This window comes from Marinomonas colpomeniae, from assembly GCF_014803385.1.
GTDB lineage: Bacteria > Pseudomonadota > Gammaproteobacteria > Pseudomonadales > Marinomonadaceae > Marinomonas > Marinomonas colpomeniae.
In genome coordinates, this window is record NZ_JACYFC010000007.1 from 1 (window position 1) to 57,671 (window position 57,671).

The following is a 57,671-nucleotide window of genomic DNA, read 5'->3' on the forward strand; positions in this document are numbered from 1 at the left end:
CGAGGGCGTATATTAAGGATCTACAGATTTTGTGCAACCCTTTTAACGAAAAAAGACCAATTAATAGCGTTTAATTCGTAAAACAGTAACATTCGATTAATAAACGATCAAAACACCCACAAAATAGAACACTAATCAATCAAACTATTTTTTTAACCCAATAAAAAAGCTCCTAATCTTTAAATTAGAAGCTTTTTTAAGAACAATTCGCTTTATGGCAACCTATCCACCAACATAACTAAGCATTACACCAGCCGCAACAGCCGAACCAATAACTCCAGCTACATTCGGCCCCATTGCATGCATCAGAAGGAAGTTATGCTTATTAGCTTCCAAACCCACCTTGTTAGCAACCCTTGCAGCCATAGGCACAGCAGATACACCGGCAGCACCAATAAGTGGATTGATAGCATCAACCGAGAATCGATTCAGCAACTTCGCCATCAAAATACCTGTCGCCGTACCAATAGAAAAAGCAATCAAACCTAAGCTCAATATACCCAGCGTTTCTAAATTTAAGAAAGCCTCTGAACTTAACTTCGAACCAACACCTAAACCCAGAAAAACAGTCACGATATTAATTAGCGCATTTTGAGCCGTATCACTTAAGCGATCAACCACACCACACTCACGCATCAAATTACCGAAGCAAAACATACCAAGAAGAGGAGCCGCTGATGGCAAGAACATAGCCACCAAAAGAGTCACAACTACTGGAAAAACAATTTTCTCTTTTTTGCTCACAACTCTAAGCTGCACCATCTTAATCGAGCGCTCTTCTTTCGTTGTCAGCGCTCGCATAATAGGCGGCTGAATTAACGGAACAAGCGCCATGTAAGAATAAGCAGCAACGGCAATAGCACCTAATAAATCAGGCGCCAATCGGCTCGCGACAAAAATAGCGGTTGGGCCATCAGCACCACCAATAATACCGATCGCCGCAGCATCAGCTAAAGTGAAGTCCATAATACCAGAGGCACCCAACAATACAGCACCAATAACTGTTGCAAAAATACCAAATTGAGCAGCAGCACCTAACAATAAAGTCTTAGGATTGGCAAGCATAGGACCAAAATCTGTCATTGCCCCGACACCCATGAAAATAATCAACGGAAACAATCCCGTCTCAATACCGCCATGATAAATGTAATACTGCAAGCCACCAGGAGTAACCAAGTGACCCACCGAATCATAAACTGGCGCATCCATAAATCCAGCACCAGGTATATTTACCAGTACAGCACCAATACCAATTGGCAACAACAATAAAGGCTCAAAACCTTTCTTAATTGCCAAATAAACCAACAGTAAACCAACACAGATCATTACAAACTGGCCAAATTCAAGCTGATAAATACCAGTATCATGAAAGAGGTTAAGTAGTTTTTTTTCCATTTCTAAATTTTCCTAGATTATAAAGTAAGAAGAGACTGACCCACTTGCACAGAGTCGCCTTCTTTCACATTAATGGAACCAACCACACCCGATTTCGGCGCTGAAATTTCCGTTTCCATCTTCATGGCCTCCAGAATAATTACAGTATCACCCTCTTCGACTTGCTGTCCTGGCGAAACCAACACTTTAAAGATATTACCAGCAAGAGGCGATGGCACATCCTCACCCGAAGAAACTGCAGCAGGAGCAGACGAAGAAGCAGCACTAGATGCCACAGCAGATTGGATATTACCGATCTCACCACCTTCAGTAACCTGAACTACAAAATCTTGGCCAGACACAGAAACCGTATAAACATTTTCACCACCAGGCGAAGAAGCCGGAACCGCTGAAGCATCAACAACATCACTTAGTGTTGGAGCAGGCTCAAACGCACTCGCGTCACCACGATTCTGAAGATACTTGAGACCTATCTGAGGGAAAAGAGCGTACGTCAGAACATCATCAATTTGATCTGAAGCTAAGTTGATACCTTTCTCTTTAGACAGACCAACCAGCTCTTCCGTAAGTTTATCCATTTCCGGAGACAATAAATCAGCAGGCCGACATGTAATAGCCTCTGCACCATCCAATACTCGTGACTGCAGCTCTTTATTGAACTCAGCTGGCGCTGCACCATATTCACCCTTTAGAATTCCTGCCGTTTCTTTAGAGATCGATTTATATCGCTCGCCCGTAAGAACATTCAGTACAGCCTGTGTACCTACAATTTGAGACGTTGGCGTAACAAGGGGAATCAACCCTAAATCTTCACGCACTTTTGGAATTTCTTTCAATACATCATCAAACCTATCAGCAGCACCTTGCTCTCTCAACTGACTTTCCATATTAGTCAACATACCACCAGGCACTTGAGCAATCAAAATTCGAGAATCAGTACCACGTAACGATCCCTCAAACTTCGCATACTTCTTTCTTACCTCTCTAAAATAAGAAGCAATTTCTTCAAGCAAGGCCAAATCTAAACCAGTATCGCGATCAGTCCCTTGTAATGCAGCAACAACAGACTCAGTAGCACTATGCCCATACGTCATAGACATGGAAGAAATCGCCGTATCAACACGATCAACTCCCGCCTCAATTGCCTTTAAAATCGTCATATCTGACAAACCAGAAGTAGCATGAGCATGTAACTGAACTTCTAATTGAGTCTGAGCCTTTAACAACCCAACAAGCTCAAACGCATCATATGGTGTCAAAATTCCAGACATATCTTTAATCGCAATGGAATCCGCCCCCATATCTTCTAATTTCTTAGCATAGTCGACCCAGTTCTGAGTAGTATGAACACGACTCTTGGTATAAGAAATAGTACCCTGAGCATGCTTACCTTGCTGCTTTACCGCTTTAATGGCTGTTTCTAAATTACGAGGATCATTCATCGCATCAAAAATACGAAAAACATCTACCCCATTAAATGCAGCACGCTCGACAAACTTATTAACAACATCATCGGCATAATGACGATAGCCTAATAAATTCTGACCACGCAACAACATCTGTTGAGGTGTTTTTGGCATTGCCTTCTTGAGCTCTCTAATACGCTCCCAAGGATCTTCACCGATAAAACGAATACATGAGTCAAATGTTGCCCCACCCCAAGACTCAAGAGACCAGAAACCTACTTGATCAAGTTTTTCCGCAATAGGAAGCATATCGTCAATACGCATTCGCGTTGCAAATAAAGATTGATGTGCATCTCGTAAAACGACATCTGTGATGCCTAGAGGTTGCTTAATTGTTGTCATGTTTCAGCCTCAAAAATCAGGAAAATTAATAATATAAGTTTAAGTGTTTTTCTTATTTCGATGTTGATGCACTGCTGCGGAGATCACTGCCACCAATTGAGGATCTATAGCCTCTGAAGATGGAACAGCAACGACAGACTTAGGAGTTACAACAGGCACCTCTGGAAAAAAGTGATTTAACAAACGGGACATATAGCCCGTTGCAAAAATCAAGATAACTAAAAATAGGAAAACGAACCCCATTCCTAACACCATTAACCCCAAACCATCTTCAAGCAACCCATTCATAACATTAGCACCCTTGATATCGCCTTGTTTGTATCGATCGAATGTGATCAGATGCACATTCAACAGTGTTGTTTATTATTTATAGTTAGTTTTTTACCATAAACCAGAACAGTTTCATATTTTTTTTGCATAACAGTTGCGACTTATTTCGTGAACAATTCCCTAAAAGAACCCTCTCTCTTGAAAAATACAATGCCAGAAAAAAAAATTACACTTGCTGTAGCTCCAATGGAAGGCGTAATGGATCACACCATGCGCGAATTACTGTCTCAAATTGGAGGCATGGACTATCTCGTCTCAGAATTTGTCAGAGTAACTCAATACCCAATACCGAGCTCAACTTTCAAACGCCTTGTCCCAGAAAACAAGAACCAAGCCCAAACAACACAAAAACACCCAGTCCACACTCAACTTCTAGGCAGCAATGCCGAGCTAATGGCTGAAAGCGCCTACGCAGCAACAGAAGCTGGAGCAACCCATATTGATGTGAATTTTGGCTGCCCCGCAAAAAGGGTTAACGGTCATGGAGGAGGGTCTGTATTACTGCAAACACCAGATGCGCTGCATAACATAATGCACGCCATCCGAATCAGATTGCCGCAACACATTTCACTATCAGCAAAAATTCGCCTTGGTTATGAAGACGAAGAATTATTGTTTGATAATGTTTCAGCAATCGAAGATGCCGGTGTCAATAAACTTACGATACACGGCAGAACAAAAAAAGACGGCTACAAGCCACCAGCACGATGGGAAAAAATTGGGGTGATCAAAGACAGAACAAAAATGACTGTCGTCGCCAATGGAGATATTACAGACGCAGCATCATTACTTAAGTGCCATTCCATCACTGGATGTGATCATTTCATGATAGGAAGAGGGTCTCTTAATAACCCTTTTATTTTTCAAGACCTACGAACAGCCTTAAATGGGGAAACCGCTACAGATCACACAAAAGAACTTATCGAAACATTTACAAATTACACGACAAGGCTACAACAAGATTATGATGAAACAGCCACACTAGGTCGACTAAAGCAGTGGTGTGGTCACTTACGTTTTGAATTTGACTTTATACGTGAAAACTTACAAACATTAAGACGCTGCAAAAGCGTAAACGAATTAACAACGCAAATAGAAAAAATAACAAAACAGTAGAAGGTTTTTTAAAATGTACAAGGAAATAATATTTAAGGAGAGATTAATTAGAAATGGTGCACCCGAGAGGATTCGAACCTCTGACCGCTCGGTTCGTAGCCGAGTACTCTATCCAGCTGAGCTACGGGTGCTCAATACTTTGTATTCTGAAAGCATTTAAAGAGGATAGCTCTAAATACTTTTTTTGAAATGGTGCACCCGAGAGGATTCGAACCTCTGACCGCTCGGTTCGTAGCCGAGTACTCTATCCAGCTGAGCTACGGGTGCTCAATACTTTGTATTCTGAAAGCATTTAAAGAGGATAGCTCTAAATACTTTTTTTGAAATGGTGCACCCGAGAGGATTCGAACCTCTGACCGCTCGGTTCGTAGCCGAGTACTCTATCCAGCTGAGCTACGGGTGCTCAATACTTTGTATTCTGAAAGCATTTAAAGAGGATAGCTCTAAATACTTTTTTTGAAATGGTGCACCCGAGAGGATTCGAACCTCTGACCGCTCGGTTCGTAGCCGAGTACTCTATCCAGCTGAGCTACGGGTGCGTAACTGCAATTCCAGTCTTTTTCAACTCAGGAAGGATAGCTCCTGATAAGACAAACTTGAATGGCGGAGAGTTAGGGATTCGAACCCTAGATGAGTGTTAACCCATACACCCTTAGCAGGGGCGCGCCTTCAGCCACTCGGCCAACTCTCCAAACAAGTGCGGCGTAGTATATACTGCCAAAAAAACATGTAAAGACTTTTTGAGAAATTTTAATATTTTTTTTAAAAATTATTCTTCAGTAGTCTCTTCATCTTGCTCTTTTTGAATGCGAAGGTAAATTTCCTCACGGTGAACCGATACATCTTTCGGAGCATTAATACCAATACGAACTTGATTACCTTTAACACCCAGTACAGTAACGGATACTTCATCACCTACCATTAATGTTTCACCTACGCGACGAGTTAAAATTAGCATAAGATTTTTCCCTGTAATTACATTAAAAAACTATTAAAATTAAGATGAATTGCCTGACAAGATATGTAGGGCAATTCCTACAAACTGAATTGTAGCGTCTCACTAAAAATTAAACCATTCTTAATTACAGTCTTTATGTATCCAATTGTTACTCTTCCTTAACGCTCAAGTCGTCATTACCCAACTTGAATGCCGAATGTAAGGTTCGAACAGCTAATTCCATGTATTTTTCATCTATAATGACAGACACTTTAATCTCTGATGTAGAGATAAGCTGTATATTAATAGACTCAGCCGCCAACGCCCTAAACATAGTACTAGCAACACCTGCATGAGAACGCATCCCGACACCGACAATAGACACCTTGGCAATTTTCGCATCAGACAGCACATCATTAGCACTTAACTCTGCCGCAATAGCTTTCAAAGTTAACAACGCTTGATCATAGTCATTACGATGCACAGTGAAAGTAAAATCCGTTGTACCATCAACCGATATATTTTGAACGATCATATCAACTTCTATATTGGCATCACTAATAGGTCCAAGAATACGCGCAGCAATACCTGGAGTATCAGGAACACCTTTTAACGTCAATTTCGCTTCATCTCTATTGAATGCGATACCAGAAACAGCAGGTTGTTCCATATTCTTATTCCCCTCAGTTGTAATCAACGTACCTTCACCTTCAACAAAACTAGACAGTACTCGCAATGGCACCTGGTATTTCCCAGCAAACTCAACAGAACGAATTTGTAATATTTTTGAGCCTAAACTCGCCATTTCCAGCATTTCTTCAAAAGTAATTTTATCCAAACGTCGTGCACTGTCCACTACACGAGGATCCGTTGTATAAACACCATCAACGTCTGTATAAATCTGACATTCATCTGCCTTTAAAGCCGCGGCCAAAGCAACACCTGTAGTATCAGAACCACCACGACCTAATGTCGTAATATTCCCGAACTCATCAGCACCCTGAAAACCTGCTGCAACAACAACTCGACCAGCATCTAAATCAGCCTGCATACGCTCGGTATCAATTTTTTGAATTCTAGCCTTACCATGTGCACTGTCAGTCGTAATACGTATTTGCGATCCAGTATAAGAGCGAGCATCAATACCACGTTTCATTAACGCCATAGACAGAAGTGCAATAGTGACCTGCTCTCCTGTTGAAAGCAGAACATCCATCTCTCGAACATTAGGAGCCGATTGAACACCTTTTGCTAATTCAATTAGCCTATTTGTTTCACCACTCATGGCTGAAACCACAACTACAATGTCATCACCTTGCTGCTTATGCTTAAGCACTCTATCCGCAACCGCTTCAATGCGCTCAATGGTACCTACTGAAGTCCCACCGTATTTTTGAACTAACAATGCCATAACTTTTCTATTACCTACATTAGAGCTCATACTGAGCAGACAAACTTATACCCTTTCAGCAACCCAACCAGGCACCAAAGCAAGTGCGGCAGGCAAACTTTCTGGGTTATTACCACCTGCTTGAGCCATATCTGGACGGCCACCACCTTTACCATCAACTAAAGGCGCAATCATCTTAATCAAATCACCAGCCTTAACCTGCTTAGTAAGCTCTTTTGTCACACCGGCTATTAAACTAACTTTACCGTCATGAACCGACGCCAACAAAATTACAGCAGACTCAAGCTTACTTTTCAGCTCATCAAGTAAATCGCGGAGCTCTTTTGGATCTCCAACTTCGACCTGAGCAACCAATAACTTGCCACCGGTAATATCAACGGCCTGCGAAGCTAAGTCCGCACCAGCCAGAGCCGCCATCTTACCCTTCAATACATCTAACTCTTTTTGCAAACTACGCGCATGTTCATTCAACGCAGTGACTTTATCTAACACATTTTCTTTATTGCCTTTAAGCAGTCCAGCAACATCTTCTAAAATCGAATCAGTATGACGCACTGTATCAATCGCTACTGTGCCAGTTACGGCCTCTATACGACGCACACCAGCAGCCGTACCACTTTCTGTTAGTATTTTAAATAAGCCAATATCGCCTGTACGTTTAACATGAGTACCACCACACAATTCAATTGAGTAATCTGCACCCATGGTCAATACACGTACTTCGCTATCGTATTTTTCACCAAACAGGGCCATGGCACCTTTTTCTTTTGCCGTCTCGACATCCATAATTTCAGTTTCAACAGGTCTATTTAAACGAACCTGCTCATTAACCATGTCTTCAACTTGTTCAATTTCTGCTGCCGTAACACCTTCAAAGTGAGAAAAATCAAAACGTAAGCGTTCAGCATTTACTAAAGAACCTTTTTGAGTAACGTGATCCCCAAGAACTCGACGCAAAGCTTCATGCATTAGGTGTGTTGCAGAATGATTTAGCGCTGTTGCCATACGCATAGTACGATCAACTTCACCAGCAACGACATCACCAATCCTTAAAGAGCCTTCACGCAATTCACCATGATGCAAATGTGCTTTTGCTTGTTTTGTCGTATTGGACACTTTAAAAGCGCCACTACCACGCAGCCAACCCTGATCACCAATTTGACCACCAGATTCGCCATAAAAAGGTGTTGTTTTCAGGATGATTGCAGCTGTTTGACCCGCATCAATCGAATCCACAGATACACCATCAGCAATAATGGCTTCTATTTCACAGCTTCCATTAAGATTATCGTAGCCCGTAAACTCAGTAACCGAATCTAAATTAATGCTACCTGACATATCCATCGTGAAGTTACTTGCTGAACGAGCACGAGTGCGTTGCGCTTCCATTGCTTTTTCAAAGCCAGCATCATCAATTTCTAAATTATTTTCTCTTGCAACATCATTCGTCAAATCGGCAGGAAAACCATAAGTATCATAAAGTTTAAATACTGTTTCACCTGGTATGGTTTTCGCATCGCCTAAATTGGCAATAGCCTCTTCCAATATTTTGATACCTTGATCAAGCGTTTTAGCAAATTGCTCTTCTTCTTTTAATAAAATAGAGGCTATACGCTCTTTCAATTTAGTCAGCTCTGGATACGCTTCACCCATCTCAATATCAAGTGCAGTAACCAATTTATGGAAGAACACACCTTTTTGACCAAGTTTGTTACCATGACGAATTGCACGACGAATAATACGTCGTAACACATAACCGCGACCTTCATTTGAAGGAATAATACCGTCAACAATCATGAAAGAACATGAACGAATATGATCAGCGATAACGCGTAATGATTGAGAGGCCAAATCCTCTGTACCAACCGCTTTTGCCGAAGCTGCAATTAGATTTTGGAATAAATCAATTTCGTAGTTACTGTGTACACCTTGCAAAATTGCCGCAATACGCTCAAGACCCATACCCGTGTCAACAGAAGGCTTAGGCAAAGGCGCCATAGAACCGTCGGCAGAACGATTAAACTGCATGAAAACCACGTTCCATATTTCAATAAAGCGATCGCCATCTTCTTCCGGTGAACCTGGAGGGCCACCCCAAATATGCTCACCATGATCATAAAAAACTTCTGAACAAGGACCACAAGGACCTGTATCACCCATCGCCCAAAAATTATCTGACTGATAGCGAGCACCCTTGTTATCACCAATACGGATAATTTTTTCTTTTGGCACACCAATCATTTCATGCCAAAAATCAAAAGCCTCATCGTCATCTGCGTAAACAGTTACCAACAATTTTTCTTTTGGAAGTTTTAATACAACGGTTAAAAATTCCCAAGCATAAGTAATTGCTTCTTTTTTGAAGTAATCACCAAAACTAAAGTTACCTAACATTTCAAAAAAAGTATGGTGGCGAGCGGTATAACCTACATTTTCTAAGTCATTATGTTTACCACCGGCGCGCACACAACGCTGTGAACTTGTCGCTCGTGTATAAGGACGGAGATCTTCACCTAAAAAAACATCTTTAAACTGGACCATGCCAGCATTGGTGAATAGCAACGTTGGATCATTGCCTGGAATCAATGAGCTCGATTCAACAATTTGATGCTGCTTACTTTCAAAGTACGATAAAAATGATTGGCGTAACTCAGAACTCTTCATAATAGGGTGAGTCTCTATCTCTATATTTCTGGGCGAATTGGATTGCGTGAACGGTAAATTAGTCTAAACCTATTCGATGCAACGAAAAGCACAAAATAGTACACGTAAAGGATAGGTGTTTTCAAAAGAAACCGAAGGATATTTAGGCTTTTTTGTGCAAAGCTTAAACAAAGCCTCTTTTTTACACATTTAGAGGCTTTGTTTAATGTAGATCATTTCAATTCAAAATCTGTTATATAACGATAATGCGGACGAGACGTCATACGAGTAACCAATTCATAGCCTATTGTGCCTGCAAAATCCGCTACGTTTTCAACAGGCATATCGCCGCCCCATAAAATAGCGTCTTGGCCAATCTCAAGAGATTGATCTGAGTTCGTCAGCCGAACTGTAATCATATCCATGGAAACACGCCCAGCCAATTGTGCTGGGAAGCCATTTAACACTAATGGCGTACCATCTTTAGCATGACGAGGATAACCATCGCCATAACCGACAGCCACTGTAGCCAATTGATGATCACCCATCGCTTCATAAGATAAGGCATAACCCACTTTATCGCCCTTTTTTAAAGAACGTACAGAAATAACTTTTGAAGATAGAGTCATAACTGGGGCCAAGCCTAACGCCTGCCCAGTTAAACCTGCAAAAGGCGAGATACCATAAAGCATGATACCTGGTCGGATCCAACCACCTTCTGGAACAGACCATTTCATAATTGCAGCAGAATTTGCCACACTTGCCTCAATCACACCAATTTCATAACGCGCTTTTTCAAAATATGTTAATTGATTCATTGTCGTGATATCAGATAAATCATCAGCGCAAGCGAAATGAGTCATCAATAGAACCTCATCAGCTTGACCACTTTTTCTTAATGTCTCTACTAATATTGACGCTTCGTCTTTATTCACACCCAGACGGTGCATACCTGTATCTAATTTTACAAAAACTTTCTCTATTTTCGCCTTACTTGATACAAGCCAATTCAACTGCAAATCATTCTCTATCGCAGACCAAAAACCATGTTTTTCACACAATTCCCACTCGTCTGCCTCAAAAACCCCCTCAAGCAACATGATAGGAGAAACGACACCAGCTTCACGAAGTGCAATGGCTTCTTCTATGGCTGCGACAGCAAAAGCATCTGCTTCATTATCAAGATGCAGAGCTACTTTAATTGCTCCATGACCATAAGCATTACTCTTTACAACAGCGAACGCTTTACACGTTGGATGGAGTTTCTTTGCATAACGATAGTTATGTAATACCGCATTTAAGTCTATTGTTGCAGTTAAAGGCCTTGCCATTTCTAATCCTTACTTTTTATAACGTTCAACAGAAAAGTCCTGAGAATTAATCTCTGTTTTATCACCTGCTATAATATCTGCTATAACAGCCGCAGAACCACAACTCATTGTCCAACCTAGGGTTCCATGACCTGTATTCAAATACAGCCCACTAATTTCAGTCGCACCCACAACAGGGGTACCATCAGGAGTCATAGGGCGCAATCCAGTCCAATAATCGGCTTCAGTTAAATCACAACCTTGACCAAACAAATCTCCAACCACATAACGAATGGTGTCTGTTCTGGATTTAGGTAAATCTAAATTATAGCCAGTCAATTCAGCTGTACCCGCCGCACGAATGCGACCACCAAGGCGTGTTACTGCAACTTTATATGTTTCATCCATAACAGTAGAAACTGGCGCATAGGACGAGTCTGAAATAGGAACGGTTAAAGAATAACCTTTCACAGGATAGACAGGGATATCAATACCACACTCCTGAAGCAACTCCTTCGAATAGCTACCCAAACAAACAACAACCGTATCGAAGCCTTGAACACCTAACTGAGTTTCAACCCCTTTAATCTTGCTTGATTGCACATACAAAGACTTAATATCTGAATTAAATTGAAAGGCAACACCCAGCTCTTCGCACGTTTTTTTAAGAGACTGACAAAATAAATAGCAATCTCCTGTCTCATCACCAGTAAGCCTTAAGCCGCCTCTAAACTTATCAATAACGGGTCGCAGGCCCGGCTCTACTTCCACAATCTGCTCCGGGGTCAGCATTTGGTGCGGCACGCCTAAAGCTTTCAATACTTTCAGGTCTTTTTCTGCCGCTTCAACTTGACCCTCTTTTCGAAACAACTGTAAGGTACCACCTTGACCATCTTGATATTGAATACCAATGTTTTTTCTTAAGTCTATAAATTGATCACGACTGTATTCAGCCAGTGCCATCATTCTCAGTTTATTTACACTGTAAGCATCACCGGTACACTGCCCCAGCATTTTTAACATCCAACTTAATTTTTTATATTCTAACTCTGTACTTATTTTTAGAGGAGCATGCTTTTGCATTAACCACTTTACAGCCTTCAAAGGAATACCAGGCCCAGCCCATGGCGCCGAATAGCCAGGAGATATCTGACCAGCATTAGCAAAACTGGTTTCTAAAGCAACATCGGACTGACGATCAATAACCGTGACCTGACAACCTTTTTTAGCTAAATAATACGCAGAAGTAAGGCCAACAACGCCAGCACCTAAAACGCAAACATGCATAAAACGCCCCAAATAAATATAAAGTCATATCACCTATAATTACACAAGATATTTAGTTTTATATTCTTTATTTTTTATAAATTTAAGAATATAAAACCATAAAAAAGTTATTTTAAAGTTTTGTATGAATATTTATGAAATTGTTTATCATGCTGATAAAATAGCAAAGCTTACAAACAAGAAAGGATACGAAATGAAAGGGCAGTTGTTACCAATATTTGACCAAGCACTGTCACTACTTAGTTACAGAGAACACGCAAAAAAAGAACTCGAAAAAAAATTAAAGGCAAAAGGCTATGAAGAAGAAGAAATAAACAAAACCATTTTAAAACTTGAAGAGATAAACTATTTAAATGATAAACGTTTTGCAGAAATTTTTGTACGAAGTAGAGTTAGTAAGCCTCTTGGGGCAAACCGCATATTACAAGAACTTATGCAGAAAGGTATCGATAACCAGCTAGCAAAATACGCTATTGAGAACGCTGAGGCAGACTGGTTTGAACTCGCTTTACAACTTAAAGTAAGGCGATTTGGTGAAAACCTATGCACGGACTTCAAAGAAAAAGGAAAACAATCCCGTTACCTACAATACAGGGGCTTTAATTTCGATCAAATAAAATACGCGCTGTCACCACAAGATGAGCTCTAATATTAGTTAATATATTACATCAGCCTTATTTATCTTCCTTATCCATTAATGCAGCCAAGTATCGCGCTTCCATCTCTACATACTTTTCTTGCACCGACTCAATTTTTTCATCTATTTTATCTACTTTTTCTTGCAGTTTTTCAAACTCCTCTGTCTGCTCTTCTGCATCTTTTAATTCAGCCAACAAACGCTTTCGCTCAACATCTAACTCATCATTAATTTCTCTAAGATTTTCAACTTCAGCTAAATCTTGATCAGTCGGAGTATTTTCGCCACTTTGTGCATCAATGTCATTTGATAAGTCATTTGGATTAAGCAGCTTATACTCTAAATCTTCACGTAAGACCCTAGCTTTATCTAAATCTTTCTCTAACATTTCAACATAGAGTTCAGACTCATTTACCATCAAACGCAAAGAGCTTATTTTAGATGCCTGCTCATTAGCAAAAGAATCACCTTCTTCAGTAAAGGAATCCTGATGGAGTAAGTCCTCCATGTTCTTCATGGTATTTCGTTCTTCATCGAATACGCCATAGATATCAGTACCCTGGACTGTATTTGTGTCACTGCGTAACGCTAATTCTGCCGTTTTTTGCTTAAGCGCTTCATCACGCTTCATCACATCAATGTTTAAGTTGTATTTAATAGTTTGTAAACTATCTAACTTCACCTCTAAACGCTTCACAACATGACCACTTTCCAACAAAGCTTTTTCTAGTCTGGCAATCGAAATTTCATAGACACCTGCGTGCTTACCGTCTCCTGCTACACCTTCTTTAGCCTTACGAACTTGCTCTTTCAATTCAGCAATAATTTCTTTTTGATTAGCGGCCAACTGTTTAAGATCCGCCACTTTATAATCTAGTTCTGAACGAATTGAATTCAAAAAATCCGATTCATTAGAGTCATTCAAAAAAGCTTCTAATGTCTCAATATATGCCTCGTTACCTTCTTCATCTTTAACTTCAGCCAGATGTAATTTAAGTCTTTCTATAAACTCACACAGACTGGCCATTTCAGCTCGCAATAAAGCCAATTCGTCATCTAATTTTGGCTCTTGTGTTAATGTCGCTTGAAGTTTATCGAGCTGAGAATTTAAGCCTGATGTAATATCTGCCTGAATAGACACCTTGTCACCAGCTCGCTGAATCACTTTATTTAATTCATTTAATACCGTTTGATTGACTTTTAGCGACTTAAAAAGGGCATCAATTTCTTGAGCTTTATCTATTTTGTCTAAAATCTTTTTAAATGCGGCTAGCAAGGGCATTATTTCTGAATGCGGTACAGACGCCTCAATAATATGTATCTCAACATCTAGAAAGATAGCCCAACACGACAAAGACGCTTTAGCTTGGAAATCGGACGTAGATACTTCAGCCAACAACTGTGCGCATATACTTTTTTGTTGATTGAGCAAGCTTAACCATTGTTTTTTTTCTTCAGTCAATGCATCAGTTTGTATTTTAGAACTCGATTGATTTTTTTTATCGCTAACATCCTGATCGACATCGGGGTCTGATGTTTTTCTCTTTAATGAAAAATAGCGAAACAACACCAGCACCAATGTAAGTGAAAGCAACAAACTTGAAGCAATAAGCCCCCACTGCCATATCAACATAATAATGTCGACCCCATTCATAGTTCATAAAATTAAAGACATTTATAATAGAACTATATTTCTTAGTAAACCACCAAACGCTTATTTTAGTTTAAGTAAAAATGAATACATTGGGCTTTAGTTTATAAAATTTCAATAAAAAAACGCCCAATGAGTCTCATTGGGCGTTTCGTAAAAACAACGCTACTAGCTATCTTTTTCTAGATCAATTCGTCTGACTCTTCTTCTGGTACACTTGCTTTCTCTGCAGCAGGTTTATCTTTAGGCAATAAATCTTCACGAACCTTCGCTTCAATCTCTTCAGCAATTTCTGGATTTTCAGCTAAAAACTGAGCCGCATTTGCTTTACCCTGGCCAATTTTATTACCCGCGTAAGCGTACCAAGCACCAGCTTTATCTACAAAACCTTGCTTAACACCTAGATCAATAATTTCACCCATGCGGTAAATACCTGCACCGTAGTGAATCTGGAATTCAGCTTGTTTAAACGGAGGTGCAATTTTGTTCTTCACTACTTTTACTCGGGTTTCATTACCGATAACTTCATCGCCTTGCTTGACCGAGCCGATACGACGAATATCCAAACGTACAGACGAGTAAAACTTAAGTGCGTTACCACCTGTTGTTGTTTCAGGCGAGCCGAACATCACACCAATTTTCATACGAATTTGGTTAATAAAGATAACAAGACAGTTAGCGTTCTTAATAGAACCTGTTAATTTACGCATTGCTTGTGATAACAAACGAGCCTGAACGCCAACGGAAGAACTACCCATTTCCCCCTCAATTTCAGACTTAGGCACAAGCGCCGCTACTGAATCAACAATGATAACGTCGACACTGTTAGAGCGTACTAACATATCAACGATTTCAAGTGCTTGCTCACCAGTATCTGGCTGAGAAATCAAAAGATCAGCAATGTTAACGCCTAGCTTTTCAGCATAAGACGGATCAAGCGCATGCTCGGCATCAATAAACGCACAAGTTTTACCTTGTTTTTGAGCTTCAGCAATAACACTTAAGGTTAGCGTTGTTTTACCTGAAGACTCAGGGCCGTAAATTTCACAAATTCGGCCATAAGGAAGACCACCAGCACCTAGCGCAATATCTAAGCCTAAAGACCCAGTAGAGACAGTATCAATATCAAGTTTTGCCCCCTCGCCCATTTTCATGATGGCGCCTTTACCAAATTGACGCTCAATCTGAGAAAGCGCTGCGTCTAGGGCTTTTTTCTTGTTGTCTGCAATAGATGACATAGTGGAATCCTTGTGGCTAATTTTCGTTGGAGTAACTTTATCGTTTTTTTTTAAGAAGCTCAAGAAATACTGTATATAAAAACAGTGTTATTTGAAAAACTCTCTTTTACATTCATTTTTAACTCTTTTCCAATATATCTCTCGCCCCCTCCAACGCAGCCAATACTGTCGCCTCTCTAACAGCTTGTCGATCCCCCGAAAACTGATGACGAACAACTTTGGCCTCTTGCCCAATTAATTTCCAACCGATATAAACACAACCAACTGGCTTTTCTAATGAGCCCCCTTCAGGGCCAGCAACACCACTAACCGCGACAGAAAGGCTGCCACCTAGCTGTAAAGCGCCCGCACACATTTCTTTTACAGTTTGTTCAGACACAGCGCCAAAAGATGATAGTGTTTCAGGCTTTACATCTAACCCTTGTATTTTTGCTTCGTTGGCATAGCTAATCACACCGCCATAAAACCATGCCGAGCTACCAGGAATTTCAGTACATACAGCACCAATAAGGCCTCCGGTACAAGATTCTGCAGTAACTAAGAGAAGTTCTTTCTCTCTCAACAGAACACTAAGCAGTTGTGCTGCCTGAGTCATATTTTTAATCTGATTCATTAGTCTTATCCCTTAAATCCTGAGTCAATATCCAGTAGAATAACGCTCTATTTTTTGGATCACAATCGAGCATCGTAAAATGAGCAAAGTAGCAGCAGACAATCACACACCTATGATGCGCCAATACTTCGGCCTTAAATCAGAACATCCAAACCAGCTGCTATTTTATCGAATGGGAGATTTCTACGAGATTTTCTATGATGACGCAAAACGTGCGTCTCAACTACTCGATATTACACTCACATCTCGTGGGCATTCTGGTGGCAAGCCAATCCCTATGGCAGGTATTCCTTATCACGCTGCAGAGAACTATATTGCGCGCTTGGTTCGCATGGGCGAATCTGTGGTGATTGCAGAACAAACAGGTGACCCAGCAACAAGCAAAGGGCCTGTTGAACGAAAAATTGCGCGCATAGTGACTCCAGGCACGATTAGCGATGAGGCTTTTCTAGAAGAAAAAAGAGAAAATTTGCTCCTTTCTCTTGCCCATCAAACTCGCAAAGGCTTAGATATTTTCGGTTTCTCTTATCTAGACATGGCCAGTGGTCGCTTTTGTTTATTTGAAGTAGAGGGTCACGACGCTCTATCTAGTGAACTACAACGCTTATCTCCACGAGAGATTTTGATCTCAGAAGACTTTCCTGCACGTGATTTATTAAAATTAGAAAAAGGTGTATCAGAACTAGGCCCTTGGCATTTTGATTACGAATCTAGCTATCGTCAATTGATCCAACAGTTCACAACCAAAGACTTATCAGGCTTTGGTTGTGAAGCACTTACTTCAGCTATAGCCTCTGCAGGCGCACTACTTCAATATGCAAAAGACACTCAGCGTTCTGCTTTACCACACATTCAATCTATCATGGTTGAACATAAAGACGACTCAGTACTCATTGATGGCGCCACTCGTCGTAACTTAGAAATTGATATGAATTTGACTGGAGGCACCACCAATACCGTTGTCGAAGTATTGGATAAATGTGCCACACCTATGGGTAGCCGTTTATTAAAGCGTTGGTTACACACACCTATTCGAGACTTGAGTGAAATTCAAGCTCGTCAACAAGTCGTGACTGAGCTAAAAAAAGATCAAGCTTACATAAAGTTTGAAGCACCACTTAAAAAGGTTGGCGACTTAGAACGTATACTGTCACGAGTTGCATTACGCTCTGCTCGCCCAAGAGACCTATTACGCTTGCGATTTGCACTAGAAGCCGTACCAGAACTAAATACCTTACTAGAAAGTACCAATACCGAACGTCTTAAAGAGCTAAATAAACGTATCCTTGCTCAACCACACATCACAGATACGTTAATCAAAGCTTTGGTCGAGAATCCACCTTCCGTGGTTCGTGATGGCGGTATTTTCGCGAAAGGGTATGACAATGAATTAGATGAACTTCTGTCTTTGTCGACCAACGCCTCGGATTATTTGGCAGAAATGGAGCGTAGTGAAAAAGAACGCACTGGTATCAGCTCATTAAAAGTCGGTTTTAATCGTGTCCATGGATACTACATTGAAATTAGCCGTCTTCATTCAGAACAAGCCCCTGTTGAATACATTCGCCGTCAAACATTAAAAAATGCCGAACGTTTTATCACACCTGAATTAAAGGTGTTTGAAGACAAAGCCCTCAGCGCCAAGTCAAAATCTCTTGCCAGAGAAAAAGTACTCTACGAGGCATTGTTAGACTTACTTAATCAAGCCCTAGGGGAATTACAAACGACTAGCCAAGCACTCGCTCAACTTGATGTGATGAATAATTTTTCAGAGCGTGCTGACACTTTGAACTTTACTTGCCCAGAGCTTCACAACCGCAGTGGCATTCAAATCACAGGCGGTCGTCATCCTGTTGTAGAAGCTGTCATATCAGAACCTTTCGTTCCTAATGATCTGGATCTTAACGAAACACGTTCATTATTGATGATTACCGGCCCAAACATGGGTGGTAAATCCACCTACATGCGACAAATCGCCTTGATTACATTATTGGCGCATACAGGTTGCTTTGTGCCTGCTGAAGCGGCATCAATTTCTGTTGTTGATCGTATATTCACTCGCATGGGCTCTTCTGATGATCTTGCTGGTGGACGCTCTACTTTCATGGTGGAAATGACAGAAACAGCCAACATTCTAAATAATGCCAGTAAAAACAGCTTGGTATTAATGGATGAAGTTGGGCGAGGAACCAGTACTTTCGATGGATTGTCACTTGCTTGGGCTGCCGTAGACTATTTAGCAAAAGAATTAAAATGCTACGTTCTTTTTGCTACTCACTACTTCGAGTTAACAACCTTAGCGGATCAACTAGATAACGCGGCCAACGTTCATTTAACAGCAACGGAATACGAAGATGAAATCGTCTTCATGCATAAAGTTCATGATGGTCCAGCAAGCCAATCTTATGGCCTTCAAGTCGCACAACTTGCTGGCGTGCCAAGAGATGTTATTGGTCATGCTAAACAAAAACTTAAAGAGCTAGAGGTAGTGACGGGGATTGATGCTCAAACAATACCATCTAAAAAAACTGAAAATAGACAGGCACAAAAAACGAACGAAAACACAGCCGCATACCAGCCACACCAAACAGACTTATTTGCTCAAGCAGAACAGAATGCGGTTAAAGCCAGTATAGAAGAACTAGACTTAGATAATATGACACCTTTAGAAGCGATGAACATTCTTTACAAGCTGAAATCCCAACTCTAACTTGTAACTGATATTCACTCGTAATAAACGAGGGTTGGCATAAGCTAATATCAGATAAATGTAGGGTATTCACGATTCGTGCTTGCTGAAAAATAGTCAATACCTCTAAAATAGCCACAATCATTTTTATAGCTTGTAAGGAGAAGTGGAATGGCTTTCATCGTTACTGATAACTGCATTCGCTGCAAATACACAGACTGCGTTGAAGTATGTCCAGTTGACTGCTTTTACGAAGGTCCAAATTTTTTGGTCATTAACCCTGACGAGTGTATCGACTGCGCATTATGCGAGCCTGAGTGCCCAGCTAATGCAATTTTTTCTGAAGACGAACTGCCAGAAGATCAAGAAGTGTTTGTTGAACTAAATAACGACCTAGCTATGATCTGGCCAAACATTTCAGAAAAGAAAGATGCTATGCCTGACGCCGCTGAATGGGACGGTGTTGAAGATAAGCTAGAACACCTAGAACGCTAAGTGCTCTAGTACGTCATTCAGAAGAATGACAATATTAAAAAGCGACTTTGAAAGAAGTCGCTTTTTTTATACAAAAAAAGGGCGACCATAGGTCACCCTTACTTTTGCTAAAATCCATTTAAGCCACTCTTCCGGTGAGCAAAACATCACTGTTCGCTTCATCATGAAGCATCCAAACTATCCTTATTTGCATGGCAAGATCCGTTTACCATTACATCCTTTTGAGCTATCCATTGCCCGTGAACATTCCAGTTCAATCCTTAACACCGTCTATGGCATCTTATTAAGCACATCCTGTACTTCCTTCATCCTTGAAGTTCGTTTAGATAATGGCAATTTACCAGTTTTTAAAATATATGCAAAAAATGAGAAAGGGATATTTTTTTAGTTTTAGCTATATATATCAATAAGATAAATATATTTCGCACAAAAGGTCAGATTTGGCGACACAACAATAGGGAACGCCTTACAAGAACGTAGGGGAAAGACTACACAGATCAGGGAGACCATGGAATTAAATACTTTAGCTAACATCTAGCCTTTACTTATACTGCAATTAAAAAATCATCTACCCATTTAATTGCATTCAAATAAGTATCTTTTAGATCCACTAGGTTTTGTCGCTCTTCGATTTCTTGATTATGACTATAATGTTCAACCAAATCTAAAGTTTGCCCAACCCTACCTGAACGATGGACAATGGCATTAATAAACTCATTTGGTAAAGGAAGTTCACCAAGTACCACATCTAACTTCATTCCAGTACAGACATCCATCATGGATAACATACCAGCCAAGAAATATTTATCTTGATTGTTATAACCACGACGCAAGGCAAAAAATTCAGCGTGTTTAGCTCTTACCATAATCTGTTCAAGCAATACGTGCTTGTCGCCTACCATTTCTGACATGAGTAGAATATTTGTTAACGATTTCAGGCGATCGGCACCTATCAACATAATCGCTAAACGAACAGAGTCAACAGAAGCCACTAAACCTGTTAATGGAGAATTTAAATAGCGTAGTAATTTATGAACCAGACCTGCATCTTGACTGACAATTCTTTCGAGCTCATCAACACTAAGAGAAGATGTATTAAGCAGTGAAGACATAAGCTGTAATAATGTCAAACTATTCACGTTTGATGTTTTACTCGTCATCACCTCTGGCCTTTCAAAGAAGTAACCTTGAAAGTACTCAACACCTAGCAAACGGCAAAATTGGTAGTCTTCCCATGCTTCAACTTTTTCAGCAATGATTTTTACATCAAAGCCTCTTAATGCATCAACTTGCTGATGAAATCCATCATGACCTAACGCCAATATATCCAACTTTATATAGTCAGCCAATTCGACAAAAGGCGTTAATTTAGTCTCAAAAACAAAATCATCTAAAGCGATAGAGTAACCTGCTGCCACCCAGCGCCTTAAAGAAGAAAGCAGTAAAGCATCAAAACCAGCATTCTCTAAGACTTCGATAACCACATTGTCTTTATTAATAGGTATTCCGTTAGGGCTTAATAAATACGTGCGGGGGAAATTAATAAACGCTTTATTCGTGCCTACTATATTTTCCATGCCCAATTCGAATAAGCTGGCAGAAATAACCTGAGCAGTTGCACCGACCTCATCAACAACATCAGCTTGAGTAGCACTCTCGCTTCCTCTATATAACAGCTCATACCCTACAACAGCGAGACGACTATCAACGATTGGCTGTCGCGCCAACGCAACATTTGAATGCATTGATAATATATTTTCTGTCATCTCATTTCCGTCCTTAGAGGCAATTTGTAGAGAATATTCTTACCAGTGTCTCAATATTGTCTACAAATTGCCATTGGGGATAGACAATAATCTTGATACCATATGTAAATATATAAAACAAAAATATTTTCGGGGAAAAAAATGCCAGTATATCGCTCTAAAACAACCACCTCCGGCCGTAATATGGCTGGTGCTCGTGCCTTGTGGCGCGCAACAGGAATGACTGACGATGATTTTCAAAAACCTATCATCGCCATTGCTAACTCATTCACCCAATTTGTACCAGGTCACGTACACCTAAAAGATATGGGACAACTGGTTGCTCGTGAAATTGAAGCCGCAGGTGGTGTAGCGAAAGAGTTCAATACCATTGCAGTGGATGACGGCATTGCAATGGGTCATGACGGCATGCTTTATAGCCTTCCTTCTCGAGACCTTATTGCTGACTCAGTAGAATACATGGTAAACGCACATTGCGCTGATGCCCTTGTCTGTATTTCGAACTGTGACAAAATCACACCAGGAATGCTGATGGCCGCTATGCGTCTTAACATTCCTGTTATTTTTGTGTCTGGCGGACCAATGGAAGCTGGTAAAACAAAACTATCTGAAAACAAACTTGATCTTGTTGATGCTATGGTAATTGCAGCAGACCCAACAGCTTCAGACGAAAAGGTCGCGGCATACGAACGTTCAGCATGCCCAACCTGCGGCTCTTGTTCAGGTATGTTTACTGCAAACTCAATGAACTGCTTAACTGAAGCCTTAGGATTAAGTTTACCGGGTAACGGCACAACCTTAGCGACACACTCTGACCGTCGTCAGCTATTCCTTGAAGCCGGCCGTCGTATTGTTGATATCACAAAACGCTTCTATGAAAATGACGAAACTAATTGGGCTCCTCGTTCAATTGCTAGCTTTGACGCATTTGAAAACGCCATGACACTAGACATTGCAATGGGTGGATCAACCAACACTATTCTACATTTGCTTGCCATCGCCAGCGAAGCCGGTGTTGATTTTACAATGGAAGACATAGATAGATTGTCTCGTCGCGTACCTCAGTTATGTAAAGTTGCACCAAACTCTCCTAAATACCATGTTGAAGATGTTCATCGAGCTGGCGGTATTTTTGGTCTACTTGGCGAACTTGATCGTGCCGGTTTATTACATAACCAATGTCACACAGTGCACTCCAAAACATTGGAAGAAGCACTTGAAACATGGGATATCATGCGCTCACCAACACCTGAAATAATTAATTTTTATAAAGCTGGCCCTGCTGGTATTCCAACACAAACCGCGTTTAGTCAATCTACTCGCTGGCCATCTCTAGACGGTGACCGTAAAGAAGGTTGTTTCCGTTCTATTGAAAACGCATTTTCTTTAGAAGGTGGCTTGGCAGTACTATACGGAAATATTGCTCTAGATGGCTGCGTGGTTAAAAGTGCAGGTGTTGACGAATCTTGTTTAGTATTTGAAGGCCCAGCTCACATCACCGAATCGCAAGACGAAGCGGTTAAGAACATTCTTGACGACAAAGTAAAAGCAGGCGAAGTGGTTATCGTACGTTATGAAGGGCCTAAAGGCGGACCAGGTATGCAAGAAATGCTTTACCCAACGTCTTATATTAAGTCAAAAGGCCTAGGCAAAGCCTGTGCCCTATTAACAGATGGTCGTTTCTCTGGTGGCACCTCAGGCCTATCCATTGGTCACGTTTCACCTGAAGCGGGTGCTGGCGGCGCAATTGGCCTTGTTCAACATGGCGATATCATTCGTATCGATATTCCAAACCGTACAATAAATGTACTTCTAAGTGATGAAGAACTACAACAGCGCCGCACGGCAATGGAAGCTAAAGGCATAAATGCTTGGAAGCCAGTAGAAGAGCGCCCTCGCAAAATATCACCTGCATTGAAAGTGTACGCTCACTTTGCAACGAGTGCAGACAAAGGTGCCGTACGCGATATTAGTAAAATTGAATAGTCTTTAAGGCAGTAACTAATAGCTTGACCTTAATTGATTGCACTTAATAAAGGCCGCTTTGCCAAATATAGGCGCCGCGGCCTTTTTCATCCATTACAGAACAACTCACGACAGGAAAAAGCATGCTCAGCTATCGTCATATTTATCACGCAGGTAATCACGCTGATATTTTAAAACATTTGATCGTTAGTCAAATATGCCGTCATTTTGTAAAAAAAGAAGCACCCTTTTTTTATTTAGATACGCACGCGGGAATTGGCCAATATTCCCTAAGCTCTGAACAAGCACAAAAAAACAAAGAGTTTCAAACGGGTATCGCACGACTTCTAAACGAAGAAAACCTACCAGAAAGCTTAGACGCCTTACTCGATATAGTCAGAGAGATGAACCCTGAAGGTTCTTTAGAAACTTATCCAGGAAGTCCGAAAATTGTCGACTATTACGTTCGACAAAAAGACAAATTGCATTTATGTGAACTACACCCAAACGACTTCCCTACTTTGGCTGCATTGTTTCCCAATAAGCGTAAAGCAAATGTTGTGAAAGGTGATGGATTTGCAGCCGTTAAAGCCATGCTACCTCCACCACAAAAACGTGGTTTCGTTTTAATGGATCCACCATACGAAGTTAAAAAAGACTACCAATACGTTGTTCAAGCACTTGAAGACGGCTGCCAACGTTTCCCTCAAGGCACTTATGCTATCTGGTATCCAGTATTAAACCGTCAACAAGCAAATGACATTATAAGATCTGTAAAAGCGACTAACATTCGAAATGTACTTTTGGTTGAACTTTGCATTAGAAACACAGAACAAGAACGCGGCATGGCTGGCAGTGGTATGATTATTGTTAATCCGCCTTGGACACTAGAAAAAGAAGCGAAAGAATTCTTACCTGTACTCAGAAAATTATTAGCAGAAGATAATGAAACAAGTCATCAAGTGATTTGGATAACACCTGAATAATCAACAAACTATTATAAGGAGAGCGTCATGAATACCCCTTTTAAATTGGCCTTTAAACATATGCCAACGCCTGCTTTTATAATAGAAAGCAGCACAGGAAAATTACTTTCATACAATCGTACCTTTGAAGGTCTTTTTGACAAATTTCATGCAAAACCAGCCCTAGCTTGGGACACACTTTGTGAAGACGCGGCAACATCAGCCAACTGGCAAACGCTCAATGAAGCGATAAAGACAAAACAAATTGACCGCTGTGAAAGTCTAATTCGAGTTGGCGACAAACTCATTAACATGCAACTGGAACTACAACACCTTGGAGAATCAGTTTTAGTTTGTGTCTACGACACCGATCACATGGATCTTTCTGCAGCAGAAAATACACTCCTAAAATTTGCTTTAACGGAATCTTCAGCCGGCCTTTGGATATGGGAAACAGATTCCGACTTGGTTTCTTGCTCAAAATCTATCGCAACATTATTAGGTTGCGCTACAAACCAAACACCACGATCCACACCTGAATGGCATGTTCGAGTGCATCCTGACGATGTAAAAAGATTAGATTCACTGGTTAACGAGCACATCACTCACAATCAAGACTATTACGAAGTTGAATACCGTATACAAAAAGACGATCAAACGTATCTATGGGTAAAAGAACGAGGCCGTACATATACAAAGAACACAGACGGTAGCATTAAAAAAGTCATTGGTTTTGTCGTCGACATTAGTCATCAAAAGGCCCTTGAAGAACACTTAAGAAGCCAAGCAACCTTTGATGAGCTGACAGGATTATTGACAAGAGGTGCAGCGCTCACTCACTTTAAAAAGCAACTAGGATTAGCAAAGCGCCAATACACACCACTAACCATGGCAAAAATACACCTTGATTCGAATAATCGACTCACAGCTTTACCAATGAATGAACGCAACATCGCGATACAAACCTCATCTCGATATATTTATAAAAAGATCAGAGAAGCAGACGTGTTAGCCAGAGTAGAAGATGATAAATTGCTTTTGCTTTTACCAAATACAAGCGTAAGAGATGCCAAAACATTACTTAACCACATCATCAACCCAAAAGACGATGAAGAAAAAGTATTGGAAGAAGGCCATTCAAACGCTAGCGATTTTTGCATCGGTATCGCGACCTTCCCAGAAGATGGTGAATCCATCGAAGAGTTAGCACTCAGTGCAAATCAAGCCGTTGAAGAAGGCCAAGCCAAGCAACAAAAAATCGTGGTTAACTAAAACCATCAGTAACGCCATACCTCGTATGGCGTTACGAATTTAGTTAAACTAACAAACTTGAAATCAGTCACCTTGTAATGTCAAAACAACACGCCTCTCACCACCATGATCTCGATGTTCACCGAGATAAACCCCTTGCCAAATACCCAAGCAGAGCCCACCATTTCTAATTGGGATTGATAAAGAAGAGCCAAGCATACTGGCTTTTATATGAGCAGGCATATCGTCACTGCCTTCGTAAATATGCTCATAATAAGGCTGATTTTCTGGCACCATGTGAACGAAATGACGCTCCATATCTCGACGAACGGAAGGATCTGCATTTTCGTTGATGGTTAAAGAAGCCGACGTATGAAGTAATTGAATATGCAACAAACCAATTTTTACTGGCTTTATGTCTCGTAAAGCGCTTTCTATTTGATCAGTAATCAAATGAAAGCCACGATGCATTACAGGTAATTGAATTTCAACTTGTTGCCACATTATCAATTATTCTGCACTGGTTCTTTGATAAACCGAAAAACGGTAATCATAAGGGTTTGGTCCTTCTGCCGAGAAAGTCTCTTCACCCATCAAGGTAAAAGACGGCCAGTCAACGTCAGGAAAGAACGCATCGCCTTTTACATCTGCATCCACATGAGTAATGTATAGGCGGCCAGCTCGTTCGAGTGCTAATTCATAAATTTGCGCACCGCCAATCACCATGACCTCTTCCTGCCCATTTACAAGGCAAATATCTTCACCAAGTGAAATGGCAGAATCAAGAGAGGTTACAACATCGATTCCTTCTGCTTGATAAGTAGGATCACGACTAATCACAATATTGCGACGGCCTGGTAACGGCTTACCAATAGACTCAAACGTCTTACGCCCCATAACAATTGGCTTACCCATGGTTGCTTGTTTGAAATATTTCAAATCATTTGGCAAATGCCAAGGCAATGAATTATTGATACCGATCGTTCGGTTGGTCGACATAGCGACAATAAGCGATAGCATAGAAAAACACCTTTCGAGTAAAAGAAACCTATTTTTGAATAGGTTGAGTGTCTGATATAGTTAATACCATTTATTATACCTATGGCAGCTTAGATTGCATTTACTAAGCCAAGCCAAAACACGTCATAGACAAAAAACCAACAAGGCATTTTTATGAAACAGTATTTAGACCTTTGCAAACGCATCGTCGATGAAGGCGAATGGGTAGAAAACGAACGCACAGGAAAACGCTGTTTAACCGTTATAAATGCCGATCTAACTTACGATGTAAGCAAAGGCGAATTCCCTCTTGTCACTACACGAAAAAGCTACTTCAAATCCGCCATTGCAGAAATTATCGGCTACTTAAGAGGCTATAACAGCGCCGCCGATTTTCGCGCATTAGGTACAAAAACTTGGGATGCTAACGCGAATCAAAATGAAGTCTGGTTAAACAATCCGTACCGTAAAGGCGAAGACGATATGGGTCTTTGTTATGGTGCTATTGGTCGTAATTTTCCGAAGCCAGATGGCGGACACATCGACTTACTTCAGAAAATCATCGACGATTTAAGTCGTGGTGTAGATAACCGAGGGGAAATCCTCACTTTTTATCACCCAGGTGCATTTCATATGGCTTGTCTTCGCCCTTGTTTGTACAGCCACCATTTTTCATTACTTGGTGACACCCTTTATTTAAACAGTACACAACGCAGCTGTGACGTCCCACTAGGATTAAATTTCAACATGGTTCAAGTGTATGTTTTGCTTGCTATTGTCGCGCAAATCACTGGTCATAACGCTGGAAAAGCTTTTCATAAAATAGTAAACGCACACATTTATGAAGACCAATTAGAATTGATGACAGATGTACAGCTAAAGCGTGAGCCTTATCCACTACCGACGTTCAAAATCAATCCTGCAATTAAAAGCCTAAAAGACATAGAAACCTGGGTAACCATGGATGATTTTTCTGTTGAAGGATATGAATTCCATGAACCAATTGCTTATCCATTCTCGGTCTAAGCTAAAATCACTCAACAATGAAAACAATTGAGCTATAACGAAAAATGCACCAGCAAAGAATATAAAACTTATTAATATGATTTACTTAGTTTTATATTCTTTAAATTTGATATGTTAAAGAGCATCCCCCCTTATTGATTCAAACTTATAGCAGAATCAACAGTTTGATGATTTAATCGAAAAAATCTGACTTATGTGCTTATATCTAAGCTGTTTTATCTAGACTGTTTTATCTAGACTAATCCATAAGATCACAACCAAATTACCTAGAGTAAGGAGCCCAGTAGAATGTCTACAGATAATGCGATTTCTCCTATGCAAGTACGTGCCAAAATTCGTTCTGGCGAGTGGCAGCACAATACATCTGGCGTAGCATCAGGTTTTGTACAAGGCAACATTGTTATATTGCCAAAAACATGGGCAGATGGCTTTTTACAGTTTTGTCAGAAAAACCCTAAACCTTGCCCAATTGTCGGTATGTCAGACCAACCTGGTGATTTTTTACTATCATCTGTTGGTGATGATGTAGACATTCGCACAGACGTTCCTAGCTATAAAGTATTCCGTGATGGCAACTTTGTTGATGAAGTAACAGATATTTCATCTCTTTGGCAAGATGACTTAGTCACTTTTGTATTAGGTTGCTCTTTCTCATTCGAAGAAGCGTTAATTGCCGACGGGTTAGAAGTACGAAATATCACTGAAGGCGTTAATGTGCCGATGTATCGCACAAATATCGCGTGTAAATCAGCGGGTCCATTCTCTGGCAACACAGTTGTCAGCATGCGCCCTATGACACCCAAAGACGCCATTCGTGCGATTCAAATTTGTACTCGTTTTCCTTCTGTTCATGGCGCGCCTCTACATTTCGGTAACCCTGAAAGCATTGGTATCAAAGACATCAATAATCCAGAGTTTGGTGATGCAGTAACGATTAAAGAAGGCGAAGTTCCAGTATTTTGGGCTTGCGGTGTAACACCTCAAGTTGCCTTAGAACAAGCCAAACCACCACTTTGTATTACACACAGCCCAGGCTGCATGCTGGTAACAGACATGAGAAATAGCCATTTAGCCGTTCTTTAGTATTTACATATAACCTGTAGTAACTCTAGGTGTGAAGGAAAAATTTATGAGTATTAAGTTAAATTGTGATCTTGGCGAGGGTTTTGGTTCTTGGAAAATGGGACTAGACAGCGCGGCTATGCCTCACATTGATCAAGCTAATATCGCTTGTGGTTTCCATGCTGGCGATCCTTTATGGATGATAAAAACACTCGCGCTCGCAGCAGAACATAATGTTGAAGTAGGCGCACATCCAGCTTACCCAGACCTTGTTGGTTTTGGTCGTCGCAGCATGAAGTGCTCAGCAGAAGAAATTCAGAGCATGGTGCAATATCAAATGTCAGCACTCGACGGTTTGGCTCGTTGCCAAGGTTTAGAAATGACTTACGTAAAACCTCATGGCGCATTGTATAACGACATGATGTCTGATCCCTTTGTACGTCAAAATATCATGCAAGCTGTTGCAAGCTTTTATCGCCCTGTTCGCCTTGTTTTACAAGCGACACCAGCTTCAAATGATCATAAAAAAGAAGCGCAAGCTCTTGGAATTGATGTAGCTTTTGAAGCGTTTGCCGATCGCTGTTATGACGATGATGGTCGCTTACTCGCTCGTTCAAAAGAAGGCGCAGTACATACTCGGGAAAAGATGCTAGCTCAAGTTCAACAATTAATTGATACCGGTACTATCACCACAGTAAGCGGTATTGAACTAACCTTGGATGTAGACACTCTTTGTGTTCATGGTGACAACGAAGCTGGCGTGCTGGCAATAGAAGCCATTAAAAATATTATTACCAAATAAAGCCGTTAGTAAGAGTAAAAGGTAAAACGAAGTATGAGAATTGAAATCGCCGGTGAAAATGCCTTAATACTGTATTTTTCAGATAAAGTAAGTGAAGAATCAAGCGCTAAAATTCAAGCAATGACTCAAGCGCTAGGCACAAAAATGGGCGATGGAATCATTGATTTGGTGCCCTCTTACGCATCGTTATTGGTTATCTATGATGATGACCGTTATGACTATTATGCAATGCGTCAGCTTATTAATACCACAGCAAAACAGTTAGATAGCCAATCGTCTAGAAGTGAAGGTAAGTTGATTACGCTCCCTGTTTATTATGGCGTAGAAGCGGCTCCAGATTTAGAAGAGCTAGCGCAAAAAGCAGGATTAACAACAAACGAAGTAATAGAGATACACCAAGCTCAAACTTACCAAGCTTATGCTATTGGTTTTGCTCCTGGCTTTGCTTTCTTAGGTGAAGTAGATGAGCGCATAGCTATGCCTCGTAAATCAACACCGCGTAAGGCAGTACCAAAAGGCGCCGTGGCAATTGCTGACAGGCAAACAGCGGTATATCCGTCTGTTTCCCCTGGTGGCTGGAATTTAATCGGCTTGTGCCCTGTGTTGATGTTTGATCCTGAAAGGACACCTTGTATGCCCTTAGAGACCGGTGACAAAGTGAAATTCCAAGCGATTTCTAAAGAAGAATTTTTAAGCATGGGAGGTCAGCTATGAGCCAACAACCTCAAGCAAGCAGTATGATCATCTCCAACCCTGGTGTATTGGCGCTGATTCAAGATATAGGTCGAATTGGCCAGCATCGTATAGGATTAACTGTCGGCGGCCCAATGGATCCTTTTTCATTTCACTGGGCAAACCATTTATGTGGTAACGATGAGGGTGCCACTGCCATTGAATTAAGCATTGGCGGTTTCGTCTCTGAATTTACACAAGACACCCAAATTGCATTGACCGGTGCCGTATCAGACATCAAGTTAAATGGTAAATCTGTACCAATGTGGCACACCTTATCGGTAAAAGCTGGTGATGTATTAAAAGTTGGTTTTGCCAGTGAAGGTTGCCGCATTTATTTAGCAGTACAAGGTGGATTTCCTATTACACCTCAGTTTGGCAGCACCGCAACCGTTGTTCGTGAAGCGATTGGTGGGATAAACGGACATGCCTTAGCAAAAGGTTCTGTTATACCTTTATCTACTTGGCAGCCCCGACCAAATTTGATGATGCCAGAAATGTACCGACCAAGTTATCAGCTTAAAAAACCATTACGCGTTGTGTTGGGTTATCAAGAAGCCAGCTTCAGTGACTTTGATAAAGCACATTTTTTTAGTAGCGACTATACCGTTAGCGAACGTATGGATCGTATGGGATATAGATTAACTGGCCCTATGTGTCGCTCTTCAATAAGCAGCATGTTGTCCGAAGGTATTTGTCATGGCGCTATTCAGCTACCGCCAGATGGCCAACCGATCGTTTTATTGAATGACCGTCAAACCATAGGGGGTTATCCAAAAATGGGCGCTATGATCGCTAGAGATACCGCACGTTTGGCACAAATGACACAAGGTAAAACAGTGACGTTTGAAGCAATAACAATCCAAGAAGCACACGCGATTAACCTGTTGTCTCGACATCATGAGAGCAAGATAAAACTTAAGTCTACTGATTAAGCTTTATTCGAAAAACCTCAAAAAGTAAGAACAACCGTTAAGACAGCGTTTAGTCCATTAATAGAAGCAAGAGGTTACACCATGCCTGATTCATTGGAATCCATGAGTATTGCAATTGAAAAAGCGTTAGTTGCTCACAACTATCGAGGCATGGCCAGTGTTCGTCCAGCACTTACACCAGGCTACTGTCTGCGTGCGGCTCGTACTTTATTTGACGCTAAAGGTGTTGTACTGATTGGCACAGGATTTCCTGTTGCAACACCAACAGCAATGACATTTGAAACAGATGGACCTCTTGGAGCTATTGCGCTTTACCAAGCATTAGAAGCCATTGGTTCGACGCCTTACATAGTGTGCGGCGCGCCATTGTCTCAAGCATTAAAAGAACAATATCGCATAGTGGATTTGAAACTAGGCAAGCACGATGCTCAAGCACAGGAAGCAACCGATATTTTAGACGACCTTAAACCGAAAGTCGTCCTATCAATTGAACGTCCTGGGCAAGCAGAAGATGGTAATTACTATAATATGCGTGGTGAAAACATCAGTGCTGGCGCCGCTTGTTTTGACAGTCTGATGAACCAAGCCACTTGCCCAACGATTGCCATTGGCGACGGTGGTAATGAAATAGGTATGGGTAATGTCACCGACGCACTTCAGTCTTTGGATATTGTTGCTGCTACCACAAAATGTGATGAACTATTAGTCGCTGACGTTTCCAATTGGGGCGGCTATGCACTAATTGCCATAATGGGACGATTAACGAACAAAGATCTATTGGCTGAGTTTTCACCAATCGATGTTCTACAGTATTTGTCTACATTAGGTAGTGTAGATGGCGTGACCCGCCTCAATCAATTAACAGAAGACGGACAAGGTATTGAAGTAGGCGACGCGCTTATTTTACAACTGCGTCAGTTATCCGGTTTTTAATTTTCGTATACAAACAATTAAAGAAAGTCAGGAGTATAAAAATGAGCACGGTTTACTTGAATGGCGCCTTCATTCCAGTTGAAGAAGCAAAAATTTCCCCACTAGATCGTGGTTTTTTGTTTGGCGATGGTATCTACGAAGTTGTTCCAGCTTACGCTGGGAAAACCGTTGGTCTAGAACCTCACATGCAACGCATGTTTGATGGTTTGGCTGCGATTGGCATCAAATGTACTAAAACGATGGATGACTGGAAAGCGCTGATCCAAGAATTGATCGAACAAAACGGTGGCGGTGACCTTGGCATTTACATTCATGTTAGCCGTGGAGCAGACGTAAAACGCTACCACGCTTATCCAGAAGGTGTAGAGCCAACTGTTTTCGCTATGGCGAACCCTATTAAACCAGCAATTACAGATGATGCATCTACTGCGAAAGGGTTTTCTGTTGCGACGACTCAAGACATGCGTTGGAAGCGTTGCCAAATTAAATCCACAGCACTACTTGGTAATGTCATGCATTTCCAAGAAGGTTACGCTGGCGGCAATGATGAGATTTTGCTTTATAACGAAGACAACATTTTAACAGAGGCAAGTTCATCCAACGCTTTCATCGTTAAAGATGGCGTTGTAATAACACCAATTCTTGACAATCAAATTCTTCCGGGTATTACTCGTAAGCTGATTCTTGATATTCTTGAAAAAGATGGCTCAATTCCGTTTGAAGTACGTGATATTTCAATGGAAGAAGTTTTTAATGCTGATGAAATTTGGGTTACTAGCTCAAGTAAAGAACTTGCCCCTGTCACGACAATTGATGGCAAGCCTGTTGCCGATGGTAAAGTCGGTAAGGTATGGGAAGCGGCGTTTAAACTGTACACAGCTCATAAGTTTGAATACTAGTATTTCATCTCTTTATAAATAAGAGATAACGAATACAAAAAATGAAAAATGGCAAAGTGAGTAATCGCTTTGCCATTTTTCATGCTACTCACTTGCTTACTTTTTACCGATAGAGTGGAGTCCAATCCGTTTTCAACGAGAGATTTAGCTCTAGCGCTCGCTCAGCAAAACTAATTCGAAACAAGCTTATCGATCGGGTTCGTATCCAAACAAGTATGTGGATAATCAGCCTCTCGATGTTGAAATGACAAAATAGATGATTTCTGAATAACACCATTATCAATGTTGATTGCCTGTCGAATTGTCTTATTTTTCAGCCAACTATCACGGCCTTCCAATATTGTTGGTAAATAGACAATAAGAGCCGCAGAAATCGAACGTGTCGCACTTTCCCAGAAATAACTAGGCGTATGATCTACCGCGTAATAATCAATCGTTGCTTGTTTAAATATTGGGTTTTGAAACGTCGTTGGCTTAGCGAAAAAGAATCCCATTCCTTCATCACAACTTACATCAATAATCAGACTGTTAGGCTTGAGGTTTGCCATCTCTGATTCGATAACAAAGTCGATAGGGTCTTCTGTATCTTGATAGGTTCCATTAACAATAATGTCTGCATCTTTGATAAGTTCAGACAATGGATGAGCTGTGCCGTCATGCTCTACCATTACCATGCGTGCTTCACCCTCTTTCCCAGCTCGAATCCGAACATATTCACAATCTAGTACCTCTTCACGCACTTCATGATCAGGCCGCTGAATACAAATAGTAATGTCTCTAAACCCATGTGCCTTAAGAGCATATATAGCACCACGACTCACAGCGCCAAAGCCAAAAATAATGGTTTTTCGCTGGTTACCGTAATGTCCATCAATGCCTTTAAGCTGTAAAGCATGTATAACCGCGCAGTAACCTGCCATTTCATTATTCTTGTAAAAAGTGTGACGACCGCATTGCCCACTAGGAGACCAGGTATACATATCCTCAAAAGCAATCAGTGTTAGCTTACGGTCGATAGCCGCTTGAGTAATTTCCTGTTGCTGAACACAATGGGGATAACCCCATAGCATTCCACCTTCACGAAGTGCCTGTAAATCCGATAGAACAGGTTTATTAATAATCACCCTACCAAGATCAGCCAGTAATTCGTGGCGTGTTGCGACCCCCCCAGTAAGCGCCGCTAACTCTGAATCTTGCATGCCAAAAGGTTCTCCATAACCTTTTTCAAATATTAATCGACGACGCAAGTTTTCAGGAATACGAGACAAATGATCTGGATGGATAGGAAAACGTCGTTCATCTTCTTTTTTTGAAGTCCCGATGACTCCCATTGTGGATATGTTCATACTGTCGTGTCCTTATTATTAAAAATAATCAATGTATGTGACTTCATGAACGAGTAATCAATTTTCGCCAATAGGCCTATTTTTCTGTATCAGAACAACGTTACAGGGTTTAAAAAACACAACTCTGCACAAATCAATGAAGGGAGATAAAACCTAATGTCATATTCAACGACACAACTGTTACAGAGCCTTCTTGTGCTGCAATATTTATATTTTTTACAAAAAATTAGTAAATGTACAAGAAAGCGAATATTGGCTGTCGCGCCAACAGGAGAGAGGATGTGTTCTTACAAGCTTAGAACAAACTTGACCAACACATCGAAGCTTATAAACTAACGAAATAAGTGAGCGGAACATGCAGAGAGACATCAACGTTAAATGTTAAGACCTCTAATCATTTACCACATCAGTATGCGCCCTATAGAAATCAAAACAACCAATATAAATATTTAAGAGTCAATATCAGTCACTTTGATACGTGATCGGCATAAAAAACGGTGCTTAAAAATAGAAATAACAGCCTAAGAACTATAATAAATAATCTATTTTATTACTAAGATCTCACTCTCGTTCTTTCTGGGTCGTAAAAGGGCAATGTAGTAACGGTGGCAGGAATTCGTTTTTGGTGACCATCCAGTTGCCCTATTTCTAGCTTAGTTCCGCTGATGGCAAAGTCTGGTGCGAGTCGACATAAGGCAATTTGTTTGTTTAATATTGGAGAAATACTGGCACTGGTCACTATACCAACAGGAAAGCGTCCGTTATATACCTGATCTCCGTGAGCAACAATATCAGCAACATCAAGCTCTAGCCCCATGAGTTTATGACGACTTTCTGCTGGTTGCCGCGCCATAGCTACACGCCCAATAAAGTCTTCTTCTTTTGTTTTCATTGGAACAGTAAAACCAATTCCTGCTTCATAAGGGTTAGTTTTTGGGCAGAATTCATGATCTGCAAAAATAAGTCCTGCTTCGATTCGCAACATATCTAAAGCCGCGAAGCCCATTGGCGCAATATTGAATTCTTGGCCCGCGTCCCATATTGCATCCCAAACTTGTTCAGCATTATCTGGGTGACACCAAACTTCGAAGCCCAATTCACCTGTGTAACCCGTTCGAGAAATCATTAATGGAATACCACTTTCTCCTCCAAGTCGACCAATCATAAAATGAAACCATTTAAGGTCTTTTACGGATGATTGATGACTAGAGTTCCAGATCAACTTACTAAGTAATTCACGACTATTTGGCCCTTGAACAGCGAGGTTGTGTAATTGGTCGGTAGAGTTTTGCACTGTTGCGCGATAACCTTTTCGTTCAGCAATTTCACGCAACCAAATGCCTGAGTATTCATCACCACAAATCCAACGAAACGCTTGCTCACCCATTCTAAATAAAGTGCCGTCATCAATCATTCCACCCGTTTCATGACACATGGCAGAGTAAACAATTTCACCAACAGCGACTCGCCGCACGTTACGGGTTAGGGCGTACTGCATTAAGGCTTCCGCATCTGGACCCAAGATTTCAAACTTACGCAGCGCTGTCATGTCTATCATAGCAACACGTTCTCGACAGGCTAAATATTCTGCTTTTGCCCCCCAACCTTCATACTCCGTTGGCACCCAGTAACCGCGGTATTCATCAATCTGTTTCGTTAATGCTGAGGTTCTAGAATGAAACGCACTATTTTTAGTCATTCGAGGTAACTCCTGAGGTATAGAACGATGGGCAATGGCTTTTGGGAATTGATGCTCAGCATCATAAATTCGTATGTGAATGTCGGTTGGTTGCCATCCATTAGCAGAATCAATGTCGTCAGGACACGCTGATGAAGCGCAGACTAGGTCTCGCATTGCCCTTAGAAGAACGAAATCCCCCGGACGAGACCAAGGTTCATCCACCAGCATTGCGCCTGTTTCATCAGCATTTGTGTTAAAAAAGAAATTAATCGCAGGCCAATTCAAACGAGGCTTGATCCCAATATTGAATAAGGCATTATTAAAATTTTCTGTGCAGCTTATATGACCAAAATATCCGCTATCTTCATAAAATCTCGGATTACAAGCCAATAAAAAACTGTCGTGTCGTCCAATTGTATCCTGTACCACTTCAATCATGGTATGGAGGTTTTCATCATAAAACCGAGAGAATAACCCTGGTGTTGGTAAACAATGGTTGTTCATTGTACGTGTCACTGTTCCGTCCAATAGCAGCTCTTTACCTTCGTCTAATTTCGCCTTATCAAAGGCAATAAAATCAGAACACTGCTTTCCCTGTACATCGATTATCTGAATCCATTGCCCTGCTTTTACACTGTAAGTACGAGCACTACTATGTGGAATTCTTATTTCTTCAAGAGGAGGCGCTAAAGGAGCAGGAAGCACCTGACAAGATGGCAAACTATAATGCGTATGTGCCACCAACAATTCGGTCACAGGTAACTGCTGCTCAACAGACATGGAAGCGCCTGCCACAATGATAATAAGTACTAAAGGTTCAGACGCTTCAAGTACAGTAAACTCAGTAGGCAAAAAACAAAGCGCTTCCTCTAACGCTGTATCTGGAACCTCCCACAGTGATAACTGTTCTTGTAAATATCGACTGGCATGACTAGATTCTCCGAGCTGCATTTTAGTGTGTTTAGCGATTGTTACCCTTATATCAGAAAACAACCTAGGCTTTGATCCTCCCAAACTATCGAGAACCAATATTTCAGCACCTTGAACGCCATCGTCTGCACATAATCTAATTTTATCACCAGCATGCATAAAAACTCTCATCGCGTGCTGCCCTGCAATTCGATAATGACTTACTTCTGGATCTGCACAATTCTTTAAAAACATAGAAGCGCTATTTTCCAATGGATAATTTCCTCATTCGTTAAGTACATTTAATTCGCTTAACTAAAAAGCCCCATTGAGGGGCATATAACGCAACCAATGCATCATTTTTTATGCTTTATCTGTTGTGAATATTTAACGAGAAGGCTTTTTCACACAATACTCAAGAGTGAGTAACACTTTGGAGATAATAAAGATGTCGGAACTGTGGCATAGAAACTGCTTCATTAAGACAGAGTAATCAGGAGAAATATTGACCTATGTATATTTCATTCACATAGGTTTATTTTTCTTTTTTTACCATCAAATATAGGTGTCTATTTAGATGAGAAAGCTAAAAGGTTATATCCGTTTACCGTTTATTATGAGGTATTTAAATAAACGTATCAGATCTGATATTCCAATAACGACCAAGCTACAAAGTTTGCAATTCTCAGATCTCGCACTGGATATCGCTACGGTATCTAATCTTCACACTAAATTTCCAGCCCTTTTATCTCCCATACAAGAACACCTAAACCTTTTATTTTCTACTAAGGAAAACTGCCAGATACATTTAGTTATTAGTAACAAATCAAAACCATTTACTCCGGATATAATAAGTGCAAATCAATCGGTCTCGAATACGGTTTTTACAAACCAATTAAGTTATTTCTTTAGCCGCCAAGATCATCAACAAAATGAGAAAAATAGTTTTTCGTTACCTGGTTTCCATCATCATTTTTACAGCCAAGCATTATCTTTAAAAGGTGACCATAACGCCTACTTTGTATTGTCTTTTTCAGATCAAACACCTCAGCAGACCTATATACAACATCATACATCTCCTATTCTTCATTCTATTTCCAGAGGACTTTGCGCCTTCTTTTCTCAACAGGATTTAATCCAACAAGCCATATCAATGGAACGCTCAACACAAGCTGCAGAATTACATGACTCTATGGCACAAGTATTAGGTTACCTTCGTTTAAAAACCTCTCAACTTGTTTCACATTGCCAGAAAAGTGATGATGACGAGCTTCAAGCACTATCAACGGATATAGCCTATCAAACACATTCTGCTTATCGGTCTGCTAGAGAGTTAATATCAACATCCAGACTCCCAACACAAAATAAAAGCTTGTCCCACGTTATTAGAGAAGCCATTACAGAATTTGAACAACAATCCAATGTGGTTTTTGAGTTAGATAATCGAATTCTTCACGACAAACAAACAAATGAGCAAGAAGCGCAACTGCAATTTATTGTTCGAGAGGCACTCAGTAATATTGTCAGACACTCCCACGCGACCCATGCACGTATACAACTAAACAGTGATGAAAAAAACCTAACCATCACGATAGAAGACAACGGCAATGGCATCAAAAAAGAAAACAAACGACATGACAGTTTTGGACTCAGTATTATGGAGGAACGAGCCAGAAAAATTGGCGCTCATTTTGATGTGAAAGGTCGTCATCCACACGGTACTAGAATTGAAATAACTTACTTACATTCCAAAAAATCCCAACTTAATACTCCTCAATATAAGGAAGTTCAATGAGCAAGCTTCCATCTTCTGATGTGATTGTCGTTGATGATCATCCATTGTTTCGACGAGGTATTGTTGATTTACTAAACCGTAGCGAAGCCTTCAATGTCATTGCTGATTTTTCCAGCGCGACATCATTAAATGCATTCTTAGAAAGTTCATCACCACACTTGCTACTACTCGACTTACAAATGCCAGATATGTCTGGCCTAGATGCTTTAAAACAAATCAAGCCACAATACAAAAATTTGAAAATCGTTATTCTCACGGCATCAGATGAAAGCGAACAATTACTAGAAACTATTCGCCATGGTGCCGATGGCTATTTAATGAAAGATTCAGAGCCAGAATATATTCTGAAAAGCCTTCAATCCATACTAGAAGGCCGTATTACGATCAATGAAACTGCGGTTGATATATTGGCTCAGTCACTACGTAATACATCGAAAACATCTGCGACACACTCTAGGGCCACCATAGAAAATCATTCGATAGACTCCATGACTGAGCGAGAACGGCAAACCTTAGAACTCATTGCACGAGGTATGAACAACAAATTAATTGCCAGGGAATTAGGAATCAGTGACGGCACGGTTAAAGTCTATGTAAAGAATTTACTACGTAAATTAAACCTTCATTCTCGTTTGGAGTTAGCTGCTTGGGCTCACTCTCATTCCCCTTCTAATAATTAGCCATATATAGGACTACTCACTATGGCATTGCTTAAAACATTGTCGCTACAAAAAATCATGAATCGAGTTTTTGCCTCCTCATCAAATAAGCCAACTGAGGGCTTACTCGATAGTTTGCAAGAGATAGTGTTAGTATTAAATCAATGTGGTGCTATTCAATACGTTAATCAATGTTGGATACAACTCTCTGGGCTACCTACCCAAAAGAGCCTTGGTCAATCTATTGAATCGTTTTTGCATCCCGAAGATATTCCCTCTTGGTCTCGTGCTTTTCAATCTTTACCCACCGTGAAGCAGCAACGCATCTGGTGTCGATTACTCAGTAAAACTGGCGATATTCATTGGTGCGAAGTTCGTATGCAAATGATGAGCAATTATCCGTTTACCGTCAGTGCAACCCTGAGCGACATAACGTCCCACGTACGCGATGAAAATGTTCGACAAGCGGATTATCGCAGCTTAGACGCTATGGTAAATCGCCTTCCTGCGATTGTGTATCGCGCCAGAAATAATAAAAACTGGTCTATGGAATATGTGAGCGATGGATGTTTTGAGCTCACAGGTTACCCAGCTGAAGAGCTTGTAAACCACACTCAATTATCTTTTGCGTCCTTAATTCACCCAGAAGACAATACTGAGGTATGGGAAAGTGTCCAACAGGCATTAGAGGAGAAATCTGTGTTTGATCTAGATTATCGGCTCATCCATGCAAATGGTTCTGTTATGTCAGTCACCGAAAAAGGCCAAGGTTTGTATTCGTCTACAGGCTCAATTCTTGGTGTAGAAGGTATTATTTTTCGGAAAAAATAATAGATATTCCCATATAACCGCATCAAAAACTAACCCTTTTGATATACCCACACCTAGGAATTTAATTGTTCGATTACCAGTAATATAGTAGTAAGAAGTTAAAAATTCATACCGAAATTCAAACACTGGAGAGAACTATGAAAAAACGTGTCGCTATTATTGGCGCGGGTCCTAGCGGTCTCGCTCAGTTAAGAGCCTTTCAATCAGCTCACGCCAAAGGCGAAGAAATCCCAGACATAGTCTGCTATGAAAAACAAAATGATTGGGGTGGTTTATGGAACTACACTTGGCGAACAGGTACAGATGAAAACGGTGAACCAGTTCACGGCAGTATGTATCGTTACCTTTGGTCAAACGGACCGAAAGAATGCTTAGAATTTGCAGATTACACCTTTGAAGAGCACTTCGGTAAGCCAATAGCGTCTTATCCTCCTCGTGAAGTATTGTGGGATTACATCAAAGGTCGTGTTGAAAAAGCAGGTGTGCGTTCTTATATTCGTTTTAACTGCCCTGTTCGCCATATTAAATTTGATGACTCAACTAAGAAATTCAGTGTGACCGTTCACGACCATACAATTGATAAAACCGAAACTGAAGAATTTGACCATGTTGTCGTTGCAAGCGGTCATTTCTCTACACCCAGAGTGCCTGAATTTGAAGGCTTTTCTACTTTTGGCCAACGCATTTTGCATGCCCATGATTTCCGTGATGCCCTCGAATTTAAAGGTAAAGATATTCTAATTGTTGGTAGCAGTTATTCCGCTGAAGATATCGGTTCTCAGTGCTACAAGTACGGCGCGAAGAGTATTACAAGTTGCTATAGAACCGCACCAATGGGCTATAAATGGCCAGATAACTGGGAAGAAAAACCAAACCTTTTAAGAGTTGACACAGATACAGCGTACTTCGGTGACGGATCAAGCAAGAAAATCGATGCGATTATTCTTTGCACTGGCTACTTACACCATTTCCCATTTATGGAAGAAGATCTTTGCTTGAAAACAGATAATCGCTTGTGGCCACTAAATTTATATAAAGGAGTGGCATGGGAAGATAACCCTAATCTTTTCTATCTTGGTATGCAGGACCAATGGTACTCGTTCAACATGTTTGATGCACAAGCATGGTACGTACGGGACATAATAATGCAAAAAATAGCACTACCAAGTAGCGAAGAAAGGGAGGCCAACAATAAGCTTTGGGAAAACAGGGAAGCAACATTAGAAACAGCCGATGAAATGTTCACTTATCAAGGTGATTACATTATGGACTTAATAGAAGCAACAGATTATCCAACGTTTGATATTGCTGGTGTTCGTAGAACCTTCTTAGAGTGGAAGCAACATAAGTACGACAACATTATGAGCTTCCGTGATTTCTCATATCGCTCGTTAATGACAGGCACCATGTCGCCTCCTCATCATACACCTTGGCTAACTGCATTAGATGACTCTTTAGAAGCGTACCTCGGTGAAAAGTAACCATTAATATCTAAGTTAGGTACGATAGTTGCTTACATAACCTTACATAGATATTTCATCCATAGACATTAATATTAGTGTCTACATGGCAACGTTCGCTATTAATGACACCCTCTGATCTATATGGCGTGTCATTAATACAAATGGGTACTATATGTCTTTTTTTAATAAATCAAATGTAACCACCAGTTTATTGACAGAAGTTATTAACGGGTTAAACAGTGGATCTGTACCCTTTGATTCAGACACATCTTATGTCAAAAAAAGCTCTCCAATTTACTCTTTACTCGAAACCATCAATCAATCCCTTAGTAAGCATTATTTAGATAAGACACGGCTTGAAAATGACTTACAAGATGCACTATCAAATAATTCTGTATTATCAGACAACCTTGTTGAATTAAAAAAACAACTTACTAGTGCACTGCAGAAAAATGATTCATTAAGTGAAAAAATTCAGCAAATTGAAACCGGAAACGCTGATTTGCAAAACGACTACCATTATCTTGTACAAAACCAAGATGCTTGGAACCTTGCACAAACGGTTATTTCAGAAGGCTACTGGGATTTAAAAGTGGCTGATAATGACCCAGACAGTGAAAACAGCGTAATCAGTTGGTCAGACAAATTCAGAGAATTAATTGGTTACACCAAGGCTGAATTTCCTGATGGTTGGGACAGCTACTTTGCTGTGGCACATCCAGATGATCTAGATGCTACTATGACAGCCTTTGGTGAATTAATGGACAGTAAAGACCCAACATTTCAGTATGTCACTGACTACAGAATGAAGCACAAAAGCGGTGAATTCATTTGGTTTAGAGAACATGGTGCATGCTTACGAGATGAAAACGGCATTCTACTGAGAGTCGTGGGAGGTGCACGTAATATTTCTGATGAAAAAATAGCGGAAGTCGCTCAAGCACAAGAATATGAACAAGTGCAAAGTAACTACAAACAAATCTCACACATTGTTGATGTTATTACTAAAATATCCACTAACACCAATTTACTTGCACTCAATGCCGCCATTGAAGCAGCACGAGCAGGTGAAGTGGGACGAGGTTTTGCAGTAGTTGCAAATGAAGTAAAAAATCTTGCAACACAAACACAAGAAGCCACACTTCAAATCCAACAGATGGTTGATAACAACCAAAAGCTTATGGATAAAAAGAAAAACTAATCGTCTGATTGTCGTAACCTAGACTTAGTGAATCAAAAAAATCATAAAAAAGAGAGCAATGGCTCTCTTTTTTATGTGTCATTCTTCTATCTATTTACTAGCTGGATTGCCTTCTTGGACATCTATTTAAGCATGGCCATCACTGACTAGCTGAAGACCGACAACGCCACCAACAATCATGCACAAGCACGCAATACGAGCCAAGCTTGCTGGTTCATTCATAAACACCATTCCAACAATCACGATTGTCGATGCGCCTATCCCAGTCCATACCGCATAAGCCGTACCGATAGGTATGCTACGCATAGCAATGGACAGCAGAACTAAACTAACGATAATCAAAATTGCGCTAATTACTGATGGCCAAAATTTAGTAAACCCATCGCTTTCTTTGAGACCGATTGCCCATAGGCACTCTAATATTCCCGCTATGAACAAGTAAACCCACGCCATAAAGCACTTCCTAAATAGATAACTTTTTATTCAACATCGTATTTCGACAACCACTCAACCAATATTGGATGAAAGCGTGTCAGTCCTTTGTATTCAACCAGTTCTGGAGGCAGAGTTTGCATAGTACGGTGCATACGTTTTGCCCAAACAGGATTAGTCACAAGGTCATTCATGCTAATTAAGTATGTTCGGATGCATATCATTAACGCATTACTTCTTGGCATACGATCAAAGACTTGCATCTCGACACGTAAATACACTTTATCGCCGACATTTTCTGGTGTTACCGTGGTTTTGTCCTTCCCCCAATCAGGATACACTTCTGGTGACGTGTCCATGCGTGGATTAATCGTTAATGTCCAATTCAAACGTCGTGTGGCACCACCTTGAGGAATGGCCATCAAGAATTTTAACGCCCGATCAATAATGCCTTCGCTGTGAACAAACGGCACAGGACCATGCCATTCAGAAAATGACATACCAGCATCGAACGCCAACGACCAATCAGCAGGACAAGTGACAACACCTGCATCCATAAACAAACTGTTATCTCGCTGGTCCATCAATGCAATATCGCCTTGTAATTGGCGGCCTATGTATTCTAAGGGCGGTAGCGGTAACGTGCTGCTATCACCAAAGGTGAAGCTGTCTTTTAAACCTAATAAACGGTTTTCCCATACCCATTGATCATCTGTTTTTTCCAACGAAAAATGTTCTGGGTAATCTTTTGATAAATGATGCATAGAAAGATCAATTAGATCCCAGCACGCTAAATCCATATGTGGCAAAGTAATGCAGCAAGACGGACGATGCTTAATCACCAAATCACGCTCTGCCATTTCCGATAGATAATGCTCATCGACATCATGAAAATGCTCACTCACCGAATCTTTTACGCCCGGCATTTTATGAGACTCTATATTGACCGAATATCGATACGCATCTTCAGGGAAAGGGAAAGGAAAACGCTCGATCGCGTAATCACTGTTAGTGTAAGTAAAATCATCCCGAAAGGTTTGAATCGGTTTAGGTGAAACGCTCATTCGGTTGTCTCCTTTTATAGGTCAAGAACTAACTTGTCATTTTGGGCTCTAGATACACAAGGCATCACACAGTCTTGGCGTGCTTTTTCATCGTCAGATAAAAACTGATCTCGGTGATCTGCTTGGCCATCAATTAGTGGTGTCATGCAACGACCGCACACACCGCCTCGACAAGAGCTTTGAATATCAACCTCTGCCGCTTCTAAAGCTTCCAGAAGGCTTTCATCACTGCCTACTTCAATACGTTTACCTGTACGTTTTAGTTCCGCTACAAAAGGCTTACCCGGAGCTGGCGCAGAAAAAGCTTCGTAGTGAATCGCGCTTGCTGGCCAACCTAATTCGTCCGCAGCTGACTGCACAGCTTTAACCAATGATTCAGGGCCACAAATATAAACGTGTGTACCAATTGGTTGAGCAGCCATCACTGGGTAAATTCGACATCGAACGGATTGGTCTGAATCATAACAGTGAAGTTTATCACCTAGCATCTGTGACAATTCATCTTGATATGCTCCTGTCACATTACTATGAAACATATAGTGCATTTCCACTTCTGCAGAGCGACGTAACATCTCAGGAAGATAAGACATAAAAGGTGTAATACCGACTCCACCAGCAAATAAAACATGCTTTTTGGCTCGCCAATAAGGCGCAAAAAGATTGGCTGGCGGTTTAATCGTCAGCCTGTCACCTTCTTTTACTGACTGATGCATAAACACCGAACCGCCACGCGATGAATCTTGTAGTCTTACGGCAATCCGATACGAATTTTCACCATCAGAGTCACTTAACAACGAATATGGGTTACGAAAAATCTTTTTGCTTTCTTGCTCATCACTTTCCATGAGAACAACAACATGAGAGCCAGCAGAGTATGCAGGTAAAGACACGTTATCAGCTTCGAGAAGAAATTCTTTAATAGCAGGTGCAACTTGTTTAATACTCGCTACACGTACTGTCAATTCGGTCTTTTTTGTATTTACAGAACTCACGTTAATGCCTCCTTTTCTGGAATATCATTCACATCTTCTGCATTAACATTTAATCCTACATAAGCACCATGAACACGCGAGAAATGGTCTCTGACCAGCAAGGGCCTTTGACAACCTTGGCAAGTCACTGGCGTGTGTTCTACTTTTTCCATGACAGTATAACAATGGGTGCAAAATACTCGGCGAATAGATGAAGTCGGTGTCATCAGACTCACCTGTTCTGTTAATAATCCCGCGTCTATTAATAAATTATGCATGTCCCACATAAAACTCTCTGAGCCTGAAACATAAACTTGTGACGCCAAAGGTAATGAAGAAAGAGCCAAAGACAGCTCTTCTGACTTAACACTAGCTGGTCTCATGTTTTTTGAAAAAATAAGCACATCGTCTGCACTCAATCCCAACCAACTTTTGACTTGGCTCTGGCATTCATTGAATATCCAGAGCAAGCCAGATGCTTGCCCCTCTGTACTTTCTTCTGCAATGAATAGATGAAAAGCCGCATTATCCCTGATCACTATAGGTGAATAAAGGGGACGACTTTTTATGCGAGCATCGTATGCGCTCTCCATAGTATCCTCCTGCTAATTAAATGATTAAGACAAGTACTAACCTTTGACCGTACGCTTTTTCTTGTCTGGATCATCAAACGGTAAACTATGGGCTATTGCTGATACGTTTAAGCTTCCTTTTACTTCCAACGCTTTGCCTTGTACTGCGTAACCAACATCGTAACGAGCAATCGCCATGGATTTTTTGGTCAATTGAGAATACATTCCGCCCGTAATAACACCAACTTGCTTGCCGTCAGCCCACAAGGTATCGCCTTCTTGAGGAGCAAGATCACCTTCTAATAATACGCCAAATATATTGAACCTTTCCTTACCTTTTAGTCTGAAATGTTCGTAGCAACCGCGGAACTCAGTTTTCTCTTTAGAGACAGTGAAATCTAAACCAAGCTCCCATAAGGTATCCCCAGCAGACTCATCGGCAAATGGGTACATTTCGGAATTATCATATGGAAAAAATAATAAGTAGCTTTCAACTCGCAACATGTCTAATGCCGAAAACGCGCAAGGAATAATGCCAAATGATTTGCCTTTCTCAAGTATTGAATCCCAAATCAAACCCGCATCGCCTGCTTTGCAAAAAATCTCGTAACCACGTTCACCGGTGTAACCAGTACGGGAAATCATTACAGGACAACCAAATAAGCGAGTTTGTAAATGGTGAAAATAAGGAAGGTCTCGAATCCCCTCTACATGCTCCGCTAAAAAATCAACCGCCAATGGACCTTGGAGAGAAAGGTCGTGTAAATCATCATCAAAAAGAACGGCAACTTGACGACCCTCTGAAGCACGAACCAACATTTCATAGCCTATTCCTGTGCCATGAACGACCATAAAAGCATTAGGACCAGTACGGTAGATAATACAATCATCTACAAATTTGCCCGCTTCATTTAACATAGAAGCGTAAACTGATTTTCCTGGATACAGCTTAGTAATATCCCGAGTGGTTGCGTATTCAAGTAAACTTTCAGCATGGGGGCCAACATAGTGAACCTTTTTTAGGCCTGATACGTCCATCAATCCTGCTTGGGTTCGTATCGCTTTATGCGATAAGTTAATATCGGAGTCATACGTCCAAGCTGTGCCCATTCCATTCCAATCTTCTAACTTAGAACCTAACGCTTTATGACGATCTGCCAACACTGAAAAACGCCACGAATTAGCCATTACAAATTACCTCTATGTTGATTTTCATTTTTCTTCATTCCTCATTAGATAATAATTAAAAATCCTAATAGGAATATTTATTTCCCATGAGTGAATGCAAAACGTTTGCCAACCTCCTCCTTATAAAAATGGTTTTTTCCTATAAAGAGAGAAGGGATTGAAATCTATGAGTTTTTAAGTGATTCGCGAAAATAAGATGAAAATAGAAAGGGAATAAAACACGAGATGAGAAAGCTGATAACGCTCAATTTTTGTGCATTTTCAGCCTTTAAAGTGAGCATTAACAACTTTTTTATTTAGATATTACTTAGGTTGCTGATAAAGCCAAGCGTACTTTTTGGCCGAAAGCATGGTGATGCCGCGAGCTAATAGTGCAATTACCACAATACCAAAAACAAGCCTTAGCCATAAAATCGTAAATAGATCCGCTCCAAGCAATAACATCAGCAAGGTATCTTCAATCAAGCTATGAGACAGACCTAAAAATGCCATAGTTAAGAATATATCTTTGTTATCAATGTGGCCTGTTTTTGACTCACGAATCAAGATGCTGCCACCAAATGACAAGCCTAGCGTAAGCCCTATTACAATAATATTTGATGCCTTCGCACCAATTCCAAGCAAGCGTAGTAAAGGAGACAATAAAATATGAATGATTTTTTCAATACCAAGATAATTCAAGATGCGAATAATCAGCGTTAATACAGCGATAATAACCAATGCAGCGACAAATGTTTGACCCTGCATCAGTAGCCAACTTGTCCAGTCCGATTCATTACTTTCTGGCTTCCACAAACTACTAATGGGTGTTTGCAAGACATCAAGCGTACTGTAGCTATGGTGCAAGATAAAACCAAATAGCATTGCGCCACCAATACGTAGAACTAAAGTAAACCTAAGTTTTGCACCTACTGCCTTTGCTATCGCCGCCTCTATAGGTAAGCCATGAGAAACAAGCATCATAGAGGACAACACACTAACTTGTGCGATAGTCAGCTGCTCAGCTCCACCCAATTGATAAAAAATAGCCATTCCAGCATATAAGTTACTGCTCATTGCAGTCACCCAAACTAGGCCCATTTCTCCTGGTAACCCGAACCAAACCATAATAGGGCTAATGGCTTTACCTAAAATACTTATCCAGCCCAATAACTCGATGACCCTTACTACCAACAAAATTGGCACCATGATTTTTACCAAGCCCCAAAATATACGCCAGACATCAAGTACCCAACGCCCAGCCGCATTCTTCTCAAATTGATAGGAAAAGGCGCTTAAACTGGGGTTAATCTTATTAGAAAGGTAACGAATCATCTGGTTTGCCTGTAAATAATAAAGTAAATAGAGAAATGCAAGATTAGCAAAATGAAAAATAATTAATGCTTTTTATCTATCATTTAAGAAACTATAATTTTTTATATTTTAAAAATGAGAAATATAATTAATGAAACTACATCAAATGGACATTCGTATCCTAAAAGAGCTCCAGCAGGATGCCGCCCAGACCAATTTAGCGTTAGCCGAAAAAGTCGGTTTATCTGCTCCTGCGTGCTTAAAACGGGTACACAAACTAAAAGCAGAAGGCATTATCGAGCGAATCGTAGCGATTGTATCGCCTAATGCTGTTGATCGACGCCTCAACATGGTGGTGGAAATTGAAATGACGACAGATGACCTTGTAGTGGCGAACCAGTTCATTGAAGCTGTTAATCAATCACCTGAAGTAAAGCAGTGTTATAAGGTCACTGGTGAAGTTGATTTTGTATTGATTGTAAATGTAACCGATATTTTTGAGTATGAAAAATTTTGTCAGCGAGTTATCTATGCTCATAAAGGCATGAAAAAATTCACTACACTAATTAGTTTACGTTGTACAAAATTCGATCTTTCACAAGGTGGTTTGTCCTCTATTTAATTACATTTCATTTTGAACTAAATATCTAAAAAATTAACTAAACAGAACAGCATAATCACGATAAAAAGGCAGTAAATCAACATGGTTGAAGACAGTACTTTACGATTAAGTATTTTTATAGGCGTTTTAGTCTTAATGATGGTGCTAGAAGCTTTATTTCCTCAGCGCGAACGCCAGCAGAAACGCCAAGACCGCTGGTCGACTAATTTATTATTGGTGGTAATAAATGCTTTTTCTTTAAAACTCTTGGGACCAATAACTGCGCTTGTCGCGGCTGACTATGCTTTAGAACATAGTTGGGGATTATTAACTTATTTACCAATAAATGTCCCGCTTTATATACAAATTATACTTGGCGTTGTATTACTGGATTTCGCAGTTTACGCGCAGCATATTGCTTCACATAAAATTCCGTTTTTCTGGCGATTCCATAAAGTTCATCATGTAGACAGAGATATAGATGTCACAACAGGTATTCGCTTTCATCCATTAGAGTCCATAATGTCGATGATCTATAAATGTATCATTATTTTATTACTAGGACCTGCTACGGCTGCAGTTGTAGTCTTTGAGATTGTACTAAACGCATCAGCAATGTTTAATCATGCAAATTTTCGCCTGCCTAAAAAAATAGATTCGATACTGAGATTGGTGATTGTTACACCCGACGTTCATCGAATCCATCACTCTATTATTCCAAAAGAAACCGACAGTAACTATGGTTTCTTTCTTTCTATATGGGATCGTTTATGCAGAACTTATATTGCACAACCAAAAGAAAACCATCAAGGAATGACGATTGGCTTAAGAAATTACCAAACGGCTCAACCGTCATTTTTAATCTGGTGTTTAACCTTGCCGTTTAAGAAGAAATTAAAAAAAACTGAGTGACGATGTCAATTTAAGAAAGTTTAATTTTTCGGAAAGACTTTTATTTTAAAGCCAAAGATAACCAACCCAGCTCCGATGATAACCATAGGTAAAGACAGGATCTGACCTTGAGTCACCCAGTTAAAAGCAAGGTAGCCGATCTGTGCATCAGGTTGTCGAACAAACTCAACTAAGATTCTAAAGATGCCATAACAAAGTAAAAACAGGCCAGAAACGCAATAGCGCGGTTTAGATTTTTTCGAGAAGAACCATAATATGCCAAATAACACGACGCCTTCTAGTGCAAATTGATACAACTGAGAAGGATGGCGAGCAAGTTGTTCAGGGTCATTAGGAAATACCATAGCCCAAGATACGTCAGTTGGTTTACCCCACAATTCACTTCCTATGAAATTACCTAAACGGCCAGCACCTAAACCAATAGGAATAAAAGGCGCGAGGAAATCAGTCACATCAACAAGGTGTTTGTTGTAGCGGCGAGAAAAGAAGAACATGGCTGCGATAACACCTAATAACCCACCATGGAAAGACATACCTCCTTCCCAGATACGCACAATTGTTAACGGATCATCAACGAATGCTGGAAATTGATAAAACAAAATATAGCCAATACGCCCACCAAATATAACTCCCATCGCACCATAGAAAATAGCATCACTCACCATTTCCGATGTCCAAAGCCCATTTGAATGCTTCGCTCGATACATACCTAATAAATAAGCACTGGCAAAACCTATCAGATACATAATACCGTACCAATGCACGGAAATTGGCCCTATAGATACGGCAATAGGATCAATTGCTGGATATGAAATCATAATTGAAAAGTAAACCTCGAATAGGAGTTAATTAACGTTTGTTTTGGCAGGTCGAATCAAGCGTTCGATATTTGCGTGGCGCATAAGCCGAGTCATTGTTTGTGTGACCGCTTCTGCATGAGGTAGTTTCATGACTTCATCAAGCATATGCTTTGCTTGTGTCATTGAGATGTTTCGAATAACCGCTTTTACTTTGGGCAAACTGGTTGAGCTCATAGACAATACATCGTATCCCATTGCCATTAACAAAATAGCGCCCATTGGATCACCCGCCATTTCGCCACAAACACTGAGGCCGACACCTTCGTCTTTTACCTGATCAACAATACTTAATAACGCTCGTAAAACAGCAGGGTGGAAACAGTTGTATAAATCAGCAACACGAGGGTTATTTCGATCTACTGCAAGTAAATATTGAGTGAGATCATTACTACCAACCGATAAAAAATCGACTAACGAAGCCAGTTCTTTGGCCTGATATACAGCCGCTGGTACTTCTATCATCACACCAACTCTAGGCATTTTAACGTTATACCCTTCTTCTTTTACTTCTGCATAACCTCGACGAATGAGCGCTAAGGCCTCTTCTACTTCAGCTACGTTTGAGATCATCGGTAACATGATTTTTAAATTGTGAAGATCAGCACTGGCTTTGATCATGGCTCGAATTTGCGCCATGAAGATTTCTAAATGATCGAGAGTGACTCGAATACCGCGCCAGCCCAAAAAAGGGTTCGCTTCATTAATAGGGAAATAAGGCAGAGATTTATCACCACCAATATCAAGAGTACGCACAGTAACAGGTGCTGGTGCAAAACCCTCTAACTGCAGGCGATAGATCTTGACTTGTTCTGCTTCCGTTGGGAAACGATCTCGTACCATGAAAGGCACTTCAGTACGATAAAGACCAATACCTTCAGCACCACGATCCAAGGAACGTGCAATGTCGGCTGATAATCCAGTATTTACGTATAGGGACAAACGATGAGCGTCCAACGTTTCACATGGCAGATCTTTAAGCGCTTCATACTCTTCTTCAAGAAGACGCTCTTCATCAACAATTTGCTGATAATTTTCAGTTAACGCTTCAGAAGGGTGTGAAAAGATTTTTCCTGAATAGCCATCGACAATCAGGTTTACTTTGTCTAATTGCGCGTACGGTAAATCTAACGCGCCCATGACAGTCGGTATACCCATTGCCCGCGCCAGAATAGCGACATGGGAGTTGCCTGAGCCCATAACGGAAACAAGGCCTTTAATTTTATCAATTGGGATTTCTCCCAACATAGACGCAGTTAGTTCTTCACCTACTATGATCGAAGGTTCACTAAACCGCTCTACTAAATTAGGCGCTTTTTCTTGAAGATGCGACAAGATACGACGACCTAGATCACGAAGATCAGAGGCGCGCTCACGTAAATAAGGGTCATCCATACGATCAAATTGAGCGATATGAGCCTTAATAACTTGTCGTAATGCACCTTGGGCCCAATTACCTGCTTTAATTTTTTTAACAACTTCACCAGCAATGGAGTTGTCATCCAAAATTTTAAGATAAACATCAAACAAAGCTTTTTCATCATCAGATAGATGTTTACTAATGCGATTACTTGCTTTACGAATATCTTGTCTTACCGCATCTAATGCTTGGTAAAAGTCTTCAATTTCTTGATCAAAATCGGTAGTGGTACGATCAGGAATAACATCTAAGTCTGCAGGAGGAAATACAACAACACCACGACCAATAGCGACACCAGAGCTACCAGGTACACCTTTATAGCGAAAATCAGACCCAACAGGATCAGCATTAGGGCTTAAACTAGCAATAGCCCCTGTGGCTTCTGCGTGAGCAATAACACCAGCAAGCTGTGCAGATAAGGTAATAAGAAAAGCTTCTTCCCCTTCATCAAAACGGCGTTTGTCTTCATGCTGGACAACAAGCACACCCAAAACTTGACGATGATGAATGATAGGAACACCAAGAAAAGAACGATAACGTTCTTCCCCTGTACCACTTAAATAATGAAACGAAGGGTGAATATGAGCATCTTCAAGGTTAACAGGTTCAGCTCTTCGACCAACTAAACTCACTAAGCCTTCATCTGATTTTAAGCTCACACTGCCAGCCATTTCAGCATTCAAACCGCGTGTTGCCATCAATATATATTCTGAAGTATTGCTGTCTACTAAGTAAATTGAACACACTTCTGCACGCATAGACCGTCGAACACGACGGACAATAATATCCAGTGCAGCAGGTAACGACTCTGCAGCCGTCACCTCTTGTGTAATACGTCTTAGCAAACTTAGCATAGATCTCCTATCGTTCTATTCGATATAACCAACACAATCAATCCGTTGATTTCACCATTTTTTCTAATCGTTTATGAGCGTTAGGTATGAGCTCTTTTAACGCTCTACGATAAACGTCTTTTTTAAACGCGACAACTTGCCCAAGTGGGTACCAATAACTCACCCAACGCCAACCATCAAATTCAGGACATTCAGTTCCATCTACGCACACAGAAGCATCAGGACAACGAATAGACAAAAGAAACCACTTTTGCTTTTGTCCAATACACAAAGGCTTACTATTGTGTCTTAACATGCGCTTAGGAAGACGATAACGCAGCCAACCGCGAGTTTTTCCGATAATTTCAACCTGATCTGGATCTAGTCCTACTTCTTCTTTAAGTTCTCGAAATAGTGCGTCTTCAGGTGTTTCGTCGGGTTTGATACCACCTTGGGGGAATTGCCATGCGTTTTGTCCTACACGTCTCGCCCAAAGAAGTTGGCCACGCTCGTTCATCAATATGATGCCCACATTCGGTCTGTATCCGTCTGCATCAATCACGAGTCATTACCTTTTAATATAAGAATAAATTAACCTCATTGTTCCATAATTCCCTCATCCACACAATTAAGAGTGATGTTATTTGTTATCGTCAACGCTATAATTCAGGCACTTTAGGGCAATTGGGGACAAACAGTGACACTCGCAATATTTGATCTAGACGGCACATTGTTAAGCGGTGACAGTGATTATTCTTGGGGACAATTTTTAGTCGAAAAAGGCTTAGTCGATACTCAGGTTTATCAACAAGCCAACGATAAGTTTTTTGTACAGTATCAGTCTGGCACCTTAGACATTCATGAATATTTGGCTTTCAGCTTAGCGCCTTTAACTAAGTTCTCCAGTGAACAACTCACCGAGCTTCATGCCACTTTCATGAAGGAAAAAGTACAACCGATGATGCTCGAAAAAGCCGCTGCATTACTAAAACACCATAAAGATCAGGGGCATTTTTTACTCATGATCACAGCGACAAATCAGTTCGTAACCCAACCAATTAGCGACATTATGGGAATGGATCACATTATCGCTCCTATTCCTGAAGTCATAAATGGTCATTACACGGGGAAGATTGTCGGCGTTCCTAGTTTTCAAGAAGGTAAAGTAACTAGACTAAATGATTGGCTTGCTGAAACAGGCCATTCCATGGAAGGTAGCTACTTCTATAGTGACTCTCGTAATGACTTACCACTATTAGATCTAGTCACTCATCCTGTCGCTGTAGACGCAGATGTAACACTCACCAAGATTGCTGAAGAGCGTAGTTGGCCACACATTTCTTTACGTGACTAAAATAACTTATTCTTTAGATGCTGATAGTAAAAAAAAAGCGTAACTAGAAATCATCTAGTTACGCTTTTTTAACAATAAGGCTTTTTATGACATTTTTAAATATGCCGTTTTTTTATAAGCCCATATTGTTATGAATACGATAAAACAAAGCTTTTAGATATTCTGTTTCTTCAATGCCTGAATGAACAGGGTGATCTGGCGCTTGTGTACCGCGATAAATCAATTGAGAAAAACGTTCTAGCTGACGACTATTACTACGAATAATATCCTGTAACCGAGCCGTTTCTAGATGCATAGAACAAGACCCTGTCACTAGCACACCACCTTTAGCCACTAATCTCATCGCTAACTGATTAGCTCGATGATAAGCACCTTCACCCGCTTTAATGTCTTTTCGACGAGCAATAAAAGCAGGCGGATCCATAATAACTACATCAAAGCGCTCTTTGTCTTCAATCAAAGAAGACATTGCTTCAAATGCATCACCATGCATTAAGTTGGCGTCACCTTCGTATTGGTTTAGCTTTAAATTGGCGTCTACATGACCTAATGCACTCTCAGAGGAGTCAATAAAAGTCACATCCGTTGCACCGGCAGAAGCCGCTTGTACACCCCAGCCACCAACATAAGAGAAAACATCTAAAACTCGCTTGCCATCACAAAAAGTTTGCATGGTTTTGCGGTTTTCGCGATGGTCATAAAACCAACCTGTTTTTTGTCCATCCCAAACTGGAGCTTGGAACAGAACATCGTTTTCTTGTAAGAACACTAATTCAGGTACAGTACCAAAAGCTTCTTCAACATAGGTTTCTAAACCTTCAATTTGACGCATTTTACCGTCGTTCTTCATTAGAATCGCGGTAGGTTTGATCACATCTTGCAAGGCTTCAATAATTTCGTTTTTTACACGTTCCATTCCAGCTGTTGATATTTGCACTACTAAAATATCTGCAAAACGATCAACAACCAAACCAGACAATCCATCAGAGTCGCCAAAAACCAAGCGATAATAAGGCGCAGGGTAGGTTAATTCACGTAACGATAAGGCGATTTTAAGACGGTGGACAAGAAGAGACTTATTTAAAAAAGTGTCTGTGCTGCGACTTACAAGACGACCACAAATTAATGTGTTCGGATTAATGGTCGCAATACCAAGCGGCTTACCCTGTGCTGTTTCGACAACAACCTGATCCCCTGGTGTAAATTGCTTTAATGGCGTCTCTGAAGTATTTACTTCATTGCTATAAATCCATTGATGCCCAGCTCTAAGTCGGCGATCAGCCTGACCTTTTAGTCGAATAACACTCACAGTTTTTCACCTAGTACATTTAAAAACGCTATTATAAAGACTCTAAATTCAATTGCTATGAAAAAGGCTCTTAGCGAGGAAACATCACCAAATGATCAAGGTGAACGCTTAAACCAATTTCTTGGCCAACTAGGTGATTATGATGAGAAGAGGCAAAACAATAGACAATTTTTTCAGATGATAATTTCACTCTATATAAGAAATGTGAACCTCTAAATAGCTTACTGACAATCACTCCCACAAACTCACTATCATCATCATGTAAAATATCATCAGGACGAATCAATAAATCCACTTCAGTATTGTCAGCAAAACCATGATCTAAATCTCCACGAATAGTCCCTAAATCGGAATGAACACAATCAGGGCCACACACAGTTGCTGACAAGAAATCACCATGCCCAATAAAGCCCGCTACAAAGTGCGTCTCAGGTTCATGGTAAATTTGATACGGCGAACCTGTTTGATGAATAACGCCAGCATCCATAACAGACACCTGATCCGCCATAGCAAAGGCTTCCATTTGGTCATGTGTCACCAACAATGCACTCATTTTTTCATGTTGCAATATTTTACGGATATCGGGTACTAGCTCTTCTCTTAATTTTGCATCTAGACCAGAAAAAGGCTCATCCATTAATAACAATCTTGGCTTAGGGGCTATCGCTCGGGCTAATGCAACTCGCTGTTGCTGCCCACCAGAAAGTGAGTGCGGGTAACGACTCTGAAAACCAGACAAACCAACCAAACTCAATAAATGGTCGACACGTTCTTGTGCACTTTCTTTCGTCCAAGTAGATAGGCCAAATGCAATATTTTGTGCGATAGTCAGGTGTGGAAATAACGCAATATCTTGAAAGACCATACCTATATAGCGATGTTCTGGACTCACGGTATGGGAAGTACTAGAGATAACTTCACCATCTACTTTAATATCACCTGACATTAAAGATTCAAAACCAGCGATAGCACGTAATAACGTCGATTTACCGCAACCACTTGGGCCAAGTAAACAACCGATCTGCCCTTCTCGTAATTGAAAAGAAGCCTCTTTTACGATGGCGTTTCCATCATAACCAACCGTCACCTTGGTTAGTGTCATTTCTTTTAATGTTTCATGAGGAGGCAACGGTGTCATATTCAATCCTATTCTGCAGATTCGACTTTCGAGTGTTCAACACGTGAAGAAATAGAACGACTCAACAAAATAACAGGGGCTAACCCCACCAGCACTATCATTAAAGAAGCAGGAGCTGCATCAATCAACCTTTCGTCCGCGGCCAATTCATAAGCCCTGACAGCTAAAGTATTAAAATTGAACGGTCGAAGCACTAACGTTGCCGGCAACTCTTTTAATACATCAACAAAGACAATCAATAAAGCGGTTAGGACAGACCCTTTAAGTAAAGGAATATGAATACGAGTCAGAACCTTTAAAGGACTCATGCCTAACGAACGCCCAGCCATATCCATGCTCGGCTTAATTTTTCCAAGTCCATTTTGGACTGCACCCAAAGACACGGCCATAAAGCGAACAGTATAAGCAAAAAGCAAAGCGACTAAGGTGCCAGAGAAAATCAGCCCAACTTTTTCACCGCTGTAATATTTAACCAAATCGATAATTCTGTGATCCAGCCAAGCCAAAGGCACAATAGTACCGATCGCAATAATTGTCCCTGGCAACGCATAACCTAAACCTGCAATACCAACCGAAGCACTGACACTACGATCACGATTAAGGCGAATAGCGTAGCTCAAAACCAATGCCAAAATAACCGCAATCATGGCCGCCACTCCAGCAAGGTATAATGAGTTCCAAGCCAACTGAGCAAACCTAGCATCTGGTAACTCAGCTTTAAATGCAGCCCAATAAGCCAGTACACTCACAGGAATGATAAAACCAAAGAAAATTGGAAATAGACAAAAAGCACAGGTCAGAACACCGCGACTGCCAGTGAGGTTAATACGTCGACTACTGGCTTTTTTTAAGCCAGATGCATGATAACGAATACGATGACGAGAATATCGCTCTAACAGAATCAACACAGTTACAAACAGCAATAAAATACCGGCTAGCTGAGAAGC

The 57,671-nt window shown here is 40.7% G+C and carries 50 protein-coding genes and 5 tRNA genes (1 of these 55 running past the window's edge); 22 read left to right on the forward strand and 33 right to left on the reverse strand.

All coding sequences use genetic code 11. From position 1 onward, the window contains the following. Positions 1-222 precede the first annotated feature (222 nt). The 3 genes from IF202_RS15905 to IF202_RS15915 are packed head-to-tail and all read right to left on the reverse strand — an operon-like array spanning position 223 to position 3,491. Positions 223-1,395: a sodium ion-translocating decarboxylase subunit beta gene (locus IF202_RS15905; RefSeq protein ID WP_191595912.1), complete on the reverse strand. Its 1,173-nt coding sequence runs from the start codon at positions 1,393-1,395 to the stop codon at positions 223-225. Positions 1,396-1,412: 17 nt separating this feature from the next. Beyond that, positions 1,413-3,203 carry a sodium-extruding oxaloacetate decarboxylase subunit alpha gene (gene oadA, locus IF202_RS15910; RefSeq protein WP_191595913.1) on the reverse strand — a complete coding sequence of 597 codons (1,791 nt, stop codon included), beginning with the start codon at positions 3,201-3,203 and terminating at the stop codon, positions 1,413-1,415. A 39-nt stretch (positions 3,204-3,242) separates the two neighbouring features. Then, entirely contained in the window at positions 3,243-3,491 is a 249-nt protein-coding gene (locus tag IF202_RS15915) for an OadG family protein (protein WP_191595914.1), read from the reverse strand. A 192-nt stretch (positions 3,492-3,683) separates the two neighbouring features. On the opposite strand from IF202_RS15915, the gene IF202_RS15920 reads away from it, so the two are divergent. After that, positions 3,684-4,649 carry a tRNA dihydrouridine synthase gene (locus IF202_RS15920; protein WP_191595915.1) on the forward strand — a complete coding sequence of 322 codons (966 nt, stop codon included), beginning with the start codon at positions 3,684-3,686 and terminating at the stop codon, positions 4,647-4,649. A 54-nt stretch (positions 4,650-4,703) separates the two neighbouring features. Here IF202_RS15920 and IF202_RS15925 read toward each other — a convergent pair. From IF202_RS15925 to IF202_RS15970, 10 genes are all read right to left on the reverse strand, one after another. Further along, positions 4,704-4,780 (reverse strand) — tRNA-Arg (locus IF202_RS15925). A 59-nt stretch (positions 4,781-4,839) separates the two neighbouring features. Further along, a tRNA-Arg gene (locus IF202_RS15930) sits at positions 4,840-4,916 on the reverse strand. Between the two features lie 59 nt (positions 4,917-4,975). Next, a tRNA-Arg gene (locus IF202_RS15935) sits at positions 4,976-5,052 on the reverse strand. A 59-nt stretch (positions 5,053-5,111) separates the two neighbouring features. Further along, positions 5,112-5,188: transfer RNA gene (locus IF202_RS15940), tRNA-Arg, on the reverse strand. Between the two features lie 62 nt (positions 5,189-5,250). Beyond that, positions 5,251-5,340: transfer RNA gene (locus IF202_RS15945), tRNA-Ser, on the reverse strand. 78 nt (positions 5,341-5,418) lie between these two features. Further along, positions 5,419-5,607 carry a carbon storage regulator CsrA gene (csrA, locus tag IF202_RS15950; RefSeq protein WP_191595916.1) on the reverse strand — a complete coding sequence of 63 codons (189 nt, stop codon included), beginning with the start codon at positions 5,605-5,607 and terminating at the stop codon, positions 5,419-5,421. A 148-nt stretch (positions 5,608-5,755) separates the two neighbouring features. Further along, on the reverse strand, positions 5,756-6,997 hold the full coding sequence (locus IF202_RS15955; protein WP_191595917.1) for an aspartate kinase: 1,242 nt from the start codon (positions 6,995-6,997) through the stop codon (positions 5,756-5,758). 45 nt (positions 6,998-7,042) lie between these two features. Beyond that, positions 7,043-9,661 carry an alanine--tRNA ligase gene (alaS, locus tag IF202_RS15960; protein WP_191595918.1) on the reverse strand — a complete coding sequence of 873 codons (2,619 nt, stop codon included), beginning with the start codon at positions 9,659-9,661 and terminating at the stop codon, positions 7,043-7,045. Between the two features lie 212 nt (positions 9,662-9,873). Beyond that, positions 9,874-10,971 (reverse strand): alanine racemase, encoded by a 1,098-nt coding sequence (gene alr, locus IF202_RS15965; protein WP_191595919.1) that lies wholly within the window; start codon positions 10,969-10,971, stop codon positions 9,874-9,876. 9 nt (positions 10,972-10,980) lie between these two features. Further along, entirely contained in the window at positions 10,981-12,237 is a 1,257-nt protein-coding gene (locus tag IF202_RS15970) for a D-amino acid dehydrogenase (RefSeq protein WP_191595920.1), read from the reverse strand. A gap of 124 nt (positions 12,238-12,361) precedes the next feature. Here IF202_RS15970 and IF202_RS15975 point away from each other — a divergent pair, with 124 nt between their 5' ends. Next, positions 12,362-12,886 (forward strand): regulatory protein RecX, encoded by a 525-nt coding sequence (locus IF202_RS15975; RefSeq protein ID WP_235963586.1) that lies wholly within the window; start codon positions 12,362-12,364, stop codon positions 12,884-12,886. A 25-nt stretch (positions 12,887-12,911) separates the two neighbouring features. Here IF202_RS15975 and IF202_RS15980 read toward each other — a convergent pair whose 3' ends face one another. The 3 genes from IF202_RS15980 to IF202_RS15990 all read right to left on the reverse strand — a co-directional run bounded on the left by IF202_RS15980 (position 12,912) and on the right by IF202_RS15990 (position 16,376). Continuing rightward, positions 12,912-14,507: a coiled-coil domain-containing protein gene (locus tag IF202_RS15980; RefSeq protein ID WP_191595921.1), complete on the reverse strand. Its 1,596-nt coding sequence runs from the start codon at positions 14,505-14,507 to the stop codon at positions 12,912-12,914. A gap of 200 nt (positions 14,508-14,707) precedes the next feature. After that, positions 14,708-15,763: a recombinase RecA gene (gene recA / locus IF202_RS15985; RefSeq protein ID WP_206705538.1), complete on the reverse strand. Its 1,056-nt coding sequence runs from the start codon at positions 15,761-15,763 to the stop codon at positions 14,708-14,710. A 118-nt stretch (positions 15,764-15,881) separates the two neighbouring features. Beyond that, complete coding sequence (locus tag IF202_RS15990; RefSeq protein WP_191595922.1) at positions 15,882-16,376, reverse strand: CinA family protein; 495 nt, start codon at positions 16,374-16,376, stop codon at positions 15,882-15,884. A 79-nt stretch (positions 16,377-16,455) separates the two neighbouring features. On the opposite strand from IF202_RS15990, the gene mutS reads away from it, so the two are divergent. Together mutS and fdxA are read left to right on the forward strand one after the other, a co-directional pair. Beyond that, on the forward strand, positions 16,456-19,086 hold the full coding sequence (gene mutS, locus IF202_RS15995) for a DNA mismatch repair protein MutS (protein ID WP_191595923.1): 2,631 nt from the start codon (positions 16,456-16,458) through the stop codon (positions 19,084-19,086). Between the two features lie 150 nt (positions 19,087-19,236). Continuing rightward, on the forward strand, positions 19,237-19,560 hold the full coding sequence (gene fdxA, locus IF202_RS16000) for a ferredoxin FdxA (protein ID WP_191595924.1): 324 nt from the start codon (positions 19,237-19,239) through the stop codon (positions 19,558-19,560). 545 nt (positions 19,561-20,105) lie between these two features. On the opposite strand, the gene IF202_RS16005 is transcribed toward fdxA, so the two are convergent. Next, positions 20,106-21,326 (reverse strand): EAL and HDOD domain-containing protein, encoded by a 1,221-nt coding sequence (locus IF202_RS16005; RefSeq protein ID WP_191595925.1) that lies wholly within the window; start codon positions 21,324-21,326, stop codon positions 20,106-20,108. Between the two features lie 141 nt (positions 21,327-21,467). On the opposite strand from IF202_RS16005, the gene ilvD reads away from it, so the two are divergent. From ilvD to IF202_RS16020, 3 genes are all read left to right on the forward strand, one after another. Continuing rightward, entirely contained in the window at positions 21,468-23,312 is a 1,845-nt protein-coding gene (gene ilvD, locus IF202_RS16010; RefSeq protein ID WP_191595926.1) for a dihydroxy-acid dehydratase, read from the forward strand. 122 nt (positions 23,313-23,434) lie between these two features. Beyond that, on the forward strand, positions 23,435-24,277 hold the full coding sequence (locus IF202_RS16015; RefSeq protein WP_191595927.1) for a 23S rRNA (adenine(2030)-N(6))-methyltransferase RlmJ: 843 nt from the start codon (positions 23,435-23,437) through the stop codon (positions 24,275-24,277). A gap of 27 nt (positions 24,278-24,304) precedes the next feature. Further along, on the forward strand, positions 24,305-25,528 hold the full coding sequence (locus IF202_RS16020; RefSeq protein WP_191595928.1) for a sensor domain-containing diguanylate cyclase: 1,224 nt from the start codon (positions 24,305-24,307) through the stop codon (positions 25,526-25,528). 63 nt (positions 25,529-25,591) lie between these two features. Here the strand turns inward: IF202_RS16020 and IF202_RS16025 are convergent, their stop codons facing one another. Next, on the reverse strand, positions 25,592-26,011 hold the full coding sequence (locus IF202_RS16025; RefSeq protein ID WP_191595929.1) for a secondary thiamine-phosphate synthase enzyme YjbQ: 420 nt from the start codon (positions 26,009-26,011) through the stop codon (positions 25,592-25,594). Between the two features lie 6 nt (positions 26,012-26,017). Beyond that, positions 26,018-26,527 (reverse strand): type 3 dihydrofolate reductase, encoded by a 510-nt coding sequence (gene folA, locus IF202_RS16030; RefSeq protein ID WP_191595930.1) that lies wholly within the window; start codon positions 26,525-26,527, stop codon positions 26,018-26,020. A gap of 153 nt (positions 26,528-26,680) precedes the next feature. On the opposite strand from folA, the gene IF202_RS16035 reads away from it, so the two are divergent. The 7 genes from IF202_RS16035 (at position 26,681) to IF202_RS16065 (ending at position 32,895) form a co-directional block, all read left to right on the forward strand. Next, the gene (locus IF202_RS16035; RefSeq protein WP_191595931.1) at positions 26,681-27,532 is read left to right on the forward strand and encodes a thymidylate synthase; all 852 of its coding nucleotides are present in this window, start codon (positions 26,681-26,683) and stop codon (positions 27,530-27,532) included. A 288-nt stretch (positions 27,533-27,820) separates the two neighbouring features. After that, positions 27,821-28,615 (forward strand): putative hydro-lyase, encoded by a 795-nt coding sequence (locus tag IF202_RS16040; protein ID WP_191595932.1) that lies wholly within the window; start codon positions 27,821-27,823, stop codon positions 28,613-28,615. Positions 28,616-28,661: 46 nt separating this feature from the next. Next, the gene (locus tag IF202_RS16045; protein ID WP_191595933.1) at positions 28,662-29,396 is read left to right on the forward strand and encodes a 5-oxoprolinase subunit PxpA; all 735 of its coding nucleotides are present in this window, start codon (positions 28,662-28,664) and stop codon (positions 29,394-29,396) included. 33 nt (positions 29,397-29,429) lie between these two features. Then, on the forward strand, positions 29,430-30,110 hold the full coding sequence (gene pxpB / locus IF202_RS16050) for a 5-oxoprolinase subunit PxpB (RefSeq protein ID WP_191595934.1): 681 nt from the start codon (positions 29,430-29,432) through the stop codon (positions 30,108-30,110). Continuing rightward, the gene (locus tag IF202_RS16055; protein WP_191595935.1) at positions 30,107-31,063 is read left to right on the forward strand and encodes a 5-oxoprolinase subunit C family protein; all 957 of its coding nucleotides are present in this window, start codon (positions 30,107-30,109) and stop codon (positions 31,061-31,063) included. Before pxpB ends, IF202_RS16055 begins: the two co-directional genes overlap by 4 nt. 81 nt (positions 31,064-31,144) lie before the next feature. Next, positions 31,145-31,996 carry a DUF4392 domain-containing protein gene (locus IF202_RS16060; protein WP_191595936.1) on the forward strand — a complete coding sequence of 284 codons (852 nt, stop codon included), beginning with the start codon at positions 31,145-31,147 and terminating at the stop codon, positions 31,994-31,996. Positions 31,997-32,037: 41 nt separating this feature from the next. After that, entirely contained in the window at positions 32,038-32,895 is an 858-nt protein-coding gene (locus tag IF202_RS16065) for a D-amino acid aminotransferase (RefSeq protein WP_191595937.1), read from the forward strand. A gap of 170 nt (positions 32,896-33,065) precedes the next feature. Here IF202_RS16065 and IF202_RS16070 read toward each other — a convergent pair whose 3' ends face one another. Continuing rightward, positions 33,066-34,241 (reverse strand): N(5)-(carboxyethyl)ornithine synthase, encoded by a 1,176-nt coding sequence (locus IF202_RS16070; protein WP_191595938.1) that lies wholly within the window; start codon positions 34,239-34,241, stop codon positions 33,066-33,068. A 553-nt stretch (positions 34,242-34,794) separates the two neighbouring features. Beyond that, positions 34,795-37,086: a DUF1989 domain-containing protein gene (locus IF202_RS16075; RefSeq protein ID WP_191595939.1), complete on the reverse strand. Its 2,292-nt coding sequence runs from the start codon at positions 37,084-37,086 to the stop codon at positions 34,795-34,797. Between the two features lie 322 nt (positions 37,087-37,408). Here IF202_RS16075 and IF202_RS16080 point away from each other — a divergent pair, with 322 nt between their 5' ends. The 5 genes from IF202_RS16080 to IF202_RS16100 all read left to right on the forward strand — a co-directional run bounded on the left by IF202_RS16080 (position 37,409) and on the right by IF202_RS16100 (position 42,780). Further along, complete coding sequence (locus IF202_RS16080; protein ID WP_191595940.1) at positions 37,409-38,626, forward strand: sensor histidine kinase; 1,218 nt, start codon at positions 37,409-37,411, stop codon at positions 38,624-38,626. Beyond that, complete coding sequence (locus IF202_RS16085; RefSeq protein WP_191595941.1) at positions 38,623-39,306, forward strand: response regulator; 684 nt, start codon at positions 38,623-38,625, stop codon at positions 39,304-39,306. Before IF202_RS16080 ends, IF202_RS16085 begins: the two co-directional genes overlap by 4 nt. A 21-nt stretch (positions 39,307-39,327) precedes the next feature. Continuing rightward, positions 39,328-40,116: a PAS domain-containing protein gene (locus tag IF202_RS16090; RefSeq protein WP_191595942.1), complete on the forward strand. Its 789-nt coding sequence runs from the start codon at positions 39,328-39,330 to the stop codon at positions 40,114-40,116. 137 nt (positions 40,117-40,253) lie between these two features. Further along, positions 40,254-41,597 carry an NAD(P)-binding domain-containing protein gene (locus IF202_RS16095; protein WP_191595943.1) on the forward strand — a complete coding sequence of 448 codons (1,344 nt, stop codon included), beginning with the start codon at positions 40,254-40,256 and terminating at the stop codon, positions 41,595-41,597. Between the two features lie 154 nt (positions 41,598-41,751). After that, the gene (locus tag IF202_RS16100) at positions 41,752-42,780 is read left to right on the forward strand and encodes a methyl-accepting chemotaxis protein (protein ID WP_191595944.1); all 1,029 of its coding nucleotides are present in this window, start codon (positions 41,752-41,754) and stop codon (positions 42,778-42,780) included. A gap of 126 nt (positions 42,781-42,906) precedes the next feature. Here IF202_RS16100 and IF202_RS16105 read toward each other — a convergent pair whose 3' ends face one another. From IF202_RS16105 to IF202_RS16130, 6 genes are all read right to left on the reverse strand, one after another. Continuing rightward, the gene (locus IF202_RS16105; protein WP_191595945.1) at positions 42,907-43,233 is read right to left on the reverse strand and encodes a DMT family transporter; all 327 of its coding nucleotides are present in this window, start codon (positions 43,231-43,233) and stop codon (positions 42,907-42,909) included. A 26-nt stretch (positions 43,234-43,259) separates the two neighbouring features. Further along, entirely contained in the window at positions 43,260-44,276 is a 1,017-nt protein-coding gene (locus IF202_RS16110) for a heme-dependent oxidative N-demethylase family protein (protein WP_191595946.1), read from the reverse strand. Positions 44,277-44,290: 14 nt separating this feature from the next. Next, positions 44,291-45,268, reverse strand: coding sequence for a PDR/VanB family oxidoreductase (locus IF202_RS16115; RefSeq protein ID WP_191595947.1), 978 nt, complete (start codon positions 45,266-45,268; stop codon positions 44,291-44,293). Continuing rightward, positions 45,265-45,840, reverse strand: coding sequence for a dimethylamine monooxygenase subunit DmmA family protein (locus IF202_RS16120; RefSeq protein ID WP_191595948.1), 576 nt, complete (start codon positions 45,838-45,840; stop codon positions 45,265-45,267). Before IF202_RS16120 ends, IF202_RS16115 begins: the two co-directional genes overlap by 4 nt. A 36-nt stretch (positions 45,841-45,876) precedes the next feature. Continuing rightward, positions 45,877-47,007 (reverse strand): aminomethyltransferase family protein, encoded by a 1,131-nt coding sequence (locus tag IF202_RS16125; protein ID WP_191595949.1) that lies wholly within the window; start codon positions 47,005-47,007, stop codon positions 45,877-45,879. A gap of 303 nt (positions 47,008-47,310) precedes the next feature. Then, on the reverse strand, positions 47,311-48,321 hold the full coding sequence (locus tag IF202_RS16130; protein ID WP_191595950.1) for a nucleoside recognition domain-containing protein: 1,011 nt from the start codon (positions 48,319-48,321) through the stop codon (positions 47,311-47,313). A gap of 130 nt (positions 48,322-48,451) precedes the next feature. Here IF202_RS16130 and IF202_RS16135 point away from each other — a divergent pair, with 130 nt between their 5' ends. Further along, complete coding sequence (locus IF202_RS16135) at positions 48,452-48,922, forward strand: Lrp/AsnC family transcriptional regulator (protein WP_191595951.1); 471 nt, start codon at positions 48,452-48,454, stop codon at positions 48,920-48,922. Between the two features lie 81 nt (positions 48,923-49,003). Further along, positions 49,004-49,813 (forward strand): sterol desaturase family protein, encoded by an 810-nt coding sequence (locus IF202_RS16140; protein WP_191595952.1) that lies wholly within the window; start codon positions 49,004-49,006, stop codon positions 49,811-49,813. A gap of 20 nt (positions 49,814-49,833) precedes the next feature. On the opposite strand, the gene lgt is transcribed toward IF202_RS16140, so the two are convergent. Genes lgt through IF202_RS16155 form a run of 3 tightly spaced genes read right to left on the reverse strand, consistent with a single transcriptional unit; the run spans position 49,834 to position 53,485 of the window. Further along, positions 49,834-50,631 (reverse strand): prolipoprotein diacylglyceryl transferase, encoded by a 798-nt coding sequence (lgt, locus tag IF202_RS16145; protein ID WP_191595953.1) that lies wholly within the window; start codon positions 50,629-50,631, stop codon positions 49,834-49,836. 27 nt (positions 50,632-50,658) lie between these two features. Then, entirely contained in the window at positions 50,659-52,944 is a 2,286-nt protein-coding gene (gene ptsP / locus IF202_RS16150; RefSeq protein ID WP_191595954.1) for a phosphoenolpyruvate--protein phosphotransferase, read from the reverse strand. A 37-nt stretch (positions 52,945-52,981) separates the two neighbouring features. Continuing rightward, on the reverse strand, positions 52,982-53,485 hold the full coding sequence (locus IF202_RS16155; RefSeq protein ID WP_191595955.1) for an RNA pyrophosphohydrolase: 504 nt from the start codon (positions 53,483-53,485) through the stop codon (positions 52,982-52,984). A 135-nt stretch (positions 53,486-53,620) separates the two neighbouring features. On the opposite strand from IF202_RS16155, the gene IF202_RS16160 reads away from it, so the two are divergent. Further along, entirely contained in the window at positions 53,621-54,277 is a 657-nt protein-coding gene (locus IF202_RS16160) for a histidinol-phosphatase (RefSeq protein ID WP_191595956.1), read from the forward strand. A gap of 112 nt (positions 54,278-54,389) precedes the next feature. On the opposite strand, the gene IF202_RS16165 is transcribed toward IF202_RS16160, so the two are convergent. The 3 genes from IF202_RS16165 to IF202_RS16175 form a co-directional block, all read right to left on the reverse strand. After that, a complete protein-coding gene (locus tag IF202_RS16165) occupies positions 54,390-55,586 on the reverse strand; it encodes a class I SAM-dependent rRNA methyltransferase (protein ID WP_191595957.1) in 1,197 nt (398 codons plus the stop codon). A 70-nt stretch (positions 55,587-55,656) separates the two neighbouring features. After that, complete coding sequence (locus IF202_RS16170; RefSeq protein WP_191595958.1) at positions 55,657-56,724, reverse strand: ABC transporter ATP-binding protein; 1,068 nt, start codon at positions 56,722-56,724, stop codon at positions 55,657-55,659. Positions 56,725-56,732: 8 nt separating this feature from the next. Continuing rightward, positions 56,733-57,671, reverse strand: partial view of an ABC transporter permease gene (locus IF202_RS16175; RefSeq protein WP_191595959.1) — the 3' portion only. The gene runs 741 nt beyond the window's last position; 939 of the gene's 1,680 nt are visible here — the last part of the coding sequence; its start codon lies off the right edge, out of view; the stop codon is at positions 56,733-56,735.

Excerpts from the sequence above, each read along its gene's own strand:
- IF202_RS15990 (WP_191595922.1), bottom strand. The coding sequence starts at position 16,376 with ATGAATCAGATTAAAAATATGACTCAGGCAGCACAACTGCTTAGTGTT.
- lgt (WP_191595953.1), bottom strand. The coding sequence starts at position 50,631 with ATGATTTCATATCCAGCAATTGATCCTATTGCCGTATCTATAGGGCCA.
- IF202_RS16035 (WP_191595931.1), top strand. The coding sequence starts at position 26,681 with ATGAAACAGTATTTAGACCTTTGCAAACGCATCGTCGATGAAGGCGAA.
- IF202_RS15970 (WP_191595920.1), bottom strand. The coding sequence starts at position 12,237 with ATGCATGTTTGCGTTTTAGGTGCTGGCGTTGTTGGCCTTACTTCTGCG.
- IF202_RS16085 (WP_191595941.1), top strand. The coding sequence starts at position 38,623 with ATGAGCAAGCTTCCATCTTCTGATGTGATTGTCGTTGATGATCATCCA.
- IF202_RS16130 (WP_191595950.1), bottom strand. The coding sequence starts at position 48,321 with ATGATTCGTTACCTTTCTAATAAGATTAACCCCAGTTTAAGCGCCTTT.
- mutS (WP_191595923.1), top strand. The coding sequence starts at position 16,456 with ATGAGCAAAGTAGCAGCAGACAATCACACACCTATGATGCGCCAATAC.
- IF202_RS16105 (WP_191595945.1), bottom strand. The coding sequence starts at position 43,233 with ATGGCGTGGGTTTACTTGTTCATAGCGGGAATATTAGAGTGCCTATGG.
- alr (WP_191595919.1), bottom strand. The coding sequence starts at position 10,971 with ATGGCAAGGCCTTTAACTGCAACAATAGACTTAAATGCGGTATTACAT.
- IF202_RS16045 (WP_191595933.1), top strand. The coding sequence starts at position 28,662 with ATGAGTATTAAGTTAAATTGTGATCTTGGCGAGGGTTTTGGTTCTTGG.
- IF202_RS16135 (WP_191595951.1), top strand. The coding sequence starts at position 48,452 with ATGAAACTACATCAAATGGACATTCGTATCCTAAAAGAGCTCCAGCAG.
- IF202_RS16090 (WP_191595942.1), top strand. The coding sequence starts at position 39,328 with ATGGCATTGCTTAAAACATTGTCGCTACAAAAAATCATGAATCGAGTT.
- IF202_RS15975 (WP_235963586.1), top strand. The coding sequence starts at position 12,362 with ATGAATATTTATGAAATTGTTTATCATGCTGATAAAATAGCAAAGCTT.
- oadA (WP_191595913.1), bottom strand. The coding sequence starts at position 3,203 with ATGACAACAATTAAGCAACCTCTAGGCATCACAGATGTCGTTTTACGA.
- fdxA (WP_191595924.1), top strand. The coding sequence starts at position 19,237 with ATGGCTTTCATCGTTACTGATAACTGCATTCGCTGCAAATACACAGAC.
- IF202_RS16140 (WP_191595952.1), top strand. The coding sequence starts at position 49,004 with ATGGTTGAAGACAGTACTTTACGATTAAGTATTTTTATAGGCGTTTTA.
- IF202_RS15905 (WP_191595912.1), bottom strand. The coding sequence starts at position 1,395 with ATGGAAAAAAAACTACTTAACCTCTTTCATGATACTGGTATTTATCAG.
- IF202_RS16065 (WP_191595937.1), top strand. The coding sequence starts at position 32,038 with ATGAGCACGGTTTACTTGAATGGCGCCTTCATTCCAGTTGAAGAAGCA.
- IF202_RS16070 (WP_191595938.1), bottom strand. The coding sequence starts at position 34,241 with ATGAACATATCCACAATGGGAGTCATCGGGACTTCAAAAAAAGAAGAT.
- IF202_RS16005 (WP_191595925.1), bottom strand. The coding sequence starts at position 21,326 with ATGACAGAAAATATATTATCAATGCATTCAAATGTTGCGTTGGCGCGA.
- IF202_RS16095 (WP_191595943.1), top strand. The coding sequence starts at position 40,254 with ATGAAAAAACGTGTCGCTATTATTGGCGCGGGTCCTAGCGGTCTCGCT.
- ptsP (WP_191595954.1), bottom strand. The coding sequence starts at position 52,944 with ATGCTAAGTTTGCTAAGACGTATTACACAAGAGGTGACGGCTGCAGAG.
- IF202_RS16080 (WP_191595940.1), top strand. The coding sequence starts at position 37,409 with ATGAGAAAGCTAAAAGGTTATATCCGTTTACCGTTTATTATGAGGTAT.
- IF202_RS16025 (WP_191595929.1), bottom strand. The coding sequence starts at position 26,011 with ATGTGGCAACAAGTTGAAATTCAATTACCTGTAATGCATCGTGGCTTT.
- IF202_RS15915 (WP_191595914.1), bottom strand. The coding sequence starts at position 3,491 with ATGAATGGGTTGCTTGAAGATGGTTTGGGGTTAATGGTGTTAGGAATG.
- csrA (WP_191595916.1), bottom strand. The coding sequence starts at position 5,607 with ATGCTAATTTTAACTCGTCGCGTAGGTGAAACATTAATGGTAGGTGAT.
- IF202_RS16055 (WP_191595935.1), top strand. The coding sequence starts at position 30,107 with ATGAGCCAACAACCTCAAGCAAGCAGTATGATCATCTCCAACCCTGGT.
- alaS (WP_191595918.1), bottom strand. The coding sequence starts at position 9,661 with ATGAAGAGTTCTGAGTTACGCCAATCATTTTTATCGTACTTTGAAAGT.
- IF202_RS16060 (WP_191595936.1), top strand. The coding sequence starts at position 31,145 with ATGCCTGATTCATTGGAATCCATGAGTATTGCAATTGAAAAAGCGTTA.
- IF202_RS16170 (WP_191595958.1), bottom strand. The coding sequence starts at position 56,724 with ATGACACCGTTGCCTCCTCATGAAACATTAAAAGAAATGACACTAACC.
- IF202_RS16120 (WP_191595948.1), bottom strand. The coding sequence starts at position 45,840 with ATGGAGAGCGCATACGATGCTCGCATAAAAAGTCGTCCCCTTTATTCA.
- pxpB (WP_191595934.1), top strand. The coding sequence starts at position 29,430 with ATGAGAATTGAAATCGCCGGTGAAAATGCCTTAATACTGTATTTTTCA.
- IF202_RS16075 (WP_191595939.1), bottom strand. The coding sequence starts at position 37,086 with ATGTTTTTAAAGAATTGTGCAGATCCAGAAGTAAGTCATTATCGAATT.
- IF202_RS16020 (WP_191595928.1), top strand. The coding sequence starts at position 24,305 with ATGAATACCCCTTTTAAATTGGCCTTTAAACATATGCCAACGCCTGCT.
- IF202_RS15955 (WP_191595917.1), bottom strand. The coding sequence starts at position 6,997 with ATGGCATTGTTAGTTCAAAAATACGGTGGGACTTCAGTAGGTACCATT.
- IF202_RS16125 (WP_191595949.1), bottom strand. The coding sequence starts at position 47,007 with ATGGCTAATTCGTGGCGTTTTTCAGTGTTGGCAGATCGTCATAAAGCG.
- IF202_RS15980 (WP_191595921.1), bottom strand. The coding sequence starts at position 14,507 with ATGTTGATATGGCAGTGGGGGCTTATTGCTTCAAGTTTGTTGCTTTCA.
- IF202_RS16015 (WP_191595927.1), top strand. The coding sequence starts at position 23,435 with ATGCTCAGCTATCGTCATATTTATCACGCAGGTAATCACGCTGATATT.
- folA (WP_191595930.1), bottom strand. The coding sequence starts at position 26,527 with ATGCTATCGCTTATTGTCGCTATGTCGACCAACCGAACGATCGGTATC.
- IF202_RS16100 (WP_191595944.1), top strand. The coding sequence starts at position 41,752 with ATGTCTTTTTTTAATAAATCAAATGTAACCACCAGTTTATTGACAGAA.
- IF202_RS15920 (WP_191595915.1), top strand. The coding sequence starts at position 3,684 with ATGCCAGAAAAAAAAATTACACTTGCTGTAGCTCCAATGGAAGGCGTA.
- recA (WP_206705538.1), bottom strand. The coding sequence starts at position 15,763 with ATGTCATCTATTGCAGACAACAAGAAAAAAGCCCTAGACGCAGCGCTT.
- IF202_RS16110 (WP_191595946.1), bottom strand. The coding sequence starts at position 44,276 with ATGAGCGTTTCACCTAAACCGATTCAAACCTTTCGGGATGATTTTACT.
- ilvD (WP_191595926.1), top strand. The coding sequence starts at position 21,468 with ATGCCAGTATATCGCTCTAAAACAACCACCTCCGGCCGTAATATGGCT.
- IF202_RS16040 (WP_191595932.1), top strand. The coding sequence starts at position 27,821 with ATGTCTACAGATAATGCGATTTCTCCTATGCAAGTACGTGCCAAAATT.